A 43,477-nucleotide genomic window follows, 5' to 3' on the forward strand; every position below is an offset into this window, starting at 1 on the left:
TACGCCCAGATCGCCGCACAGATAGGCCGTCCCAAAGCCGTGCGCGCCGTCGGCGCCGCCAACGGCAGGAACCCGCTGTCCATCGTGGCGCCCTGCCATCGCGTGGTCGGCAAATCGGGCGAACTGACGGGATACGCCGGCGGCCTGCCGGCAAAGCAACTATTGCTCGCGCTCGAAGGCAAGCCCCGCGCCTAGCCCCCCTGCCGGCCTGCTCCCGCTGCAATACAAACAAAGAAAGCCCGAAGCGGGCCGGCCTGCACATCAGAAACCATTCCCGGCGGGCGAAGAGCCAGCTGGGGAAACAGGCTTGATTATTTATTAGAACATGCTAAATTAGAACTATCTTAAATATATGTTCGCCGAAACCGCTGGACCGTTACGGCCATCAAATGCCATCCACAAACCAAGACACGCTGTTCCATCAGGAAGGCGCAGCCAAAGCCGCGGCAATGCTCAGGGTCCTCAGCAACGAACATCGCCTGCTGGTGCTGTGCCTGCTCATCGAACACGGCGAAATGACAGTGGGCGCGCTGCTCGAACAAGTTGCCCTGAGCCAGTCCGCGCTGTCGCAGCATCTCGCGAAAATGCGCGAAGAAGGGCTGGTGACATATAGGCGGGAATCCCAGACCCTGCATTACCGTATCGACAACCCGGACGTCGCCAAGCTAGTCGCCACGCTCAAGTCCATCTTCTGTCCATGATCCGTCATACGGCCGCGCATTGCGTCACCCTGCCCGCCATCGTGCATGCGGCCGCTAATTTTCGGTTACTGATCAACTATTCCAGGAGCACACAGCCATGACCCTGAAATCCATAAGCCCCGAAGCGGCACGCACCCTGCTGAGCCAGGGCGCCGTGCTTGTCGACATCCGCGGTGCCGACGAATACGCCCGCGAACACATCGCCCAGGCTCGCCATATTCCCATGCAGCAACTGGCCGACGGCGCCCAGCCGCTGGACGGCGCCAAGGCCGTCATCTTCCATTGCCGATCCGGCGCTCGTACCCAGGCCAATGCACAGGCGCTGCAGGCCTGCGCCCAGTGCGATGCCTACATACTGGAAGGCGGCCTGGACGCCTGGAAAAAAGCCGGACTGCCCGTGGAAGTCGACAAAGCCCAACCGCTGGAACTGCAGCGCCAGGTCCAGATCGCCGCCGGCTCGATAGTCCTGATCGGCGTCATCCTCGGTGCCGCGGCCTCGCCCTGGTTTTACCTGCTGTCGGCGTTCGTCGGCGCCGGACTGGTGTTCGCGGGTCTTTCAGGATTCTGCGGCATGGCGCGCGTGCTGATGAAGATGCCGTGGAATCGCCAGACCAGCATCGGGTGAGCCGGCGTCGCACCTCTATATCTCGCGACGCAGTTCCCCTTCAACCTCGATGGCCAAAATAGAGACTATTGAAAGACCGTCAAACAAACCGCCTCAGGCGAGTATCAAGGCCTCAGGCGCGTATCAAGTCGTCCGTGCGCATCCAGCCGGTAAGGCTCCAGCGAGTAGCCCGGCTCGGCAGCACCTCATGCGGCATATAGCCACTGACAAAAACCGCCAGGCGCCCGCCTAGCGGGGCAAAGCGCTGAAGCTCGACATCCGGGTCATAGGGGTTGTACAGGCACAACTCGCCACCCTTCGTAGTATCCCAATCGGCATTGAGATAAAACACGATCGAGATCTTTCGATAATTGGTGCCCCGGTGCTGGTCGACATGCTTCTTGTAGCCCGCCCCATCGTCATAGCGCGCGAAATGAAATTCGTGCCTGCGCAGCCCCATGTCGTAGCTGTCGTTCAACGCCTGCCGAAGCCGCGCCATCCACTCGAAAAAAGGATGCTGCGCCAGCGCCGAATCCGGCTCCACCCAGCAGATCGCATCCCCGCGCACCGCAGGCTGGCGTCCATCATTGGCGCCCCGCCCGATTTCCCCGCCCGAGAACTCGCCCGCATCCCAAAGCCGCTGCGCCTGCTCCCGCAGACTGGCATGCCAAGCGCCGGGCACGGCGGTATCAGATACCGCCCAGCCCTGCTTGTTCAACAGGTACAGGATCTCGTCAAAATCGCTCATGGGGTGTTTGTTGCTTGGTTGCTGGGTACTTGCCGAACCAGTGATTTTACTTCGGAGGGGGAAATGTTCGGGAGCTGGGCTGTGCTTCGACTCAAGAGGGAGTTTTCGGGCGTAAGCGAGATGGTTTGGTATTCCCTCAACAAGATGGTCGTAGGGGAGCGTCCGCTTTCGTCCAGAAGCAGCCAGTCACTGCAAATAAAAGCGGACACTCAACGTTAGAGTTGAGCCGCGCGCGGCGTCCAGGGTGGCATGCCGTTTCGTGTCGGCTCGAACGGCGGGTTAGGCGTCATTGCACGCGATAGCGTTCATGAGCGTGTTGTAGTGGTCAAGTAATTGCAGACACCCCGATAGGTGGTTGGGTGAAGTTTTGTAACTCGTAATCGACAGGCGACAGGTAGCCCAGACTGGAGTGCAGTCGGCGGCTGTTATAGAAGCCCACGATGTAGTGGGCGATGTCACGTTGGGCCTCGGCCCTGTTGGCGTAATCTCGTTGCCAGACGCGCTCCATTTTCAGATTCAGGAAGAAGCGCTCCATGACGGCATTGTCCCAACAGTTGCCCTTGCGACTCATGCTGCATTGGATGCCGTGCTCTCGCAGCAGGTCTTGATACGCGCCCGACGCATACTGACTGCCCTGATCAGAGTGCAGAAGCAGCCCCTGAGGGGGCTGACGTTGCTGCAAGGCGATTTGTAACGCACTGCGGACCAAGGCTGTGGGCATGGACGCGGCCGTAGACCAGCCTACGATTTTGCGCGAATACAGATCCATCACCGCAGCCAGGTACAGCCAGCCTTGGCGGGTACGGATGTAAGTCAGGTCTGCAACCCACACCCGGTTAGGTTGATCGACCTGGAACTGCCGGTTTAGCAGATTCTCGGCTACTGGAAAGTCATGTTTACTATCGGTCGTGTGTACGAATTTGTGGCGCCAAATCGGCTTTAAACCCGCCTCTCGCATCAGGCGACGTACGCGGTAGCGGCCCATCGCATGGCCGAGCTGACGCAGCGCGCGCTGCAGCCGGCGGCTACCGTAGCTGCGGCCGCTGGCCTCAAATTGAGCACGCAACGCTGCCCCGGCCCGGGCCTCGGCTATCGGTCGGCTTGGCCGCTGACGGTATTGGTAATAGCCCGCACGACTCACCTCGAGCACGCGACAGGCCTGTGCCACGGGAGTCGCCCTCTCCGCCCACTGCTGGATCAAGCGATATTTCACTTCAATTCTCGGGCAAAGAAGGCGGAGGCTTTTTTTAACAGATCATTGTCCGAGCGAAGTCGGCTCACTTCGGCTTCAAGCTCCCGGATGCGTTGCTGCTCGGCGGTCAGCGGCAGGCCCGTGCCGCTGCCGCCGTTGATTTCGTCCTCGTACTGGTGAACCCAGCGACGGATCGCCGTCTCGCCAATTCCCATTGTGCGAGACACCTCGGGCACGCTAAGTTGTTGATCCCGAACCATGCGCACCACTTCCAGCTTGAAGGCCGCGTCGAATTTCCGGCGTGTTTTCATATCTGTATCCTCTATAGGCAGATTGTCCACCTATCAGGGTGTCTACAGAAATTAGACCACCACATGTCGTTAGCCATGGTGAAGTTCTGCAACTGGCCTTCGAGTTCGTAGCCCCACTTGGCGCCGTGGAACAGGTTGTTCCTGAACCCGTACACGACGATTAGCAGAGATGCAACGCAGTCTGCATCTTTCCACAGCACTTTCGCTACATCGAGAGTAAGTCGCTCGAAGTCTTGCCAGTTCACAGGTGTGCTATTTCGACTTCAATGGCTGGCACGTTCCCCCCTTGAATCATAATGTAGAGGAGAGGGACAGCCTGCAAGCTGCGCTTGCAGGCTGTCCCTCTCGACCACCATGTTAGCAATCATGCGCTTATGGACATGGCCGTCATTCGATAAGCCGGTCCGTCGATAGAGAGGCGACAAAATCTTTCCACCATTGGCTTCGCTGAATCTATCGAATTCCTATAGTTTTCGAAACTTCCCACGTTGTTGCTTACGGCCATTAACTTGTCCAGAACGCTCATTACATAGGATAAGAATGTCCTTTGCACCAAGCTTAATGACTCTCCCTCTTCGACTCTTTTTGTCACCTTGCCAATGACGGTAAATTCACCATCAGTGAGCTTTGCCTTGATCTCTTTGGGGTCGTAGTCAGTCACATCGAGATCGACAACACCAAATGCAACCCCCGTTTTTGGGCAACACAAAAGCATTTCAAGTTGCTTCGACTTCAAGTAGTCCTGCTCAATTGCCTCGATGATTTGTGTTATCGGTTTTTCATATTTTAGAAATTCTTCAAGCGACTTTTTTTCTATTCCGAACTTGACTCCGAAATGCTTCAAAATCTGGATAATCAACGGCGCTGAAGTCTGCAATGTTTCCACCAATTGAAATATGTCTATTGGCTGCAGAATGGCCTTGGCTTTGATGTATTGACCAGCATCAAAGTCAGTTCCAGAGCCATCTTGTATCTCCTTGATTTCCTCAAGTTCGTCAACAACCGTCATATGTAACCCACCAAGGGTGTATCTCTTAACAGTTTTGACTTCATTAGCGCTGGAGCTACCCCCTTCAACTCCAAGTTCTGCCTTGCCAAGCAATCCTTGCAGGAACGAAAACCCAATCTTTGCATTGGCTTTGCTATTGGCTGATCTGTGTGTCTTTTCTTCTGACTCTGTGCTAACGCCCTTAAACAGATAAGCAGCGGCATTCAAGACCATTTTTTCGTTTAGGTATAGAGGCTCAAGATATGCCATAAGGATTTCCTTGTGATTGCTAGCGTGATGCATCTCAAAAAAAAACTGCAGGATAAACTAGACCGCGAGGGAGATTCTGGACACTGATTTCTCCTGGAAGTGGCTTACAACATAAGTTTGCAGGCGGTTTTCTGTCTAAACATCCAAGTATAAAAATTCCGCGAAACCCAGCAGGCATCAACTCGGAAAATTATAGCGTGCCAATAGGCAGAGACTGGGAATTTTAACAACACATTTGGGACTGCGAGCCAGCAGGCAGTAAATCAACGGCAGCTTCCGGGTGGCGTTTCTCAACGTCGGCTTCGGGTCGAAAACGGACATTCACGAAGGGCTGCTCTCGACCCATTGCCGCCATTCGTGTTTCTTCGGTTGATGTCTGCGTCACAGCAGTTGCTACCTCATGCACCGACGAAATCACAATTCGACAGATTCAACTTAGTAGGCTGCTGAAATACTATTTTTGACCTGTCCGCAACCAAACCTCGATCGATCAGAACGGCCTAAAAGCGATTTTTCGAGCCCGGGTTAGGGGTGGAAAGGCACCCCTGAAAATGCCCAAAACAGCGCTTCTTTTGAAGTATTTCAGCAGCCTGTTAGTGCTTGAAATTAAACGTATCGAAAAAATTTCTAGAAGAACAATGGAGTTATTGAAGTTTTCAGATTTGACTATAGATCGAGGCCTTTCACGTATTGTGTTGCCTTTTCGAGAATGTACTTCTTCATATGAGATTCAGCCAAGGTATTTTGCCCGCCATCCAACTCTCCTGGAATACCTTTATCGGTTGATCGCCAAGTAGGTTCCAAGCAGATAAAGTCATTTTCAGCAAGACCAATGCTCACATCAGGCTTCAGCTCACAGTTTGGCAAAGATTGTTTTTCAGGTATTACTGTCGCGCCTGGAGCATCCTCTTCAAGGCAAGCCTCCAGCAGCAATGCGATTGCCTTGTTCAGTTGCTTGTCGCCCTTTCCGGCGGTGGACTGTAATCGTCGGTATTCGTTTGCAGTTTCTTCAACGTCACGATTAGCCCCTGCATATGGGGTCGTGTCGACGCTAAGCTCTGCGAGGATTGCCTTGTAAAGCCGACTAGCACGCATTGCTGCTTTGGCATCCTCCAACTTGACAGTTGATTGCTTGAGAATAGATTTAGTCTTTTCGTCGCCAAATGCACGTATTGCAGCCAGCGATACGTTTGGTGGCAATGGGAACAGTCGGAGATCGATCACTCGCAAGAGATGCGCCATAGCGGCTCTCCGAGCCTTCCAGTCCGCCACGTAAATTGCCTTGTTGTCGGGTTGATCAATGAACTCTGCGATAAGGTCCAGATCAATGCGGTTACGGCTTCCTTGCGTTAGGGAGGAGACCGTTGAGCGAATAGCAGAAGGCAAGTCGCCGGGCAAGATGATCCATAGTCGCGCACGGACGTGCGCCTTGAGGACAGACCAAGTCTTATCGCGCTGATTTTCAGCGTGAAGGTCAACTGCGCTGAAAAAATCTGCGATGGTTTGACTACCTCTGACAATGTCAGCGGCAACTTCGTTGTTGACGCCGAAGGCTTCAAGGCCATCTCCAGTGAGATTACGGGTCGTCGTATCCGTGATTGCGTAAAATCGCTCTTTAGACAGCCCTAGAAACTGGTAAAAGCCTCGGCTTTGCGTATCGACCATCGAATCGCGGCCAGTGTGCCAAGCCTCGGCGGCGATCTTGTGCGCAGAGGACTCGCGAGTGATTGGCCACAACACTAGAACTGCGCCGCGTGGATCCCGGAATGTCTCTAGCAACTCAGCAAAGGTATCGGCGACGGAATTTAAGTCCTGCGGCAAAGGGTTGTCGCGTCGCTCCACGAGGATTATTCGAGCTGTTGTTTCGTTAGGAACATGACTATCCAGGATAAACTTAGGTAAATCAGCTAGAGTTGCATCCTTGGGGAAAGAGAATAGTCTGATGTTTTGAAAATGCTTGGGAAGCGTCTTTAGAAATGTCGTTTTTCCGCTGCCAGATAGTCCAAAGAAAACTTCGAACAACCCGCCTCCGCCCGTGCGTACACGCTGAAGTAGATAGTCAATTCGGTCTGCCGCATGTGGAACTCGCTCCACAAATTGGCTGGGGTCTAGCCCGACAGCGTGGGCGCGTTGCTCCAAGAACTCCCAGCGTTTCGGCAGTTCGAGTTTCGGAAGAGTGTTCATGCCATCCTTATCAAAAATGTAAACCTACGTGCTCACCTGAGCGCCTAGATGATTTGGTCGATTTCCCAACGTTCCCCATCGATTCACTGGGTTAAAAATGCAACTGCATAGCAGGGCCTCGGTGAATTTCTGCTTCCAGCCTCCACCGGACATTGAAATCTGCAAACAGAACTTCCGCTTTGGGTCGAGGTTCTGCCTTCTCGAACCAGCATCAATCGGCCAGGAGCGGAAGTTCGCTTGGGTGATTTCAATGTCCGATTAAGGCTGGTGACGGTCGTTGATCAGCAGTGGTTGAACATGCGCAAGGCCTGCAAGAGACATTCGTCGCGACTGGTTTCTGGACTGCTCCGGCGCGCTCTTAACGGCCATGACACCTTTTGAACTTAGCGCCACTGCCGCATGGACAGAGATCATTTCGTCCCGGTTTTCTGGTCTTCCTAAGAAAGGACACGTTTTCCGGTTGCTTGAGATTCACTGCCCGCGTTGGGTGAACCATTCGGGCAGCGTCTTCGTAGATGGAAGCGTTTTCTTGCGTTCGCTCTGTTGGTATATGAACTGCGAACGATTGTGCCCGGCGATAGGTTCCATCGGAACCAATCTCTGCAACAACGCCGACCACGTTAGAAGCCTTAACGGCTAACGAAGCTGCACTGGCTTTCTCATTTACCTTTTTCCAGTCAATTTGCTGGCCGTGTTGTTGTAGCCAGACAAAGAGCGGCTCTCCGTCCCCACCCAGAACAAAGTAACGGGCGGGATGTTGATTCAAGGTTTGGCGAAGGTCAGTGAGCATCTTGGCCAGATTTTTCCGGCCTTCTTCTCCTAGGTCACGAATATGGCTTTCCGCCGAAAGCCAACCTTGTACTCGGGTTGCGTCAAGAGCATCAAGCAGCTTTAGCACCTCTTTAGGGAAGTGTTGGGCCGGAAACGGCCTGGCCTCCCAGTCTTCACCCTCGAAGCTCTTATCAACGATGTCGCTCATGCCGTCCCAGATAAGCATGCTCACCTTGCCGTCCTGCAGTTGCTTGGCGATGTCCTGATCGAATCGGTTCTTCTTCAGGTACGCGCCCAGGTGGTCGAACTCATCAAAGAGATGAGCCCGGCGCATCCCTGCCACGGCCTGTCGCACCTCCATGTAGTGGGCGAACTCGCCGGGTGTGGGTAGAAGACGCTTGAGCACAAATAGCTCGTCGATGGACAGCGAAATGAAGGCATGCCTTCCAAGCAGCGGCTCAACTTGCGGCAGTTCCTTACAGTATGTGGAAAAGGGCGAGAACGACTCGACCGTCAGCCCGATCGGTACCATCACGCGATAGTCGGAGCGGCGAACACGCCCGCACTCTTCGTATTTTCCGTCCTCCAAGTGGTAGAGCAGCACTTCATCGGCCGAATTCAGATAATTGAAGAAGCGCTCGCATTGCTTGTAGGCTTTGAGTACCAAGTCCTGAACGGACTGGGCGTGGCGGCCGAAATCAAGTGCTGGCGATGCGATGGTCGCAGCCGCGCCTGCCTTAGCTTCAACTAGGAACAATACGTCGTCGACCAGGATGAGCGTGTCGTTTTCGGACCACTGCTTGCTGGCAGGGTCTTTGTAATAGATTTCTTGAAAAACCGTGGCTCCAGGAAGCTGGGCAGCCAGAATGTCGGCGAAGGCAGCTTCGCTCATCCTCTTCTGCCGATCCTCAAAAGTTTTCTTGTAGTCCGGCTTTCGCTGCAGGAGATTGTAGAGAAGCGCACGATACCCAGCGTCGCGGGTGAAGCACGGGTCGATGGCGTAATAGTCCGCTCCAAGTTGAATCAGGGGCTTCTTCCTGGCAGGCAATGTCCGGTAGGGTGTCCCCGCAAAATCGCCCGCTGCGAAAAATTCGGTTTCTTCTCCGCGCTGGTAAGCTAAATCCGCTAGCAACGCCGGTGGTAGCGTAGTGTGTCGACTCACGTTGGCGATGCCGCCCCGAAACATGTCATCCATCGCCCGTCCGGCGGCTTTCGACTGTTCCGCATTGGCCGCAATCCATGCCTCCATGACGTCTTCCAGAGGTATGTCCTGTGCCGCAGCGAAGGCCTGTGCCGCCTCAAACTGCTTACTCATCTCCATGATAGCGTCGGAATGCCCAGAACGAGTGGCGTCGGCCATGGCCTGGAAGCCTTCCGCGATCTCGGCGGCACCAACACCGTAAACTTCTTTCAATACATCATTGTGAGGTGCCAAAACGTAGCTGTAGAACTCACCTTCCAAGACTTGGTAGCGGTTTCCGCGTAGTATGACCCAGTTCGATTTCGCGCGGAATTCAATGTCGGCGGTGTCAGGGCCAAAGACGCCGTCCTTGGTATCTGCGGACGTGATCACAGCAAAGAACATAGCCTGCTCTCGCAGTTTGCAGCTAAGTTCAAACAGATCGGCGCATTGGGCTTCGTCGAATGTCACGTCCGCAGGGGCATCGTCTGACGCGAGCACCGCGTGTACGTACTCCAGCAGGAATTGGTTTTCGTTGATCAAGTCATTTGAGCCGACCGCTTCGCGTTGCTCCTCCTCGGCGCTTTGGTCTACCATCGCTTTCATCATATGTTGGGCGTAGATGTAGCCGAGCAGATCATGTGGGGGCATCGCGACGATAAGCTCTCGCATCCGAGTTGCTGTAGCCTCCATGTCTTTCAACAAGGAAGCAGCTACCTCTTTTCTTTTTTTGTCGTCCATAAATACTTATGCCTGATATTTCCGAATCTGCGAGTCCGCCGAGAGGAGCAACAGCCGGGAGAAAACAAACGCCCCACTTGTTCGTAAAGTCGTAGTTAGCCCAGCAAGCGCCGACGCATAGACTTTCAGGGATTGAGATCTCTCGTATCCAGAGCCTTTAGTGCGAACGACCGCTCCTGGCCGATAGCGGACATCATAAAGCCTCACCCAAGGTTTTGTTACATTCGGCATATGTGCCCTTCTCCTGAACCCCTGTCACCCGCCATGCAGGCTTCAAACATACACAGCGCCGACGTCAGCACATTGGGTTATCTCGCCCTACGCCTACCCGTGCAGCATGACGTAGCAGTCGAGGTTGACCTTCAGACTACCAAGCTAGCCAATCGCCACCTTGCTGCTTTCAGCCGCAAGTAACAGCCCGCTATTCTTGGCAGCTCATTCCCACGGCAAGCATACTCATTACAATGTCCCTTCTACGAGCGCATGCCTTACGCTCATGAAAACAGCAATTTCGGTACTACCCGGAGTTTGCCGCAACCTCCCCCACGCAAGAACACAATCTATTCATTTTTAATGGAAAAACAAGATCTAAGCGCACACACCCCCATGATGCAGCAATACTTAAAGCTGAAGGCTCAAGCCAGCTCGTATCTGCTGTTCTATCGCATGGGCGATTTCTATGAGATGTTCTACGACGATGCGCAGCGTGGGGCGAAGCTGCTGAATCTGACGCTGACCAAGCGCGGCTCGTCCAATGGCGCGCCCATACCCATGGCGGGGGTGCCGGTGCACGCCATGGAGCAATACCTGGCGCGGCTGGTGGCGCTGGGGGAATCGGTGGCGATTTGCGAGCAGATCGGCGATCCGGCGGCCAGCAAGGGGCCGGTGGAACGCAAGATCGTGCGCATCGTGACGCCGGGCACGCTGACGGACGAAGCGCTGCTGCCGGCCAAGGCCGACCGGATGATCGCCGCGGTGCACGTGGCGCGGCACAACAAGGCGCTGCGGGCGGGGCTGGCGTGGATGAATCTGGCCAATGGCGAGTTCAAGGCGACCGAATGCGCGGCGGACATGCTGGATTCGGAATTGCACCGCGTCGCGCCGGCGGAGCTGGTGTGCGGCGAAAGCCAGCGCACGTCCGCGGTGGGCGACACGGACGGGATGGCGATCAGCACGATTCCCGATTGGCATTTCGAGCTGGACGGCGCGCGCCAGGCGCTGCAGCAGCATTTCGGCGTGGACACGCTCGACGGCTTCGATCTGGCGGGCATGCCGCTGGCGACGAGCGCAGCCGGGGCTTTGCTGCGTTATGTAAGCCGCACGCAGTCGCAGACTTTGTCGCATGTGCAGTCCATCAGTGCGGATCGCGCCGGGGCGTATGTGGTGCTGGATCCGGTCACGCGCAAGAACCTGGAATTGACCGAGACGCTGAGCGGCGAGGAAAGCCCGACGCTGCTGTCCACTCTGGATCACTGCGAAACGCCGATGGGCAGCCGGCTGCTGCGCCGCTGGCTGCACAATCCGCTGCGCGACAACGAAGCGGTGCAGCAGCGGCAAGAGGCGATCCGCGCGCTGCTGGCGGCGCCGGGGCCGGACGCGGGGCTGGACGCAGCCCCGCCGCTGGACGCGCTGCGCAGGCAGCTCAATCGTTATCCCGATATCGAGCGTATCGCGACGCGCGTGGCGCTGCGCTCTGTGCGTCCGCGCGAGCTGGCCAGCCTGCGCGACGCGCTGGGCGATCTGCCTTCGCTGGCGAAGGCGGTGCGCGATGCTTTCGCCCCGGTCGGCAAGCTGCAGCAGTTCTCCGCGCAGATGGAGCTGACTCCGGCGCTGCATACGCTGCTGCAGCGGGCGATCGCGCCCGAGCCCGCGCTGCTGGTGCGCGACGGCGGCGTGCTTGCGCCGGGCTATGACGCGGAACTCGACGAGCTGCGCCGGCTGGCGAGCGATAACGGCGAATTCCTGGTCGAGCTCGAGGCGCGCGAACGCGCCCGCACGGGCATCGGCAATCTGCGCGTGGAATTCAATCGTGTGCATGGCTTCTATATAGAGGTATCGCGCGGCCAGGCCGACAAGGTGCCGGACGATTACCGCCGCCGCCAGACGCTGAAGAATGCCGAGCGCTACATTACGCCCGAGCTCAAGAGCTGGGAAGACAAGGTGCTGTCGGCCAAGGACCGCAGCCTGGCGCGGGAAAAGGGGCTGTTCGAAGAGCTGCTGGACCAGTTGGCGCCTTCGGTGCCGGCGCTTTCGCAATGCGCGGCGGCGCTGGCCGAGCTGGACGTGCTGGCGGCGCTGGCCGAACATGCGCGGCAGAACGAATGGGCCGCGCCCGAGCTGTGCGAGGCCAGCGAGATTGTCATCGAGGCCGGCCGCCATCCGGTGGTGGAACACAGCATCGAACGCTTCACGCCAAACGACTGCGAGCTGGGGCCGCAGCGGCGCATGCTGCTGATCACCGGGCCGAACATGGGCGGCAAGTCCACTTATATGCGGCAGGTGGCGCTGATCGTGCTGCTGGCGCGCACGGGCAGTTTCGTGCCCGCGGCCAGCGCGCGCATCGGCCAGATCGACCGCATTTTCACCCGCATCGGCGCGGCCGACGACCTGGCGGGGGGCCGCTCCACCTTCATGATGGAGATGACAGAGGCGGCCGCCATCCTGGCCGCCAGCACGCCGCAGAGCCTGGTGCTGATGGACGAGATCGGGCGCGGCACGTCGACCTATGACGGCCTGGCCCTGGCCTGGTCGATCGCCCACCGCCTGCTGACCCACAACCAGGCGCTGACGCTGTTCGCCACGCATTATTTCGAGATCACGCGCCTGCCGGGCGAAGCCCAGTGCGCGGCGAACATACACCTGGCCGCGGCGGAATCGCCCTCGGGCATCGTGTTCCTGCACCAAGTGCAGCCTGGGCCGGCCAGCCGCAGCTACGGGATCCAGGTGGCGCAGCGCGCCGGCATCCCGCCCGCCGTGATACGCCGCGCCAGCCAGGAATTGAGCCGGCTGGAGGCGCGAGGCGCGCCGACGCCGCAACTGGACTTGTTCGCCGCGGCAGCAACGCGGGCGCAAGGCGATGAGCCGGCCGCGAACGATGCAAGGCCCGATCAAGAGCCTGAACACGAGCAGGCCGCCGATGCGCTCAGGGCCGAACTGGCCGCCATCGACCCCGACCAGCTCACGCCCCGCGAGGCGCTGGACGCGCTCTACCGCCTGCGCAATGCCTATCTTTGACGGGGAAGCACAATCGTGAGGGCAAAACCTGTTATGGCGCCTATTACGGCCGCCTGCTCGTTTCGCCCGCCTTGCCGCATGCCAGCCTGTGCCTGCGGCAAGGCTTCCTTGAACCCATGACGTTCAATAGCGTTTCCCATTCATGAACATCGATCGCCCCCTCGCCCTGCTGGGCGGGCTTACGCCGCAAGCCTTCATGCGGCGCTACTGGCAGCGCCGCCCTCTGTTGATCCGGCAGGCCATTGCCGGCTTCCAGCCGGGCCCGTCGATCGCGGACATACGCGAGCTGGTTCGCCGCGACGAGGTAGAGTCGCGCCTGGTGTGGCAGGATGCCGCGGGCTGGCACATGAAGCACGGCCCCTTCGCCAGGCTGCCGGCGATGCGCCGCCCCGGCTGGACGGTGCTGGCCCAAAGCGTGGACCTGCATGACGATGCCACGGCCGAGCTGATGCAGCGGTTCCGCTTTATCTCGGACGCGCGGCTGGACGATGCGATGATCAGCATCGCCTCGGAAGGCGGCGGCGTGGGCCCGCACTTCGACAGCTATGACGTGTTCCTGCTGCAGGCGGAAGGCCGCCGGCGCTGGCGCATCGGCAGCCAGAAGGATCTGAGCCTGGTTCCCGGGCTGCCGCTGAAGGTCCTGCGCGACTTCCGCCCCGAGGAAGAATATGTGCTGGAACCGGGCGACATGCTGTATTTGCCTCCGCACATCGCGCACGAAGGGGTGGCGCTGGACGCGTGCATGACGATATCTATCGGTTTTCGCGCCCCTACCCTGGCCGTGCTGGCCCGCGGCATGCTGGAGGCAGCCGGGGACCAGATCATGGCCCGCGCAGGCGGCGACGGCGGCCTGTACGGCAACCCGCCGCTGCCCGGGCCGGATCTGGGCGGCCGTTTCCGCGACGCGGGCACGGCCGCCACGACCAGCCCTGCCCGCCTGCCCGACACGCTGCTGCGCGCCGCCTGCGAAGCCGTCCAGCGCGTACGCCTGGACGAAGCGCTGGCGGCACGCTACCTGGGCATGTGGCTGAGCGAGCCGCCGCAGGCGGCCTGCTTCGAACCGCCGGACAAACCGGTGGAACTCGGGCCCGCCCTGCCCGCCACCGGCCGCCTGGAACTGGACCGCTGCACGCGCCTGCTGTATCGCGGCAGCAACATGTATATCAATGGCGAACTCGCACCGCTGCCGGCCAGCGCACCGCTGCGGCGCCTGGCCGACGAGCGCCGCCTGCCCCTGACCCCGGCCCGCCTGCGCGCCCTGGGACCGGAACGGCGCGAAATGCTGAACGAATGGCTGAGCGAAGGCTGGCTGCACTACAAGGCCTAGGACGACTGGCACTTATTTAATTAAGGTATTCGGGCCGCGGATAGTGGCGTAAGCGCATGAATTAGAAGAAGGAGGCTGACCCAAGAATTGACAGGATGGTTGTTGCCACACACCCAACCCACCTTTCCGAAGGCCAGACTCCATGGATCGTAAGGCATCCGCAACAATTGAGAAACCGTCTCCGCGGGCGTACGCGGAAAACGAAGGCGGTGGACTGACTTTTTCAATATTCTGGCCAGCCTCCAGCTTCTGGCCATGACCCAGGCCCATTAGCCAGCACATCGCGAGAGGCTATATCCGCCGACGGCGCCCGCCATGGCGCCAGCACAGCCGCGCTTCGCGCCTCAATGGGCAGACTCGCGCGGCCGCCCATCGGCCCAGCAGGCCATATAGCCCACGCGGAATAAACTTATACGCGCATAAGGAAATAAGCATCGCGTCGTTCGCATGAACGCCCCGGCTCCCTAGAATTAGGGCTACCCCTGATTCTCTATGCGAGCGACCGATGCTAGCGCCTTCCTATCTGCCCGAAGCCAAACACAACTTGATCGACGAATTGCTGGAAGGGCTGGACCCCGGCGCCTTGAGCTGGCTGTCCGGCTACTTCGCGGGTGTGGCCCAGGGCCGGCAGCCGGCGAAGGCGTCGACCTCGGTAGCGGCGGTGCCCGCAGCCGCCACGGCCAAGCGCCTGACCATTCTGTACGGCAGCCAGACCGGCAATGCCAAGCGCGTCGCCGAAGCCTTGGCCGAGCGCACCCAGGCCGTGGGGCTGAGCACGCGGCTGGTGCGCGCCGACAGCTACAACACGCGCGAACTCAAGGACGAGCAACTGCTGTATATCGTCATGAGCACCCAGGGCGATGGCGAAGCGCCCGACGATTCGCGCAGCTTCACCGAATTCCTGGCGAGCAAGCGCGCCCCCAAGCTGCCGCAGTTGAAATATGCGGTACTGGGCCTGGGCGATTCCAGCTATCCGCTATTTTGCGGCATGGCGCAATCCCTGGACTCCCGCCTGGCCGAGCTGGGCGCGCAGCGCCTGCAGGAAGTGGGCACCGCCGACCTCGACATCGACACCGTGGCGGCCCCCTGGCAGGACCGCGCGCTGGAACATGCCCAGAAAGCCCTGAAGCAAGGCGAGGCCACCACGGCCACCGTCACCGCGCTGCGGCCCAAGGCGTCCAAGGTCACGCGCGACCAGCCGCACCTGGCCGAACTGCTGCTGAACCAGCCTATCACGGACCACGGCAGCGGCAAGGACGTGCGCCACCTGGAAATCTCGCTGGAGGGCAGCAGCCTCAGCTACCAGCCCGGCGATGCCTTGGGGATCTGGCCTACGCAGTCCGACAGCCTGGTGCAGTCCGTCGCCGCGGCGTTCGGCCTGGACCTGGACGCGACGGTGGAGATCAATGAAGTGCGCCGGCCGCTGCGCGAATGGCTAGTCAAGCACCGCGAACTCACGGTGCTGACCAAGCCCTTCCTGGTGGCGCATGCCCAGCGCGCCAACAATCCCGAACTGCAAAAGCGCGTGGCCGAGCCCGAGTCCCTGCGCACGCTGTTGAACGACTACCAGTTGCTGGACCTGGTCAAGGAATATCCCGCGGCCTGGGAAGCAACTCCGCTGGTGCAGGCGCTGCGGCCGCTGGCCCCCCGCATGTATTCCATCGCCTCCAGCCAGGCGGCGGTGGGTTCCGAAGTGCACCTGACCCTGGCGCACGTGAACTATGAGCGCGACGAAGAGCAGCGCTGGGGCTGCGCCTCGCATTTCCTGAGCGACCTGGAGGAAGGCGGCAAGCTGCCGGTCTTCATCGAGGAAAACCCGCGCTTCCGCCTGCCCGCCGATCCGGCGCGCGACGTCATCATGATCGGGCCGGGCACGGGCGTGGCGCCGTTCCGCGCCTTCGTGCAGGAACGCAGCGCCGCCGGCGCCAGCGGGCGCAACTGGCTGTTCTTCGGCAACCCGCACTTCGATTCCGATTTCCTGTACCAGACCGAATGGCAGCGCGCGCTCAAGGACGGCGATCTGCACCGGCTCGACCTGGCCTTCTCGCGCGACCAGTCCGAGAAAGTCTATGTACAGGACAAGCTGCTCGCCGCGGCCAGCGATGTCTACCAGTGGCTGCAGAACGGCGCGCACCTTTACGTGTGCGGCGACGCGACGCGCATGGCCAAGGATGTGCACGCGGCGCTGCTGCAAGTGGCCGAGACCGAGGGCGGCCTGCAACCCGAGGCGGCGCGCCAGTGGCTCGACGGCCTGGCCGCGGAAGGCCGCTATGCGCGCGATGTGTATTGATTGAAAGACACACGGACAGACGCGGGCATGCTGGCCGGCATGCCCGCAGGCATTGGCAGCCCGCAGCACACCGGCTCAAAGACTTAAAGACGCGACAACACTACATGCGCACAGGCGCGGACACGCAAAAACGCAACACTGCGTATTGACTGAACCAGGAACACAATGAGCGGTAATCTTTCCCACCTCGAACACATCAAGGCGGACAGCAACTATTTGCGCGGCACCATTGCACAGGGGCTCGAAGACCCGGTGACCGGCGCCATCAGCGATGACGACAACAAGCTGCTCAAGTTCCACGGCAGCTACCAGCAAGACGACCGCGACGTGCGCGACGAACGCCGCCGCCGCAAGCTGGAGCCGGCCTACGGGTTCATGATCCGCGCCCGGCTGCCGGGCGGCGTGATCAAGCCGGCCCAGTGGCTGGCGCTGGATCGCATCGCCACGGAGTTCGCCACGCGCGGCCTGCGCATCACGACCCGCCAGACCTTCCAGTGGCACGGCGTGCAGAAGCGCAACCTGAAGAAGTTCATGCAGGGCATACACGACGCCATGGCCACCACGCTGGCCGCCTGTGGCGACGTCAACCGCCAGGTGGTGAGCTCGGTCAACCCCTTGCTTTCCAGCCAGCACGCCATCGTGCAGGAATGGACGGAAAAGCTGTCCGCGCACTTCCTGCCGCGCACTCGCGCCTATGCCGAGATCTGGCTCGACGGCAAGAAGATCGAGGACGTGGGCGGCGAACCCGACGAAGAGCCGATCTACGGCAGCACTTACCTGCCGCGCAAATTCAAGATCGGCATCGCCCTGCCGCCCGTCAACGACATCGACGTGTTCGCCCAGGACCTGGGCCTGATCGCCATCATCGAAAACGGCCGGCTGCAGGGTTTCAATATCGCGGCGGGCGGCGGCATGGGCGCCACGCATGGCGACAGCACGACTTATCCGCGCCTGGGCAGCCTGATCGGCTTCATCGAGCCCGAGCGCATCGTCGAGGTCGCCGAGACCATCGTCAAGGTGCAGCGCGACTTCGGCAACCGCAGCGAACGCCAGCACGCGCGCCTGAAGTACACCATCGACACGCACGGCGTGCAGTGGTTCAAGGACGAAGTGCAGCGCCGCCTGGGCTATGAACTGCGGCCCCTGCGGCCCTATCGCTTCGAGCACAACGGCGATCGCTACGGCTGGATCGAGGGCGAAGACGGGCGCTGGCACCTGGGCCTGGCCATCCAGGCCGGACGCCTGCTGGACGACGGCGACTACCGCCCGCAGACCGGCATGCGCGAGCTGGCCAAGATCCACAAGGGCGAATTCCGCCTGACCTGCAACCAGAGCCTGGTCATCGCCAATGTCGCGGCCGAGGACCGGTCGCGCATCGACGAGCTGGCGGCGCTTTACGGGCTGGACGACTATCTGCGCGACAGCGGCATACGCCGGCACTCCATAGCCTGCGTGGCGCTGCCCACCTGCGGGCTGGCCATGGCGGAAAGCGAGCGCTACCTGCCGGTGCTGCTGCCCAAGCTGGAAGCCTCGCTGGAACGCCACGGGCTGCGGGACGCGCCGATCCTGCTGCGCCTGTCGGGTTGCCCCAATGGCTGTTCGCGGCCCTACCTGGGCGAGATCACCCTGGTCGGGCGCGCGGTAGGCCGCTACGACCTGCGGCTGGCCGCCGACTTCATCGGCGAGCGGCTCAATACGCTGTATCGCGAGAACGTGGCCGAGCCGGAAATCCTGTCCAGCCTGGACGAACTGTTCGCTGCTTATGCCGCGGGGCGCCAGGCCGACGAGAAATTCGGCGACTTCCTGATCCGCACCGAAGTCATCCCCGCCCCCGCGCAGAATCTCGTGCCCATCGTGCTGGACGCGGTATCGTGAATCTTTTCCCCCTCTTCGCGCAGTTGCGCGGCCGGCGCGTGCTGGTGGTCGGCGGCGGCATCGTCGCACAGCGCAAGGCGCAAAGCCTGGCCGCGGCCGGCGCCGAAGTGCTGGCCGGCGCCACGAGCTTTACCGAAGAGCTCGAACGCATGGCCGCGCGCGGAGAAATCCAGTTGCGGCGCGGCGAATTCGAGCCATCGTGGCTGGACGGCGCGTGGCTGGCCATCGCCGCCACGCAGGACCAGGCCGTCAACCGCGCGGTAGCCGCCGCAGCCGAAACGCGGCGCATCTTCGCCAATGTGGTCGACGACGCCGAGCTGTCCAGCTTCCAGGTGCCTTCGGTGGTGGACCGCGCGCCGCTGACGATCGCGATCTCGTCCGGCGGCGCCGCCCCGGTGCTGGCGCGGCGCGTGCGCGAGCGCCTCGAGACCATGCTCGACCATACACTGGGGCCTTTGGCTGCATTGGCCGGCAAGTATCGCGCCGCGATACGGCGCCAGCGCCCCAGCCTGCGCAGCCGGCGCGAGTTCTACGACTGGCTGCTGGACGGCCCCGTGGCGGCGGCGCTGCGCGGCCGGCGCGAGCATGAAGCCGAGCAGGAACTGCGGCGGCAACTGGAACGCCGGCAGCCGGCGGCGCCCGGCAAGGTCATACTGGTGGGCGGGGGCCCGGGCGACCCCGGCCTGCTTACGCTCAAGGCCTTGCGCGCCTTGAACGAAGCCGACGTGATTCTGTACGATCGCCTGGCCGGCGAGGAAGTGCTGGCGCTGGGCCGGCGCGACGCGCTGCGGATCTCGGTAGGCAAGACTCCCGGCGAAGACCATGAAGCCACCCAGCGGCGCATCCATGCGACCATGCTCGAACATGCCCGCGCGGGCGCCTGCGTGGTGCGCCTGAAGGGCGGCGACGCCTTCGTCTTCGGCCGCGGCGGCGAAGAACTGGAATTCCTGCGCGCCCATGGCGTCGCATACGAGGTGGTGCCCGGCATCACCGCGGCACTGGCCTGCGCGGCCTACGCGGGTATCCCGCTGACGCACCGCGACCATGCGCATTCCGTCACCCTGGCGACCGCACATGCCAGCGCGCGCGCCGATGGAAGCGCCGACGAAGGCGCATGGCAGGCGGCGTCTGGCCGGGGGCAAACACAGGCCTTCTACATGGGTGTCAGCCAGTTGCCGGCGCTGCGCGAGCGGCTGCTGCAGCAAGGCCGCGGCGCCGACACCCCTTTCGCCTTGGTCGAGAACGGCACCCGCAGCCGGCAGCGCGTGCTCTGCGGCAGGCTGGACGAGCTGGCCGAACTGGCCCGGGCCCATGCCATCCAGGCGCCGGCGCTGCTGCTGGTGGGCGAGGTGGCCGCCATGGCGCCGCGGCTGCATTGGTATGGCACTTTGATAGAAGCCGGCACGGCAGCCATGGCACGCGCCGCCTGATACGGATACTCGATCAAGAAGATAACGGCCTTGCTGCGCATGGCCGTACTCTTTGTGCTACCCATGGCTTCGAGCCATGTTCTCTCTTTGTGTCGTCCGCGGCTTCGCGCCTTGTTCTCTCTTCGTACCCCCCGCGGCTTCGAGCCATCCTCTCTCTTTGCACCATCTACGGTCTCGTAGCCTTGCTCTCTTCTTTGATCGCAAACCCATGGAGCCGTAGCGTCCGAACGGCGCAATGACGCAAACGGGCCGGGGATTACCCGGCCCGTTTGCGTCATGCAGACTACTTGCGTTATTTCATGTGGTTGCCCAGCACCGTGATGATGCGTTGCGCGGTGGGGCTGTTGTCGCGCTGCCCGTTCTGGTCGAGCACCGTGACCGTGGACCCGGAGCCCTCTTGCGCCACGTGGATGCGGTAGCGGACGGCTTCGGTGGTGTCCTTGGCGCCGAACATGCGCGTCAGGAAGTTGCTCTGTTCGAGCTTGCGGCCCGAGTCCGTATCCAGGTAGCGGATGAAATAATCGCCGCTGGAACGGTCGCGATCGTCGACGGAGAAGCCGGCCGCATCGATGGCCACGCCTACCCGGCGCCAGGCGCGATCGAAGGGCTCGCCCAGATTGACCTCGGCCTGGCCGGACGGGGCCTGGGTCACCTTGGGCTGGTTCGGGTCTTTCTCGGCCTGCGCAACCAGGGTCCGGGCCTGTTGCACATCGGTGCCCAGGTAGACCAGCAGGCGCGCCAGCATGGCCGCGTTCAGGCCCTGGTCTTCTTTGCCGTACACCCATTTGAAGGCCGCGCCGTCGGCCGTGGGCGTCTCGATCATGTGCTCGTGGCTGATGTAGACCTCGGTCTTGCCGTTGACGCGCTCGACGCGGGTGCGGAAGCGATCGCGCTCGCCGCTGTCGTAGACCTGGTCGAGTATGCCGCCCAGCGCGCTGCGGATCCAGCCTTCGGGAATCTTGGCCCGGTTCTCGGCCCAGTCGGTCTGGACCAGGCCGGCCTTGGGATCCTGCGAACGTATGGTGAAGCCTTCGTGGCCCCAGAAATCGACGATCTTGGGATAGACGTCCTGGGCTGGTTTATCGATTTCGAGCCAGCGCAGGTCGCCGTCGCGCATGACCTGCGCGCCATTGGTGGTCGGCAGGATCTTGTCGCTGGGCGCCGCGGCCCGCTGCGCCTGCTGGTTCTGCTCGTACTGGCTGTACGTGGCCGTGCCGGCAGGCGCCTTGTAATGGGCGTCCTGGTTGGCTTGCGTCAGGTCGGGCGGAATGCTCAGGGGCTGGCTCGCCACCGTGCTTTTGTAATCGACCGATTCTTCGGAGCCCACGACCTTCTTGATCTGGGCGCAACCCGACAGGACCAGCAGGCCGGCGGCCAAGGTCACGCCGGCGGCGTAGCGTTTGTTCATGCGCATATTCGTCATATTCAGATCAGGCCCGCTTCTTTCAGGGATGCGCGCAGCAGCGCGTGGTACTGGTCGTTCAGGGGGGTCAGAGGCAAGCGGTAGCCGAGTTCGGTAAGCCCCATTTCGGCCACGGCCCATTTCACCGGAATCGGATTGGACTCGATAAACAGGTCTTGGTTCAAATGCGCCAGCCGCCCGTTGAGTTCGCGGGCCTTGGCGACATCGCCCTTGATGGCCGCCATGCACAGTTCGTGCATCAGGCGCGGCGCCACGTTGGCCGTGACCGAAATATTGCCCTGCCCGCCCAGCAGCATAAGCGCTGCGGCCGTGGCGTCGTCGCCGCTGAACACCTGGAAATCGGCCGGCTTGTCGCGCAGCAGCAGCGCGCCGCGCGCGATATTGCCCGTAGCGTCCTTGATGCCGATGATGCCCGGAACCTGCGCCAGGCGCAGGACGGTTTCGTTGGAAATGTCGGCCGCCGTGCGGCCCGGCACGTTGTACAGGATGGAGGGCAGATCGGTGGCCTCGGCCACGGCGCGGAAATGCTGGTACAGCCCTTCCTGGCTGGGCTTGTTGTAATAGGGCACTACAGACAGGCCCGCCTGCGCGCCCACCGCCTGCGAATGCCGCGCCAGGTGGATGGCTTCGGCGGTGGAATTGGCCCCGGTGCCGGCGATTACCGGCAGGCGCCCGGCGGCGTGCTCGACCGCGATGCGGATCAGTTCCGCGTGCTCGTCCATGTCGACCGTGGGGGATTCCCCGGACGTGCCGACCACCACCAGCGCGTCGGTGCCCTGCTCGGCATGCCAGTCTATGAGTTTTCGATAGGCGTCCAGGTCCAGACTGCCGTCCGGGTGCATGGGTGTTACCAGGGCGACCATACTGCCCTGAAAGCGTGGAACCGCCGAATCCGTACTAGCCATGATGGGAACCATCTCCTCGGGCCGCCGCAAGGCGGGAGCCGTCAAATCACCGTCAAATTCAACCTAACGTGCAAGTTTACCGGATTAGGGCCCTGTCACGCCAAAACTTACAGGAACCAGCGGATGATGGCCTGGCCGAGCGCCAGCAGGGGTTGCAAAAACACCCACAGGGCGCCGGTGATCATCAGCAGGATGATGATCAGCATGCCGTAGGGTTCGATGCGGGAATACTGCCAGGCCATGCGCGCGGGCAACAGGCTGAAGACGATCCGGCCGCCGTCCAGCGGCGGCAGGGGCAAGAGGTTCAGCGCCATCAGCACCAGGTTGATCTGTATGCCGGCCACCGTCATCTGCACCCAGAAATTGTCCTGCGTGGCGCCGCCCTCGGCCAGCAGGCGCAGGCCCACGGCCCAGATTACCGCCATGATCAGGTTGGATGCCGGGCCGGCCAGCGCCACCCACAGCATGTCGCGCTTGGGATTGCGCAGGCGCCCCCAGTCCACCGGCACGGGCTTGGCCCAGCCGAACAGCAGGCCGGCCCCGCCCAGCAGCTTGGTGCTGAACAACAGCACCAGCGGCACCACGATCGTGCCGATCGGGTCGATGTGGCGCACCGGATTGACGCTCACGCGCCCCGCCAGGTAGGCCGTCGGATCGCCGAACAGCCGCGCCACATAGCCGTGCGCGGCCTCGTGCAAGGTAATGCCGAACAGCACAGGCAGGGCATAAACCGTGATGGTCTGAATGAGAGAGTCCATGTATTCCCGGTGCGCGATGGCGGCCTGGATCGGCGCCATCGGTATATGAGAAGGATTAGGTCCGAAAGTTCAGCTCAGGCCCAGCGCCGCGAGATTCCCCTGCCCCCGGCGCACGACCTCGGGGGCCTCGCCGGTAAGATCGATGACGGTGGTGGGCATGAGCGGGCACGGCCCGCTGTCGATGATGGCCGCCAACTGGTTGCCGTAGCGCTGGCGGATTTCTTCCGCGTCGTTCAGCGGTTCGTCTTCGCCTTCGGGGATCAAGGTGGTGGACATCAGGGGCGAGCCGGCGGATTCGATCAGGCCCAGCGCCACCTTGTGATCGGGCACGCGTATGCCTATGGTCTTGCGCGAAGGATGCGATACGCGCCGCGGGACTTCGCGCGTGGCCTCGAGGATGAAGGTCCAGGGCCCGGGCGTGGCCATCTTGAGCAGCCGGTACTGGCGATTGTCGACCCGGGCGAAATGGCCGATTTCGGCCAGGTCGCGGCACAGCAAGGTCAGGTGGTGGCGGTCGTCCAGCCCGCGCAGGCGCCGCAAGGCATCGGCGGCGGCCTTGTCGTCGAGGCGGGCCAGCACGGCATAGCTGGAGTCGGTAGGCACGGCCACCAGCCCGCCGTCGGCCAGCAATTGCCCCGCCTGCCGCAACAGGCGCGATTGGGGATTGTCGGGGTGAACTACGAAAAATTGGGCCATGGAACATATCCTAACATCATTAGCGGACAGTCCACGAGGCACGCGGCTTGGTATGCGGCCGCCTATGGCCGGGCGCCGCCGAGGGCCTCGCGGCCCCCGGGGCAATGCCGGGAATCGGCACGAAATTTACGGGAAGGCCGCGGCGTGGCGCGGCACCGTGCTCAGTTCCAGTGCTTGTGCTTCTTTACGGCGCCCATGGGCGCGCGGCCGTGGGTCGGCGCCGAATCCTGCGACACGGCCGATTCGGGGATCGGGCGCGGGGCGTGATAATGCATATTGGCGGCCTCGCCGGCCGGAATCTTGGTTTCAGTGACCTTCAGGGTCGGCGGAACGTCGATCTTTTGCGCGGCCAGCCAGGCCTCGTGCGACGTTTTGCTCTCGGCGGCCTGGGCACTGGCCAGTGCGCCAGCGAACATGGCGGCTGCAAACAGGGTGACATGGAGCTTTTTCATGGTATCAACACCTTTTTTAGAATTGCCGGATATCTATGGTAGAAGAAACCACGCCGCCTGTAACCAGTCCAATCGTATCATTTGCTTGCATATTCGTCGTCAAATCAGGTGTTTAGCGGGGCCGGCAAGCCCGATTTGCGCCGTTCCGCGCTTATAATAAATTGTTTCAAATCAAATACATCTAAAGCCCAAGTTTTAAGGGGACACAAGATTGCGGCGCACACTGCGGCGACCGCGACGCGCACCACCCAATGGATCCGCAAACTGCAATCGTCCTGGCCACGCTCATGATCCTGGCCAATAGCTGCGTGCTGGGCCTCGCACGGCGCCGCCTGCAGGCCAGCGTGCGCCCGGGCGCCGACGCCTGGCAGGCCGGGCTGCTGTGCCTGGCGGCGGGCTGCCTGACGCTGCTGGCCCATGCCCACATCCCCACGCTCGTGCTGCTGATGGCGTCCAATGCGCTGCTGATGTCGGGCCTGGCCTGCTACTGGCGCGCGCTGCGCCGGCTCTATGGCCAGCCCCTGAACGATCAGGCGCTGTTCGTGGCGGTGGGCCTGGGCACGCTGGGCGTCGCGATATTCAGCGGCCTGTTCCCCATGCCCAAGGTGCGCATCGTGATCGCCACCCTGGTCTGGATCTTCATATTGTCGGGCAGCATCGTCACGCTCAAACGGCACGCCCGCGAAGATTCGTCGTCCGCCCGGCTGGTGCTGATGGCCCTGTACGCCATCGTGGTCGCCTTCTGCATCCTGCGCGCGATCTACTTCGGCCTGTCGGCCCTGGCGCCCAATTTCGACGTCACCGACAACACCAACTTGATGAACCGGCTCACACCCCTGGTTACCGTCATGATGCCGGTGATAGGTTCGTCGATGTTCATGCTGATGTGCCACGAACGCGGGCGCCAGTTGGCCAGCGCCGCGGCCGAGGCATCGGGCAAGCACGGCGCCGAGACCCTCAGCTATATCGGCCACGATTTGCGCGCGCCGCTGGCGACCATCGTCGGCTACACGCGCCTGCTGCGCCAGACCGGCACGCCGGAACAGGCCGAGCACCTGCGCGCCATCGAACGCAGCGCCAGCTATCAACTGACACTGATAGACGAGATACTCGAATTCGCCACGCACGAGCTGCGGCCGCTGGACATCCAGCGCGCGCCCGTGGAACTGGCGGGGCTGCTGGAAGATGTCGCGCAACAGGCCTATATCCTGGGCCTGCAGCAGGGCAATCGTTTCGAGCTGCAAGCCCAGAACGAACTTCCTGCCCTGGTGTCCACCGACACGCGCCGCCTGCAGCAGGTGCTGCTCAACCTGATCTCCAACGCGGCCAAATTCACCCGCGGCGGGCTCATCAGCCTGATGGTCCGCGCCCGCCCCGCCGATGGCGCGACCGTGCTGGAATTCGCCGTCTCGGACTCCGGCCGGGGCATAGACCCGCAACTCCAGCCCTCGGTATTCGAAGCCTTCGTACAGGGCGAGGCCCGGCCAGGCAGCGCCGGGCTGGGCCTGTATATCGCCCGCAGCATCGTCAAGAACCTGGGCGGAGACCTGCGGCTGGAAAGCCGGCCTGGGGCAGGCAGCCGCTTCAGCTTCGAAATACCCGTAACAAGCCTGTCGCGCGCGACAGTGGCCCCCGCCGCCCTGCAGGCTGCAACCCGGCCGCAAGCTGCCGCCGACGCGGCGCCCGCGGCGGCCATGCCCAGCCTGCCGCCGGCGGCTATCCGCGAGGATCTCGCCCAGATGGCGCGCGCCGGGGGGCTGAGCGACATCGAAGACTGGCTGCGGCGACACGCAGAAACGGAATCCGGGCGCCAGCACGCGGACTACTACGAAGCAGTGCGCGCCGCGCTGCAGAGGCTGGATTTCCAGCGCATCGAATCGATGGCCCTGGCGGGCACGACGAGCTAGAACCCGCCGGCGGCAGAGGCAATGTCGCGTCCGCGGGCAGATCAGCGGCCGGCCCGCGCGGTGGCGCCATGGCCCTCCCCCTTGCCGGACACGGCTCGCACCCGGCAAGTTTCCATTCCGAGTTCATGCTAGAATCACGGTCTCTTTGGCGCAGCCCCCGGCCTGTACGGGCGCCGCTTGCGGGGCACTTTCCCGCCGCCACAAGAGCAGTGGTGACCGTAGCTCAGTTGGTAGAGTCCCGGATTGTGATTCCGGTTGTCGTGGGTTCGAGCCCCATCGGTCACCCCAGGAATACATAGTCTTTCATGCCCTTGCAGAATTCCAGGAATTCCGCGGCATGAAGACGCGAAGCAAGATCCAGGCATGTAAAAAAGCCGGCCGCGCGCCGGCTTTTTCGTTCTCGCAGCCAGCGCGGGCATGCGCGGGGCCAGGTATCGGCCATGGGCATGTCGCACGGGCCGTTTTCTATCTACGTTTTCTATCTATATACTAGCCGCACTGCCACCCGCCGCTTTCCCGTCGCCCCCTTGGGGTACGCGACAAAGTGCCGGGCGCAGGGGCAGACTATCGCCGGAACCCGCTACAGCCCATCGACGCGCAGCCATGACTTCGACGCACCTGTACACACTGCACGACCTGTTCGTACGGCATTGGCCGCATCTGGTTTTCGTGGTCAGCGTGGTCTCGGGGGCCGCAGCCGCCATCCACGCGGCCATGAACAAGAGCGACGTGCGGGCCGCCATCGCCTGGGTGGGCGTGATCCTGATGTCGCCGATCTTCGGCCCGCTGCTCTATCTGGTGGCCGGCATCAACCGCGTGCGCCGCGACCGCATTTCCCAGCAACGCGACAGTTCGCTGCGCGACTACACCAACCAGAAGGCCATCCCGGTGGCCGACGTGGCGGAAGATTCCGGCTCGCAATTCATGTCGCTGCGCACCCTGGGTGACCGGATCAGCAACTTTCCGCTGCTCGACAACAATCACATACGTATCCTCAACGGCGGCGACGAAGCCTATCCGGCGATGCTGCACGCCATACGCAACGCGCGCCGCACCATCGGGCTGCAGACATACATCTTCGACGATGACCGTACCGGCCGGGAATTCGTCGATGCGCTGGCCGACGCGCATGCGCGCGGCGTGGAAATCCGCGTGCTGATCGATGCGGTGGGCTCGAAGTATTCGCGCCCTCCCATCATCCGGCTGCTGCGCAAGAAGGGCATCACCGCCGCCCTGTTCATGACCAATCCCCTGGGCATGAAGATGCCCTATGCCAATTTGCGCAGCCACCGCAAGATCCTGATCGTCGACGGCCGCCATGGCTTCACCGGCGGCATGAACATCCGCGAAGGCTTCGTCTCGGCGATAGCCGGGCGCGACGTGGCCGGGGACACGCATTTCCAGATCGAGGGGCCGGCGGTGCTGCAACTGACCTCGGTATTCGCCCACGACTGGAAATTCACCACCCACGAAGCGCTGCCCTACGCCGAATGGTGCAGCGACGAACTGAAGCATGTGCCGCAGCCGTCCGTGCCGGCGCGCTGCGTGCGTTCCGGCCCCGACCGCTTCATCAACAGCACGCACAATATGCTGCTGGGCGCCTTTGCCGTGGCGCAGCGCCACATACGGATCCAGTCGCCTTATTTCCTGCCCGACCAGATACTGCTGGGTGCCCTGAACACCGCCGCGCGGCGCGGCATACAAGTAGACGTGGTGATACCCGGGCACAACAACCTGCGGCTGGTCGACTACGCCATGACGGCCCAGCTCGATCAGATCATCCGCAACGGCTGCCGCGTGTGGCGCGCCAGCGGCAACTTCAATCACTCCAAGCTGATCACCATAGACGGCGGCTGGTCCTATGTGGGCTCGTCCAATATGGACCCGCGCAGCCTGCGCCTGAACTTCGAGCTCGACATCGAGATCTACAGCCACGAGCTGGCGGCGCAGATCGAGCAGATGATAGACAGCGAGATCGAGCGCGCCGACCCCTGCTCGCTCGCCCAATTGGCCGCCCTGCCGTTTCGCAAGCGGCTGCGCAACAAGATCATCTGGCTGGCCAGCCCCTATCTGTAGTTGCTATCTGTAGTTGCTATCTGTAGTTGCTATCTGTAGTTGCTATCTGTAGTTGCTATCTGTAGTTGCTATCTGTAGTTGCTATCTGTAGTTCCTGTCTGTAGCTCCTATCTGTAGTTCCTGTCTGTAGCACCTCTCTGCAGCCCCCCGCTTGCGGCGCCGCCGGCCCGGCGCACGGGCGGCCGCGTGCCGGGCTGGCGTATGATGACAGGGCCGCCGGCCGGCCATCGTCGGCCGCCGCGGCGCACAGATCCCGGAGCCTCGCATGACAGCCGCAACACCACCCGAACCCGACACGCCACACGCCGACTGGCACGACGAAACCATAGCCCTGCACGGCGATGCGGCGCTGGCCCAGGATGCTGCAGTGTCGGCTCCCATTCATTACAGCGCTACGTTCCGGGCCGATTCGGCGCAGGCCTTCGCCGCCATGGCCAACGCGACGCGCCCTGCCGGCTTCTACACCCGCTACGGCAACCCCGTGCACAAGCGCGTGGAAGCCATACTGGCCGAGCTCGAAGGCACGCCCACCGCGCTGCTCATGGCATCGGGCATGGGGGCAATCAGCACCACCGTGCTCGCCCTGGTGTCCAAGGGCGACCATGTCGTCGCCCAGCAGCGCCACTACATGAGCACGACGAAACTGTTCGAAGAAGTGCTGCCGCGCTTCGGCGTGGAAGTCAGCATCGTGGAGCAGACCGATACCGCGGCCATTGCCCGGGCCTTGCGGCCCGAGACGCGCCTGATCATGCTCGAAACCCCTGCCAACCCTACCCTGTCGCTCACCGACCTGGCCGCCGTGGCCGAATTGGCCGCGCCACGGGGCATCATCACTATCGCCGACAACACCTTCGCCTCGCCGCTGAACCAGAAGCCCCATGAGCTGGGCATAGACATCGTCGTGCACAGTGCGACCAAATACTTCGGCGGGCACCACGACATCACGGCCGGCGCCGTCTGCTGCTCTCAAGAACACGCCGAGCTGATCTGGAAGATGCACGTGACGCTGGGCTCGGTGCTGTCGCCCATGGATGCCTGGCTGCTGCTGCGCGGGCTGCGCACCCTGCCGCTGCGCATGGAACGCATCAATGCCAACGCGCTGGCGCTGGCCGCCTGGCTCGAACAGCAGCCGCAGGTCGAGCGCGTGTACTACCCGGGCCTGCCCAGCCACCCGCAACACGCGCTGGCCCTGCGGCAGATGAAAGGCTACGGCGCCGTCATCGCCTTTTCCATCAAAGGCGGCTTCGACGCCACCAGCGCCTTCGTCGCCGCGCTGCGCCTGGCCACGCACGCGGTCAGCCTGGGCGGCGTCGAGACCCTGGCGGTGCACACCGCCGCCATGTGGGCGGGCACCATGACCGAGCCGCAGATGCGGGCCGCCGGCATAGAACCCAATTTCGTGCGCATGTCTGTGGGCGTGGAACATATCGAAGATCTCAAGGCGGACATCGGCCGCGCCCTCCAGGCGGCGCCCGCGGCTTGAACGCCTCTGGTGACGCTTGCCGCGACGCAAGCAGCCGTACTGCGGCCACGGCGGGGCTCTAATGGGCAACGGCAATGGTTAATGGCCAGTGATTAATAGGCCAACGGCTAACGGCCAGCGGCTGATGGCTAATGGACTAACAACTAACAACTAATAGCTAATGGCTAGTGGCTAATGGCTAATGGCAATGGTTAACGGTTAATGGGCAAACGGCTAACGGCTAACGGCTAACGGCTAACGGAGAACATCGTATGAGTGGAAATAAAGACATGCCGGCTGCCATGAAGGCGGCATGGTACGAAGACAGGGGCGCGGCACGCGAGGTGCTGCGCGTGGGCGAACTGCCGAGGCCCGAGGCGGGGCCGGGCGAACTGCTGGTGCGCGTGCACGCCAGCGGCCTGAACCCGTCCGACGTCAAGTCGCGCAGCGGCCAGGGCGCACGCCCCAATACCTATGCGCGCGTCATCCCGCACCAGGACGGGGCGGGCGTCGTCGTGTCGACGGGCTCCGGCGTGGACGGAGCCTGGGTGGGCCAGCGCGTCTGGATCTACGAGGCGCAGCTCGGGCGTCCCTATGGCTGCGCCGCCGAATATGTGGCGCTGCCCGCGCGCAACGCCGTGCCCCTGCCCGATCATGTCTCGTTCGAAGAAGGAGCATGCCTGGGCGTGCCTGCCCTGACCTCGCACTACTGCGTCACGGCCGACGGCCCGGTCGCGGGCAAGCATGTGCTGGTGACAGGCGGCGCGGGAGCCGTCGGCAACTACGCCATCCAGTTCGCCCGCCTGGGCGGCGCCACGGTATACACCACGGTGCGCACCGAGGAACAGGCGCAAGCCGCACGCGCGGCGGGCGCGCACCATGTCATCTTCCGGCTCGAGCAGGACGTGGCCGGGCGCATCGCCGAGATCAGCGGCGTGCCCGACGGCCGCGCCATCGACCGCATCGTCGACGTGGCTTTCGGCGCCAACCTGGAAACCAGCCTCAAGGTGCTCAAGCCCAACGGCGTCATTGCTTCTTATGCCTCGGACCAGGTGGCCGCGCCGGCCGTGCCTTTCAGGCAGTTGCTGGCCCTGAATGCCACCGTGCGCTACGTGCTGGTGTATGTCATGGATCAGGCTGCCCACGACCGCGCCATCGCGGCGGTCACCGACGCCTTGCAAAACCGGCAACTGCAGCACCACATTGCGGCGCGCTATAGCCTGGAGCAGATCGTCCAGGCCCACGAGGCGCAGGAATCGGGCGCCACGATAGGCAAGATCATCGTCTCGCCCGACGCGGGCTGATCGGGCAGGCGCCGCAAGCCCGCCGCGGCGCCACGGCATTACGGCATTACGGCACAGAGCATTGCGGCACTGCGGCATTGCAACGCCACTGCATCGCGGCACACGGCATTGCGACACCTAGCCAGACACGTCGCGTGCCTGCCTGTCGGGTTTCGCATGCCGCCCCATCAGGCTGCCGGCTGCTTTTTCCTCTGCGCCCGGCGCTGCATGAACTCGTCGACGGCTGCGGCGTGCTCGGCGGTCTTGTGCGCGATGGCCTGGAAGGCAGCGGCCATTTCCAGCACGGTATCCAGGCGCGCCTGCTGCCCCTCGCGCAGCAGGCGCTTGCTCATGCGCACGGCCTGCCCGGGGTTCGCCGCAATGCGCGCCGCCAGGCGCCGCGCCTCGGCCAGCAAATCCTGGGTCGGCACCACGCGCGACACCAGGCCCCATTCCAGGGCCTGCCGGGCATCGATGGGGTCGCCCGTCAGGGTCATTTCCGCCGCGCGCGACATGCCCATGATGCGCGGCAGGAACCAGGCCCCGCCGTCGCCGGCGATGATGCCCAGCTTGACGAAGCTCTCGGCGAATACCGCCTCCCGCGCGGCGATGCGTATGTCGCACATGCACGCCAGGTCCAGCCCGGCCCCCATGGCCGGCCCATTGACCGCGGCAATCACCGGGATCTCAAGCCCGTACAGGGCCAGGGGCAGTCGCTGGATGCCCTGGCGGTATTCCTGGCGCAGCACGGTGCCGTCGAATTCGGGGCGCTGCTGGCGCTGCATTTCGTCGATATTGCCCCCCGAGGAAAACGCCCTGCCCCGGCCGGTGATGATCACGACCTTGACCCGCGGGTCGGCTTCCACGCGCCGGAACGCCGCCAGGAATTCGTCGACCATGGTGCTGCCGGTCAGCGCATTGCGGGTGGGCTGGTCGTCCATGGTCAGGGTGACGATGCCCTGGTCGTCCTGTTCGTAATGCAGCAACTGGCTCATGATCTTTTACCTTGCGAAATGAGGATGGGGAAACTTGCAGCCCTCAGCTTACTTAAGTTCAGTATGACTTGGGCAGACCCAGCACTTTCTCGGCGATGAAGCACAGGATCAGTTGCGGCGAAATCGGCGCGATGCGCGGCAGCATGGATTCGCGCAGATAGCGCTCTACGTCGTATTCCTTGGCGTAGCCCATGCCGCCATGAGTCAGCACCGCCGTTTCGCAGGCACGGAAGCCTGCCTCGGCGCACAGGAACTTGGCGGCATTGGCCTCGGCCCCGCAAGGCTGATTCTGGTCGTACAGCCATGCCGCCTTCTGGTACAACAGCGTGGCGGCCTCCAGCTCTACCCAGCGTTCGGCCAGGGGATGCTGCACTCCCTGGTTCTTGCCTATGGGTCGGTCGAAAACGATACGTTCCCCCGCATAAGCGGCCGCCTTGCGCAAGGCCGCGCGGCCCAGGCCCACGGCTTCGGCAGCCAGCAGCACGCGCTCGGGGTTCATGCCGTGCAATATATATTCGAAGCCGCGGCCTTCTTCGCCGATCAAATCAGCGGCCGGGATTTCCAGGCCGTCTATGAACAACTGGTTCGAATCCACCGCCTTGCGGCCGAGCTTCTCGATCTCGCGCACCTCTACGCGGCTGCGGTCCAGGTCGGTATAAAACAGGCTCAGCCCGTGCGTCGGCTTGGAGACCTCCTCCAGAGGCGTGGTGCGCGCCAGCAACAAGATCTTGTGCGCCACTTGCGCCGTGGAAATCCAGATCTTCTGGCCGTGCACGACATAATGATCGCCCTGCTTTACCGCCCGAGTCTTGAGCTTGAGCGTATTGAGCCCGGTATTGGGCTCGGTCACACCGAAACAGGCCTTGTTCTGGCCGCTGATGATGGGCGGCAGCCAGCGCGCCTTTTGTTCCGGCGTACCGTGCACCACAACGGGATGCAGGCCGAAGACATTCATATGCACGGCCGAGGCCCCCGACATGCCCGCGCCCGAAGCCGATATGGTTTCCATCATCAGCGCCGCTTCGGATATGCCCAGCCCCGCGCCGCCGTATTCCACCGGCATGGCGATGCCGAGCCAGCCGGCGCCGGCCACGGCCGCGTAGAAGTCTTCGGGAAAGCCTCCCGCCGCATCTTTTCTGCGCCAGTATTCATCATCGAAGGCGCGGCACACGTCCTCGATGGCGGCGCGGATGGCCAGTTGGTCCTGAGTCAGAGCGAAATCCATGGTTGTAGTTTCCTGTCTGTAGCAAGCGCCGTCCTCATCATACGAGTACGGCCGACGCGAAATACCTGGGATCAGGCGGGCGCGCCGTCGGTGTACGCCTGTGCCCGCACTGCTCCCGCCTGCAGCAGCGCGTCGATTTCTTCCGCCCCGTATCCCAAGCCCTCGAGCACCTCGCGGCTATGCTCGCCCAGGCGCGGCGGCGGGCGGCTCACGGCGTTGCGCTGGCCGTCGAAACGCAAGGGCTGGGCCACCATGTTCAGCGGCTGGCCGTCCTGCGCAGTGCAGGTCTGCAGCATGCCGCATTCCTGGGTATGCGGATGCGCCAGCATTTCGCCCACGGTCTGGATGGAGGCGCAGGGGATGCCCGCGGCGCGCAGCAGATCGAGCCATTCGTCGCGGCTGCGCCGCGCCAGTATCGCCTGCACCGCCTGCAGCACTTCGGCGCGATGCGATACCCGGTCGGCGTTGGCGGCATAGCGTGTGTCGGCGGCCAGGTCCGGGGCCTCGGCCACGCGGCAAAACGTCTGCCACAGCGCATCATTGGCCACACCCAGCAGAAAGGGCTTGTCGCTCGCGTCGAAGGCCTGATAGGGACATAGCGACTCGTGCGCCGAGCCCCAGCGCCGCGGTTCGGTGCCGCGCTGCCAATAACTCTGCGACATATAGGCCAGGAAGCCCAGCGAAGTATCGAACAGGCAGGCTTCGACCAGGGCGCCTTCGCCGCTGCGCATGCGCCGGATGAGCGCGGACAAGATGCCTATGGCGGCGTGCATGCCTGTAGCCTGGTCGACCGGCGAATATGGGCTGCGCGCGGGCGGGCCTTCGGTGTCGCCGGTGGTGGCCATCATGCCGCTGAAGGCCTGCAGGATCACATCGTAGCCCTTTGCTTCTTTCAGGGGCCCCTGGCGGCCGAAGCCCGAGATGCTGCAGTACACGACCGCCGGATTCAGCCTGCGCACGGTGTCGTAGTCTATGCCCAGGCGTTGCGTCACGCCCGGCCCGAAGCTTTCCACCACGACGTCAGCGCCGGCGATCAGGCGGTGCACCACCTCGCGTCCGCGCTCGTGCTTCAGGTCCAGCGCCACGCTGCGCTTGTTGCGGTTGGCGCTGAGAAAGACGGTGCCCTCGCCATCCCGGAAGGGCGGCCAGCGGCGGGTATCGTCGCCATTGACGGTCTCGACCTTCACCACCTCGGCGCCCATGTCGGCCAGGTACTGGGTGCACAAGGGGCCTGCCAGCACTTTGGAAAAATCGACTACTCGTATCCCATCCAGGGTATTCATGTGCTTGTCGCCTCATGTTTTTGATGCTTGGTATTTTTTACTCTAAATTTAATGGTCTAACCGTTGACTAAAGCGATGTTATTAATTATTCTTCTCTACGTCAATGCGGCATAGCACTTGTCCCGCACCCGTCGCCACAGCCTGCAAGGAATTCGCTTGAGCATCGACTTCTCCGTGGACGGCCACGGCATCGCCACCATCACCATCAACCGCCCCGAACGGCGCAACGCCCTCGACCAGCAGCATTACGACCTGCTGTCCGAGGCCTGGCGCACGGTTCGCGACGACAACGCCATACGCGTAGCCATTATCACCGGCGCGGGCGACAAGGCGTTCTGCGCCGGCGCCGACATCAAAAGCTTCCTGGCCGCCGCGCCGCCGCTGGCACAGATTGCGCACACCCAGCAATCGCAATTGCTGAACCGCGGGCTGGAAGTCTGGAAACCCATCGTGGCCGCCGTCAACGGCTATTGCCTGGGCGGCGGCATGACCCTGCTGCTGGCCACCGACATCCGGGTCTGTGCGGATGACGCGCAGTTCGGCCTGTCAGAGGTGCGGCGCGGCGCGTTTCCCGCCAATGGCGGCACACAGCGCATCTGCCAGCAACTGCCGCATGCCATCGCCATGGAGTTCCTGCTGCTGGGCGACAACTTCGATGCCCAGGCCGCCGGGCGCTGGGGCCTGGTCAACCGCGTCGTGCCTCGCGACCAACTGATGGACACGGCGCGCCAATATGCGCTGCGCCTGGCCGCCAATGCGCCGCTGGCGGTACAGGCGGCCAAAGAGCTGGCGATACGCAGCCGCGACGCCGACCTGGCTACCGGCCTGCGGCTGGAACAATTGTTTCTGCGCCTGCTGCAGGAAAGCGCAGACATCCAGGAAGGCGCGCGCGCCTTTGCCGAAAAGCGGCCGCCTGAGTTTCGCGGGTGTTGATACTAAGGATCTACATCGATTTCGGCTTCAGACGTCTCGTCTTCCCGATAGCCCCTTAGCCTTTGCGCCCGACACCCCTGCACCCGATATTTACATGCGCATCCATAGACACACCTACGCACCGACAAGGCCCTAAGCATGAGCAAGCAGACATTCAGATCCCTATTATTCGTACCCGGCGACAGCGAGCGCAAGCTTGCCAAGGCCGAGGCCACCGGCGCCGACGCCGTGGTGCTCGACCTGGAAGACGCGGTCGAGGCCAGCCGCCTGCCGCAGGCACGGGAAATGGTGCGCCAATACCTGGAAGCGCGGTCCGGGCGCAGACAGGCCATCTGGGTGCGCATCAATCCGCTGACTTCGGGCCTGGCCCTGGACGACCTAGCCGCGATAGTGCGCGGCGCGCCCGACGGCATACTGCTGCCCAAAGTGGCGGGCCCCTCCGCCATCGAGGCGCTCGCCGGCTACCTCGACGCGCTCGAGGCGCGCGACGGCGTCGCGCGCGGCTCGGTAGGCATCATTCCGGTGGCCACCGAGGTTCCGGACGCGCTCTTCACATTGGGCAACTACAAGAACAGCAGCCCGCGCCTGCAAGGCCTGACTTGGGGCGCGGAAGACCTGTCCGCCGCACTCGGCGCGGCCACCAACCGGCAGGAAGACGGCGAGTACGAGTTCACCTACAAATTGGCGCGCTCGTTGTGCCTGCTGGGCGCGCATGCCGCAGGGGTACGCGCCATCGACACCATCTGCGGCAATTTCAGGGACGATGCCGGGCTGCGCAAAGAGGCCGCGCTTGCGCGCAAGGCCGGATTCTCGGGAAAGATAGCCATCCATCCCGACCAGGTCGCCGCCATCAATGAGGCCTTCACGCCGGACGCGGCCGAACTCGAATATGCGCGGCGCGTCGTGCAAGCCTTCGAGCAGGCGCCCGGCGCGGGCACGCTGCAACTGGACGGCGAGATGCTGGACCGCCCGCACCTGAAGCGGGCCATGCAGACACTGGCGCTGGGCGGCGCAGCCTAGCCCGACGCCGCCTGGCCGGGGCGGGCCGCCCCGCACCGGCCCGCAGCGTACACAGAGGATAAAAACAGAGGGCACAAGCCACGCAACATCAGCAGTACGAAAGCCACGCAGCATATGACCCACGTCGGCGGCCATCTTGCAGGCCGCAGCCGAAACCGGAGGAGACCGGAAATGAAGAAACTGCTACGCAGGAAACTGCTCGTATTGTCCTGCGCGCTCGCGACGGGCATCGCCGGCAGCGCCGCCAACGCGGCCTACCCAGAGAAAGACATACGCTTCATCACCGCCTTTGCCGCGGGCAGCGCCAGCGACATCGTCGCGCGCCTGATCGCCGAACGCCTGCAAGCCGCGCTAGGACAGCCGGTAGTGGTCGAGAACAAGGCCGGCGCCTCGGGGCAGATCGCCGCCAATTATGTGGCCCGGTCCGCCCCGGACGGCTACACCATCATGCTGGCAACCAACACCACGCACTCGGCCAATCCCTATCTGTTCAAGACCCTGCATTACGACCCAATCAAGGACTTCACGCCGATCGCGCAGGTATGCAACTTCCCGTTCGTGCTGGCCGTGAGCGGCAAGCTGCCCGTCTCCAGCGTCAAGGAATTGCTGGCCTACGGCAAGCAGCATGCATCGAACCTCAGCTATGCCTATGGCAACAGCACCGGCCAGATATCGGCCGCCGCCTTCGACAAGGCCACCGGCCTGCATGCCACGCCCGTGCCCTATAAAAGCTCGCCCCAGGCCATGACCGACGTGATCGGCGGCCGCGCCTCGTTCATGTTCGCCGACCTCGCCTCGGCCGCAAGCTATATACAGTCGGGCAAGCTGAAACTGCTGGGCGTCACCACCAGCCAGCGCAGCAGCCTCGCCCCCAAGTTGCCGACCATCGCCGATGCCATCGGGCAGCCCGGCTTCGACCTGGCGGCGTGGGTGGGCATATTCGGGCCTGCGCACATGCCGCAGCCCGTGGTGCAGCGGCTCAGCGACGAGATCGTCAAGATCGTTTCATCGGCCGACATGCGCACACGCTTGAACCACCTGGGGGCCGAACCCACTCCGGCGCCAGCCAGCCAGTTCGGGCCTTTCGTGGCGCGGCAATTGACCGTATGGGGACAAAAGGTCAAAGAGGCCGGCATTCCGCCCCAATGACCGAAACCCGATGGCCGAGGCTCGATGATATGTGCCGCCCGCCCTCAGGCGGGCGTCTTCAGCATCAAGGCGCTGCGCTTGCAAGTGGCCACCAGCGTGCCGCGCTGGTTGTAGCCGCGATGCGCAAATACCACGATGCCCTGGGAAGGGCGCGAACGGCTCTCGCGCAGCGTGAGCACTTCGGATTGCACCCGCAGGGTGTCGCCGTGGAACACGGGCGCCGGGAAACGCACTTCGTCCCAGCCCAGGTTGGCCACCGTAGTGCCCAATGTCGTGTCGCCCACCGATATGCCTACGATCAGGCCCAGCGTAAAAGCGCTGTTGACGATGCGCTGCCCGAACTCGGTATGTTCGCGGCAATATTCCTCGTCCAGGTGCAATGCGGCCGGGTTGTGCGTCAGGGCCGTGAAAAAGACATTGTCCGCCTCGGTGAGCGTGCGCCTGATCGCGTGATCGAAAATCTGCCCTACGTGGAACTGCTCGAAATACAGACCGGCCATTCCAGCCTCCCTTTGCCTTGTGTCGCCTTGCCCTGCCCCGCCCGACGCGGCGCCGCGGCCGGCTAGAACGCCACCTGGTCGCCGCCCTTGGTCTGGATCATCGCGCGCGCCTCGGCCGGCGTGGCGACTTCCAGCGACAGGCGTTCGAGGATTTCGCGGATGATGGTTACCTGTTCGGCATTGGACTGCGCCAGCCTGCCCTTGCCGGCGTACAGGCTGTCTTCCAGGCCGACGCGGACATTGCCGCCCAGCAGCGCGCTCATGGTGACGAAAGGCAGCTGGTGCTTGCCGGCAGCCAGCACCGACAGGTAGTAATCGTCGCCGAACAGCTTGTCGGCGATGGCGCGCATGTGCAGCAGGTTTTCCTGATGTGCGCCGATGCCGCCCAGGATGCCGAAGATGCACTGCAAGAAGAACGGCGGCTTGATCAGCCCGCGATCGGCGAAATGCGCCACGTTGTACAAATGGCCGACGTCGTAGCACTCGAACTCGAAACGCGTGCCCATGGCCGACAGTTCCGACACGCCGCGTTCGATCTGCGCAAAAGTATTCGACAGGATGAAGTCGCGCGTCATTTCCAGATACGGTTTTTCCCAATCGAACTTGAACTTCTCGATGCGCGCGCCCGCACCCGAGATATTGAAGTTGAACGAGCCCATGTTCATCGAAGCCACTTCGGGCTGCGCCCACTTGGCCGGCGCCAGGCGTTCGTCCAGCGTCATGCCCAGGCCGCCCCCGGTGGTGATGTTCAGGATGGCGTCGGACTGCTCTTTGATGCGCGGCAGGAATTCGGCGAACAGCTTCGGGTCCTGGCGCGGCAGGCCGGTCTGCGGATCGCGCGCATGCAGGTGCAGCATGGCGGCGCCGGCGCGGGCCGCGGCCACCGCGTCCTTGGCGATTTCCTCGGGCGTGATGGGCAGGTACGGCGACATGGAGGGCGTATGTATGGAACCCGTCACCGCGCAGGTGATGATTACCTTCTTGGCTTGCTTCATCGATATCTCCGGTGGGGAATGCCGCCGATCCCCGCGATAGGGAAGATCGGCCTGGCGCAGCGTACTAAGCGCGCGGCGATGCACTGACGATGCGCCGTCGCAGCCTGGCGTAATTCTGGAGGAAATTCAGCGGAAACTGGCCCATAGCTTATCCAATAATGTTTTTTCGGTCAATGGTCAAACAATTATTAATTCATATATTTCATGATAGACTGCTTGCATATAGACATATATGCCTCCGAGCCCCCGCGCCATGAGTTCGACACCCCCCGCCGCAGGCACCGCCCGCCTGGATATCATCGAGGTTCCGAAGTCCTGCGACATGCTGGCCAACAAACTGCGCGAGCAGATCCTGGACGGCACCATCGCCGACGGCTCCATGCTGCCCCCCGAACGCGACCTGGTACAGCAAACGGGGCTAAGCCGCGGTTCGGTCAGGGAAGGCCTGCGCATCCTCGAGGCCGAAGGGCTGATCAAGACACGCTCGGGGCGCTACGGCGGCTCTACGGTCACGCGCCCTTCCGGCGCCATGGTGTCGAACCAGATCAACCTGTATGCGCGGGTGCGCGGCATCCCGCTGGAATCGATAGTGCAGGCGCGCGAGGCGCTGGAACCCGCGCTGGCCCGGCTGGCGGCGATCAATCGCACCGAAGAAGACCTGCAGTTGCTACGTGACATCTCGCGCCGCATCGAGGCCGCCTACGACGATGTGCCGACCTACCTGGACGAAAACGTGCAATGGCATTGCGCCTTGGCGCAGGCCAGCCATAACGAACTGCTGCACACTTTTACAGTATCGATCGCGCAGCTCATCCGCGAGGCGACCGACATCAAAGACATGGCGACCACCGAAATCCGCGCCACCGTCATCCAGGCCCACGAACGCATCCTGCAAGCCATTGCCGACCGCGCCCCCGACGTTGCCGAACGCCGCATGCAACGCCACGTCCAGGCCTACGCCAAGCGGGTGCACGAACTGACCGATACCGAATCGCACCGTAACGCCTGAAGCGCCGGCCCGGGTCGGCGCCTCAGGTCACCAGGCGAAAGACCCGCACCCTGCGCAACAACATCACCGCGGCCAGCGCCGCGGCGAACACGCATGTCGCGGTAAATGGAATCGCCCACCACGGCGACACGCCCGCATCCCGCAAGCCGGTGGCCGACTCGAAGCGGCGCAGCACGAAGATATGCAGGCAATACACGCCCAGGGTGCAGGCGGAAACCTGCCGCAACGGCCGTGCGAATTGCCTGGCACGCGTGCCCAGGCCATACAGGGTATTGAAGGCGCAGGCCGAAGCGGCCATCACCAGCGGCGACAAATAATCGTAGAACAGCGGATCGGGGCCCCCCGTCTGGCGCGACCGCAAATAGGTTGCGACCATGATGGCCAGCGACAGCAGCGCGAACAGCAAGGCGTTGCACGCGAGATAGCGGCGCTCGTCGCGCACGCCCTGGTATGCCTCGTGCAGCCAGGCGCCCAGGAACAGATATCCGCTCAGGCCGAAGAACGCGTCCAGCCTGTAGGTATCCACGACGTCGGCGTGCACGCCCCACGCCGCGCGCAGCGTCGGCCATGCCGACACCAGCGCCCACAGGGCCAGGTAGGCTTTTTTTTCCAAAGGCTGCGAGGCATGCCAGATCGCCCGCAGGAAAGGAACGAAGAGATAGATGCCCAGCACCGCATACAGGTACCACAGGTGGAACACCACCGGGCCGCGCGCCAAGTCCTCGAGCCACCGCTGCCACGGGCCATACTGGCGTCCCTGCCAGTCATTCCATGCCATGTAGAACAAAGACCAGAACAAGAGCGGCGGCACCACGCGCAGGAAGCGCTTCTTGAGAAACACCGGCAGTTCTTCGCGCTTGCCCAGCAGCAGCGCCCCCGAGATCATCAGGAACACCGGCACGCAGGCGCGGCACGCCGAATCGTAGAAGTTGCTGGCCCACCATCTATCGTCGAACGCATGGAAGTCCATGGCGGCGACGTGCAGTATCACCACCATGAAGCATGCGCCGATCCGTGCGAGATCCAGGGCCGTGCTGTCGCGTTTTTCTATCATTGTTCTCCCGTGGCTGGCTTGGAATCGGGCCGCGGGCGGCTGTCTGCAGCCCGGCCCTTGATCCAGCAATAACATGGCCCCCGGCCCGGACTTGCCTGAAGATATTTCGGCATATTGCGGGAGGTAAATGGCATCGGAGAGCCACATGCGCGATATGGGCGCTGGCCGCCCGGCGCTATGATATTCGCGCCGGCCGCAAAGACACCCCTGCTGTGGCAAGAAGAAACACCGGCCCTGCGCCGCACCCGCTTGCGCACGACCGGCCATACCTTGTTGCATAACCAGGACCCGAAGACATGGCATATATCACCACAGGGCGGCACGATCGCCTCGCGCAATGTCTCTGAGTCAAGTCCAGGTTGATGCTCTGCGCCCTGCTGGGCGCCGGCGCGGCCATGGACGAAATATGCGCGGCTTTCGCCTCGGAAAACTACTGATCTGAAACTCGACTATGCAGACACCCGGAGGAAACATGAATATTGCGATCATCGGCACCGGCCTGATAGGACAGGCATGGGCCATCGTCTTTGCCCGCGGAGGGTGCCAGGTCAGGCTCTGGGACGGCGACGCCGCCGCCCTGGAACGCGCATCCGGCCTGATCGCGCGCCAGATCGCGCAACTGCAGGACGAGCGTCTGCTGGACGACGCACAGGCAGTGTCGGCACGTATTCAAAGCTGCGGCGAGCTCGCGCAGGCGCTGCAAGGCGCCGACTACGTCCAGGAAAACCTGCCCGAAGTGCTGGACATCAAGCAAGACATATTCCGCAAGCTCGACGCACTGGCCGCGCCGCAAACAGTGCTGGCCAGCTCGACTTCCAGCATTCCCGCCTCGGCATTCACGGCAGACCTGCCCGGCCGCCACCGCTGCCTGGTGGCACACCCCGTCAACCCGCCCTACCTGGTGCCCGTGGTGGAACTGTGCGGCGCTCCCTGGACGGACGCGGCGTCCATGGAAAAGGCCCGTTCCGTCATGAACCAGGTCGGGCAGAAACCCGTCACCGTCCACAAAGAACTCGAGGGCTTCATCCTCAATCGCCTGCAGGGCGCGTTGCTGCGGGAAGCATTCAGGCTGGTGCAAAAAGGCTATGTCAGCGCCGAAGACCTCGATGTCACGGTCAAGGACGGCTTGGGCCTGCGCTGGTCCTTCATGGGCCCCTTCGAGACCATAGATCTCAACGCCCCGCGGGGCCTGGCCGAGTATTGCGCGCGCTATGGCGGCATGTTCCGCTCGATCGCCACGGAACAGACCGGCACCGAGGCCTGGAGCCCCGAACTGGTCGCCGAGCTGGAACGCCAGCGGCGCGAACAATTGCCTCAGGACGAACTGCTGCAGCGCCGCCTGTGGCGCGACCAGCGGCTGATGGCGCTGATGCGGCACAAACGCGAACTGCCGGAATAAGGCCTGTACACGCTGAGAGGCGCGGCGCCGGCACCGCTGGTGTGTGTGGGCCCCACCGTCGGCGCCGCCGGAATGTGTAGGCCCGGCGCAGTCTGGCCAAGCGCCTCGCCGATCAGTGTTCCAGCATGCCCTGGATGCGCTCCAGTATGTCCCGCAGGCGCGGCCGCACCTGCGCCAGCAGGAATTCGCGGCTGGCGGCAGAGACCGGGGCGCCGCAGGTCATGACCATGATGGGCTGGCCCGGGCCGGCCCTGAAGCCGGCCGCAATCGCATTGACGTTCTTCTGCCAGTCGCCGAACGAGCACGTGCAGCCCAGGGTACGGTAATCGGTAATGGCCTGCTGGATGCCGGCGCGTATCTGCGCTTCGGACCACGCATCCAGTTCGCTGAGCCGCTCGACGATTTCCTGGCGCTCGGATTCGCCGGCCAGGGCCAGATAGGCGCGCCCCATGGACGAGGTGACGATGGGAATGCGCGTGCCGGCCTCCATGCCCGGAGGCGGCGTGGCCTGGCTGCGGCAGTTTTCAATGTACAGCATCGACAATCGGTCGCGCACGCCCAGCGCCACATAGGCCTGGGCGAAATCGGCCAGTTCCTGCATCAGCGGCCGCGCCAGTTCGCGCACGTCGAGCCTGGCCAGCATGCCCACGCCCAGCGACATGGTGGCGGTGCCCAGCCTGTACCTGCCGTCGACCTGGTCCTGCACCAGATATCCCAGCTTGGTCAGCGTATAGGTAAGCCGCGAGACCGTGGACTTGGGCAGCTTGCAGCGCTGCGCGATCTCCTGGTTGCCCAGCACCCGGCCTCCCGAGCGAAAGCAGGCCAGGACTTCCAGGCCGCGCGCCAGCGCCGTGACGAAGTGACGGTCTTCCTTGGTCTTGCCGTGGGTGGGCATGGGGACGGTGTTCAAGTGCGGGGCTCCGCTGCTGTTTAATGAAAGCCGGGCCGGCGGCGCGACCTGGCTTGGCTTGGCTTGGCTTGGCTTGGCTTGGCTTGGCTTGGCTTGGCTTGGCTTGGCTTGGCTTGGCTTGGCTTGGCTTGGCTTGGCTTGGCTTTGTGTGGTGGTGGTTGGTTTGGCTTGGAGATTGGGAGTGCACTCGTCTGAAC

Annotated in this window: 33 protein-coding genes, 1 tRNA gene and 1 pseudogene (1 of these 35 running past the window's edge); 18 read left to right on the plus strand and 17 right to left on the minus strand. The window is 63.0% G+C overall.

The features are described 5' to 3' along the window. The 3 genes and pseudogenes from KVP10_RS16945 to KVP10_RS16955 all read left to right on the plus strand — a co-directional run. A pseudogene (locus tag KVP10_RS16945) lies at positions 1-177 on the plus strand (methylated-DNA--[protein]-cysteine S-methyltransferase); its annotated part reaches 294 nt to the left of the window's first position; the annotation flags it as partial. Positions 178-389: 212 nt separating this feature from the next. Next, positions 390-701: an ArsR/SmtB family transcription factor gene (locus KVP10_RS16950; RefSeq protein WP_217965814.1), complete on the plus strand. Its 312-nt coding sequence runs from the start codon at positions 390-392 to the stop codon at positions 699-701. Between the two features lie 97 nt (positions 702-798). Then, positions 799-1,326, plus strand: a complete 528-nt coding sequence (locus tag KVP10_RS16955; RefSeq protein ID WP_217965816.1) for a rhodanese family protein — start codon at positions 799-801, stop codon at positions 1,324-1,326. A 112-nt stretch (positions 1,327-1,438) separates the two neighbouring features. Here the strand turns inward: KVP10_RS16955 and KVP10_RS16960 are convergent, their stop codons facing one another. From KVP10_RS16960 to KVP10_RS16980, 5 genes are all read right to left on the minus strand, one after another. Continuing rightward, positions 1,439-2,053 (minus strand): 2OG-Fe(II) oxygenase, encoded by a 615-nt coding sequence (locus tag KVP10_RS16960; RefSeq protein WP_217965817.1) that lies wholly within the window; start codon positions 2,051-2,053, stop codon positions 1,439-1,441. Between the two features lie 325 nt (positions 2,054-2,378). Continuing rightward, positions 2,379-3,556 (minus strand): IS3 family transposase gene (locus tag KVP10_RS16965; protein WP_376810971.1). Its coding sequence is split into 2 segments (ribosomal slippage): positions 2,379-3,292 and positions 3,292-3,556, totalling 1,179 coding nucleotides; the frame shifts between segments, so codons are not numbered across the junction. Positions 3,557-3,920: 364 nt separating this feature from the next. Beyond that, on the minus strand, positions 3,921-4,814 hold the full coding sequence (locus tag KVP10_RS16970; protein WP_217965818.1) for a DUF6414 family protein: 894 nt from the start codon (positions 4,812-4,814) through the stop codon (positions 3,921-3,923). 666 nt (positions 4,815-5,480) lie between these two features. Then, positions 5,481-6,998, minus strand: coding sequence for a hypothetical protein (locus tag KVP10_RS16975; protein WP_217965819.1), 1,518 nt, complete (start codon positions 6,996-6,998; stop codon positions 5,481-5,483). A 358-nt stretch (positions 6,999-7,356) separates the two neighbouring features. After that, entirely contained in the window at positions 7,357-9,690 is a 2,334-nt protein-coding gene (locus KVP10_RS16980; RefSeq protein ID WP_217965820.1) for a YecA family protein, read from the minus strand. A gap of 573 nt (positions 9,691-10,263) precedes the next feature. On the opposite strand from KVP10_RS16980, the gene mutS reads away from it, so the two are divergent. The 5 genes from mutS (at position 10,264) to cysG (ending at position 19,846) form a co-directional block, all read left to right on the plus strand. After that, positions 10,264-12,924: a DNA mismatch repair protein MutS gene (mutS, locus tag KVP10_RS16985; protein ID WP_425514660.1), complete on the plus strand. Its 2,661-nt coding sequence runs from the start codon at positions 10,264-10,266 to the stop codon at positions 12,922-12,924. A 142-nt stretch (positions 12,925-13,066) separates the two neighbouring features. Continuing rightward, positions 13,067-14,251, plus strand: a complete 1,185-nt coding sequence (locus KVP10_RS16990) for a cupin domain-containing protein (RefSeq protein WP_217965822.1) — start codon at positions 13,067-13,069, stop codon at positions 14,249-14,251. A gap of 505 nt (positions 14,252-14,756) precedes the next feature. Then, positions 14,757-16,541, plus strand: a complete 1,785-nt coding sequence (locus KVP10_RS16995) for an assimilatory sulfite reductase (NADPH) flavoprotein subunit (protein ID WP_217965823.1) — start codon at positions 14,757-14,759, stop codon at positions 16,539-16,541. A 165-nt stretch (positions 16,542-16,706) separates the two neighbouring features. Beyond that, complete coding sequence (cysI, locus tag KVP10_RS17000; protein WP_217965824.1) at positions 16,707-18,416, plus strand: assimilatory sulfite reductase (NADPH) hemoprotein subunit; 1,710 nt, start codon at positions 16,707-16,709, stop codon at positions 18,414-18,416. Then, positions 18,413-19,846 (plus strand): siroheme synthase CysG, encoded by a 1,434-nt coding sequence (cysG, locus tag KVP10_RS17005; RefSeq protein WP_217965825.1) that lies wholly within the window; start codon positions 18,413-18,415, stop codon positions 19,844-19,846. The genes cysI and cysG overlap by 4 nt, the downstream gene beginning before the upstream one ends. A 292-nt stretch (positions 19,847-20,138) precedes the next feature. Here the strand turns inward: cysG and bamC are convergent, their stop codons facing one another. From bamC to KVP10_RS17030, 5 genes are all read right to left on the minus strand, one after another. Then, complete coding sequence (bamC, locus tag KVP10_RS17010) at positions 20,139-21,254, minus strand: outer membrane protein assembly factor BamC (RefSeq protein ID WP_217965826.1); 1,116 nt, start codon at positions 21,252-21,254, stop codon at positions 20,139-20,141. Positions 21,255-21,271: 17 nt separating this feature from the next. Beyond that, on the minus strand, positions 21,272-22,174 hold the full coding sequence (dapA, locus tag KVP10_RS17015) for a 4-hydroxy-tetrahydrodipicolinate synthase (protein ID WP_217965828.1): 903 nt from the start codon (positions 22,172-22,174) through the stop codon (positions 21,272-21,274). Positions 22,175-22,281: 107 nt separating this feature from the next. Next, positions 22,282-22,932 carry a site-2 protease family protein gene (locus tag KVP10_RS17020; protein ID WP_217965829.1) on the minus strand — a complete coding sequence of 217 codons (651 nt, stop codon included), beginning with the start codon at positions 22,930-22,932 and terminating at the stop codon, positions 22,282-22,284. A gap of 69 nt (positions 22,933-23,001) precedes the next feature. Continuing rightward, positions 23,002-23,628: an L-threonylcarbamoyladenylate synthase gene (locus KVP10_RS17025; protein WP_217965830.1), complete on the minus strand. Its 627-nt coding sequence runs from the start codon at positions 23,626-23,628 to the stop codon at positions 23,002-23,004. 161 nt (positions 23,629-23,789) lie between these two features. Continuing rightward, positions 23,790-24,080: a hypothetical protein gene (locus tag KVP10_RS17030; RefSeq protein WP_217965832.1), complete on the minus strand. Its 291-nt coding sequence runs from the start codon at positions 24,078-24,080 to the stop codon at positions 23,790-23,792. Positions 24,081-24,331: 251 nt separating this feature from the next. On the opposite strand from KVP10_RS17030, the gene KVP10_RS17035 reads away from it, so the two are divergent. From KVP10_RS17035 to KVP10_RS17055, 5 genes are all read left to right on the plus strand, one after another. Then, a complete protein-coding gene (locus tag KVP10_RS17035) occupies positions 24,332-25,987 on the plus strand; it encodes a sensor histidine kinase (RefSeq protein ID WP_217965833.1) in 1,656 nt (551 codons plus the stop codon). 212 nt (positions 25,988-26,199) lie between these two features. Beyond that, positions 26,200-26,275 (plus strand) — tRNA-His (locus KVP10_RS17040). A 315-nt stretch (positions 26,276-26,590) separates the two neighbouring features. Continuing rightward, positions 26,591-28,063, plus strand: coding sequence for a phospholipase D-like domain-containing protein (locus tag KVP10_RS17045; protein WP_217965835.1), 1,473 nt, complete (start codon positions 26,591-26,593; stop codon positions 28,061-28,063). 265 nt (positions 28,064-28,328) lie between these two features. Further along, positions 28,329-29,546 (plus strand): trans-sulfuration enzyme family protein, encoded by a 1,218-nt coding sequence (locus KVP10_RS17050; RefSeq protein ID WP_217965836.1) that lies wholly within the window; start codon positions 28,329-28,331, stop codon positions 29,544-29,546. Positions 29,547-29,797: 251 nt separating this feature from the next. After that, positions 29,798-30,829 carry an NADPH:quinone reductase gene (locus tag KVP10_RS17055; protein WP_217965837.1) on the plus strand — a complete coding sequence of 344 codons (1,032 nt, stop codon included), beginning with the start codon at positions 29,798-29,800 and terminating at the stop codon, positions 30,827-30,829. 167 nt (positions 30,830-30,996) lie between these two features. Here the strand turns inward: KVP10_RS17055 and KVP10_RS17060 are convergent, their stop codons facing one another. The 3 genes from KVP10_RS17060 to KVP10_RS17070 form a co-directional block, all read right to left on the minus strand. After that, positions 30,997-31,803 carry a crotonase/enoyl-CoA hydratase family protein gene (locus KVP10_RS17060; RefSeq protein ID WP_217965838.1) on the minus strand — a complete coding sequence of 269 codons (807 nt, stop codon included), beginning with the start codon at positions 31,801-31,803 and terminating at the stop codon, positions 30,997-30,999. A gap of 58 nt (positions 31,804-31,861) precedes the next feature. Beyond that, a complete protein-coding gene (locus tag KVP10_RS17065; RefSeq protein ID WP_217965839.1) occupies positions 31,862-33,028 on the minus strand; it encodes an acyl-CoA dehydrogenase family protein in 1,167 nt (388 codons plus the stop codon). A gap of 71 nt (positions 33,029-33,099) precedes the next feature. Further along, complete coding sequence (locus KVP10_RS17070) at positions 33,100-34,311, minus strand: CaiB/BaiF CoA transferase family protein (protein WP_217965840.1); 1,212 nt, start codon at positions 34,309-34,311, stop codon at positions 33,100-33,102. Positions 34,312-34,467: 156 nt separating this feature from the next. Between KVP10_RS17070 and KVP10_RS17075 the strand changes: the two genes are divergently transcribed. The 3 genes from KVP10_RS17075 (at position 34,468) to KVP10_RS17085 (ending at position 37,413) form a co-directional block, all read left to right on the plus strand. After that, positions 34,468-35,244, plus strand: a complete 777-nt coding sequence (locus KVP10_RS17075; protein ID WP_217965841.1) for an enoyl-CoA hydratase/isomerase family protein — start codon at positions 34,468-34,470, stop codon at positions 35,242-35,244. Between the two features lie 138 nt (positions 35,245-35,382). Next, positions 35,383-36,264: an HpcH/HpaI aldolase/citrate lyase family protein gene (locus KVP10_RS17080; RefSeq protein WP_217965842.1), complete on the plus strand. Its 882-nt coding sequence runs from the start codon at positions 35,383-35,385 to the stop codon at positions 36,262-36,264. 171 nt (positions 36,265-36,435) lie between these two features. Further along, the gene (locus tag KVP10_RS17085) at positions 36,436-37,413 is read left to right on the plus strand and encodes a Bug family tripartite tricarboxylate transporter substrate binding protein (RefSeq protein WP_217965843.1); all 978 of its coding nucleotides are present in this window, start codon (positions 36,436-36,438) and stop codon (positions 37,411-37,413) included. 44 nt (positions 37,414-37,457) lie between these two features. Here KVP10_RS17085 and KVP10_RS17090 read toward each other — a convergent pair whose 3' ends face one another. Together KVP10_RS17090 and kce are read right to left on the minus strand one after the other, a co-directional pair. After that, positions 37,458-37,913 carry a MaoC family dehydratase gene (locus tag KVP10_RS17090; RefSeq protein ID WP_217965844.1) on the minus strand — a complete coding sequence of 152 codons (456 nt, stop codon included), beginning with the start codon at positions 37,911-37,913 and terminating at the stop codon, positions 37,458-37,460. A gap of 62 nt (positions 37,914-37,975) precedes the next feature. Beyond that, a complete protein-coding gene (gene kce / locus KVP10_RS17095; RefSeq protein WP_217965846.1) occupies positions 37,976-38,908 on the minus strand; it encodes a 3,5-dioxohexanoate:acetyl-CoA acetone transferase in 933 nt (310 codons plus the stop codon). A 253-nt stretch (positions 38,909-39,161) separates the two neighbouring features. Between kce and KVP10_RS17100 the strand changes: the two genes are divergently transcribed. Beyond that, entirely contained in the window at positions 39,162-39,917 is a 756-nt protein-coding gene (locus KVP10_RS17100; RefSeq protein ID WP_217965847.1) for a FadR/GntR family transcriptional regulator, read from the plus strand. Positions 39,918-39,939: 22 nt separating this feature from the next. On the opposite strand, the gene KVP10_RS17105 is transcribed toward KVP10_RS17100, so the two are convergent. Further along, positions 39,940-40,971: an acyltransferase gene (locus tag KVP10_RS17105; protein WP_217965848.1), complete on the minus strand. Its 1,032-nt coding sequence runs from the start codon at positions 40,969-40,971 to the stop codon at positions 39,940-39,942. Positions 40,972-41,443: 472 nt separating this feature from the next. On the opposite strand from KVP10_RS17105, the gene KVP10_RS17110 reads away from it, so the two are divergent. Continuing rightward, positions 41,444-42,370, plus strand: a complete 927-nt coding sequence (locus KVP10_RS17110; RefSeq protein ID WP_217965849.1) for a 3-hydroxyacyl-CoA dehydrogenase — start codon at positions 41,444-41,446, stop codon at positions 42,368-42,370. Between the two features lie 112 nt (positions 42,371-42,482). Here the strand turns inward: KVP10_RS17110 and KVP10_RS17115 are convergent, their stop codons facing one another. Next, positions 42,483-43,265 carry an IclR family transcriptional regulator gene (locus tag KVP10_RS17115; RefSeq protein ID WP_217965870.1) on the minus strand — a complete coding sequence of 261 codons (783 nt, stop codon included), beginning with the start codon at positions 43,263-43,265 and terminating at the stop codon, positions 42,483-42,485. Between the last annotated feature and the right edge of the window lie 212 nt (positions 43,266-43,477).

The organism is Candidimonas humi, from assembly GCF_019166065.1.
GTDB lineage: Bacteria > Pseudomonadota > Gammaproteobacteria > Burkholderiales > Burkholderiaceae_B > Candidimonas > Candidimonas humi.

What these genes read in the sequence shown, in the direction of transcription:
- KVP10_RS16950 (WP_217965814.1), top strand. Translation starts at nt 390, where the DNA reads ATGCCATCCACAAACCAAGACACGCTGTTCCATCAGGAAGGCGCAGCC.
- KVP10_RS16955 (WP_217965816.1), top strand. Translation starts at nt 799, where the DNA reads ATGACCCTGAAATCCATAAGCCCCGAAGCGGCACGCACCCTGCTGAGC.
- KVP10_RS16960 (WP_217965817.1), bottom strand. Translation starts at nt 2,053, where the DNA reads ATGAGCGATTTTGACGAGATCCTGTACCTGTTGAACAAGCAGGGCTGG.
- KVP10_RS16970 (WP_217965818.1), bottom strand. Translation starts at nt 4,814, where the DNA reads ATGGCATATCTTGAGCCTCTATACCTAAACGAAAAAATGGTCTTGAAT.
- KVP10_RS16975 (WP_217965819.1), bottom strand. Translation starts at nt 6,998, where the DNA reads ATGAACACTCTTCCGAAACTCGAACTGCCGAAACGCTGGGAGTTCTTG.
- KVP10_RS16980 (WP_217965820.1), bottom strand. Translation starts at nt 9,690, where the DNA reads ATGGACGACAAAAAAAGAAAAGAGGTAGCTGCTTCCTTGTTGAAAGAC.
- mutS (WP_425514660.1), top strand. Translation starts at nt 10,264, where the DNA reads ATGGAAAAACAAGATCTAAGCGCACACACCCCCATGATGCAGCAATAC.
- KVP10_RS16990 (WP_217965822.1), top strand. Translation starts at nt 13,067, where the DNA reads ATGAACATCGATCGCCCCCTCGCCCTGCTGGGCGGGCTTACGCCGCAA.
- KVP10_RS16995 (WP_217965823.1), top strand. Translation starts at nt 14,757, where the DNA reads ATGCTAGCGCCTTCCTATCTGCCCGAAGCCAAACACAACTTGATCGAC.
- cysI (WP_217965824.1), top strand. Translation starts at nt 16,707, where the DNA reads ATGAGCGGTAATCTTTCCCACCTCGAACACATCAAGGCGGACAGCAAC.
- bamC (WP_217965826.1), bottom strand. Translation starts at nt 21,254, where the DNA reads ATGAACAAACGCTACGCCGCCGGCGTGACCTTGGCCGCCGGCCTGCTG.
- dapA (WP_217965828.1), bottom strand. Translation starts at nt 22,174, where the DNA reads ATGGCTAGTACGGATTCGGCGGTTCCACGCTTTCAGGGCAGTATGGTC.
- KVP10_RS17020 (WP_217965829.1), bottom strand. Translation starts at nt 22,932, where the DNA reads ATGGACTCTCTCATTCAGACCATCACGGTTTATGCCCTGCCTGTGCTG.
- KVP10_RS17025 (WP_217965830.1), bottom strand. Translation starts at nt 23,628, where the DNA reads ATGGCCCAATTTTTCGTAGTTCACCCCGACAATCCCCAATCGCGCCTG.
- KVP10_RS17030 (WP_217965832.1), bottom strand. Translation starts at nt 24,080, where the DNA reads ATGAAAAAGCTCCATGTCACCCTGTTTGCAGCCGCCATGTTCGCTGGC.
- KVP10_RS17035 (WP_217965833.1), top strand. Translation starts at nt 24,332, where the DNA reads ATGGATCCGCAAACTGCAATCGTCCTGGCCACGCTCATGATCCTGGCC.
- KVP10_RS17045 (WP_217965835.1), top strand. Translation starts at nt 26,591, where the DNA reads ATGACTTCGACGCACCTGTACACACTGCACGACCTGTTCGTACGGCAT.
- KVP10_RS17050 (WP_217965836.1), top strand. Translation starts at nt 28,329, where the DNA reads ATGACAGCCGCAACACCACCCGAACCCGACACGCCACACGCCGACTGG.
- KVP10_RS17055 (WP_217965837.1), top strand. Translation starts at nt 29,798, where the DNA reads ATGAGTGGAAATAAAGACATGCCGGCTGCCATGAAGGCGGCATGGTAC.
- KVP10_RS17060 (WP_217965838.1), bottom strand. Translation starts at nt 31,803, where the DNA reads ATGAGCCAGTTGCTGCATTACGAACAGGACGACCAGGGCATCGTCACC.
- KVP10_RS17065 (WP_217965839.1), bottom strand. Translation starts at nt 33,028, where the DNA reads ATGGATTTCGCTCTGACTCAGGACCAACTGGCCATCCGCGCCGCCATC.
- KVP10_RS17070 (WP_217965840.1), bottom strand. Translation starts at nt 34,311, where the DNA reads ATGAATACCCTGGATGGGATACGAGTAGTCGATTTTTCCAAAGTGCTG.
- KVP10_RS17080 (WP_217965842.1), top strand. Translation starts at nt 35,383, where the DNA reads ATGAGCAAGCAGACATTCAGATCCCTATTATTCGTACCCGGCGACAGC.
- KVP10_RS17085 (WP_217965843.1), top strand. Translation starts at nt 36,436, where the DNA reads ATGAAGAAACTGCTACGCAGGAAACTGCTCGTATTGTCCTGCGCGCTC.
- KVP10_RS17090 (WP_217965844.1), bottom strand. Translation starts at nt 37,913, where the DNA reads ATGGCCGGTCTGTATTTCGAGCAGTTCCACGTAGGGCAGATTTTCGAT.
- kce (WP_217965846.1), bottom strand. Translation starts at nt 38,908, where the DNA reads ATGAAGCAAGCCAAGAAGGTAATCATCACCTGCGCGGTGACGGGTTCC.
- KVP10_RS17100 (WP_217965847.1), top strand. Translation starts at nt 39,162, where the DNA reads ATGAGTTCGACACCCCCCGCCGCAGGCACCGCCCGCCTGGATATCATC.
- KVP10_RS17105 (WP_217965848.1), bottom strand. Translation starts at nt 40,971, where the DNA reads ATGATAGAAAAACGCGACAGCACGGCCCTGGATCTCGCACGGATCGGC.
- KVP10_RS17110 (WP_217965849.1), top strand. Translation starts at nt 41,444, where the DNA reads ATGAATATTGCGATCATCGGCACCGGCCTGATAGGACAGGCATGGGCC.
- KVP10_RS17115 (WP_217965870.1), bottom strand. Translation starts at nt 43,265, where the DNA reads ATGCCCACCCACGGCAAGACCAAGGAAGACCGTCACTTCGTCACGGCG.